Genomic DNA, 57671 nt, shown 5'->3' on the forward strand with positions numbered 1-57671 from the left:
CACTGATCAAGGTTGGCAATATCAAATGAAACAGTATCAATATTTATTAAAAGAAAAAGGAATTAAACAAAGTATGTCAAGAAAAGGAAATTGTTTAGATAATGCAATTATTGAAAATTTCTTTGGAATACTAAAATCAGAATTATTCTATTTGAAAAAATACAAGTCAATTGAACAGTTAAAAAAAGAAATTAGTGAGTATATAATCTATTATAATAACGAAAGAATAAAATCTAATTTAAACAAAATGAGTCCGATAAAATATCGAACTCATCATTATCAAAATTAATTATAAATTTGTCTAAACTTTTGGGTGCACTCTAAATTGCGGTTTTTTTATTTCTATTTTTTTTTAAAACCGATTATCTCCATCAAGAATATTTCCTATTCCGCCTAATATACTTCCTTCCCCTTTGTCTCCTCCATTTTGTGGCGCCATAGCCAATACACGTCCTGCTAATCGACTAAACGGCAATGATTGAACATATACTGTGCCTGGCCCTTGAAGTTTCGCAAAAAACAATCCTTCACCACCAAATACCGTATTTTTAATCCCCCCTACAAACTCGATATCATAGTCAATATCTTTTGTAAAACCAACAATACACCCTGTATCTACTTTTAAAGTCTCTCCACGCTGTAATACTTTTTTGGCCATAGTACCTCCAGCATGAATAAATGCCATACCATCACCCTCTAACTTCTCCATAATAAAACCTTCACCACCAAACAAACCTCTACCTAATCGCTTAGAAAATTCAATACCTATAGAAACTCCTTTTGCAGCACACAAAAAAGCATCTTTCTGACAAATAAACTTCCCTCCAAACTCCGATAAATCAATAGGCACTATTTTTCCAGGATATGGAGAAGCAAAAGAAACTTGCTTTTTACCTTGTCCTTCATTTGTAAAAACAGTCATAAATAAGCTTTCTCCTGTAAGTATCCTTTTACCAGCAGAGAATATTTTACCTAGTAAACCTGTTTCTTGGTTAGAACCATCACCAAAAATAGTATTCATTTTAACGTCGTCATTCATCATCATAAAACTTCCTGACTCTGCTACTACTCCTTCCTGTGGATCTAATTCAATTTCAACATACTGCATTTCTTCTCCGAAAATGCGATAATCTATTTCGTGTGCGTTCATAGTTTTGTTTTTTTATAATTCAATAATTAGACGTTAAAATTTAAACTTTGTTACGCCTTTACCTTCAAACTCCATTCAAACTGAAACTTAGATACAGAAACTCCTTCTTTATTAACACCTTCTGAAGTTACTAAAACTGTTTGCCCTTCACCTGTTTCAACCGATCTTTGAATAGCTTCTTTAATTGCTACCCCATCATTACACCCAAACACAATTCTACCAGTTGCCTTTTTAGTAAAAGTTGCATTCATGCTAGTTACTAGCATCGACACTTTTCTTTTAGAAGTATCTATCGATTGCATTACTAATATTCCTGTAGATAATTCCGCTGCCATTCCTTGAACGGCCCAAAACATACTCTTAAAAGGGTTTTGATTAATCCATCTATGCTTTACTGTTACCATCGATTTCTCTTCTGTAATCGACTTTACTTTAATTCCACAGATATATGCAGAAGGCAATTTAAATAAGGTGAAAAAATTAATTTTTCGAGGTGTAAACTTCATTTTATCAGTATTTATGGGCAATTTACAGCTTTTTTACAAAACTTCACAAAAATAAAATATGTTAAATAAATGTTAATTACAGTACTATGTATTGCATAATACCTTTTAAAAGATATATATTTGCATAGTACAGTATTATATAAAATATTTAACCATGCAACAAAACAAAGAAAACACCAACGCTTTTTTAATACATATATCTGCATTCGCAGGATATTTATTTCCATTAGGTAGTATTATAACTCCTTTAGTTTTATGGCAAACTTTAAAAGATAAAAGCAATTTTTTAGATGAGCATGGAAAAGAAGCTGTAAACTTTAACATTAGCTTTGGCTTGTATATATTTATATTAAGTGCTTCATTCTTCTCATTCTTTTTCGGAAGTTTTTTAGATATTTTTAACGGAATAGATATTGACTTTGGAGGACATCATTCATACAATGGCCTCTTTGGTTTTATTGGTATCGCTTCTTTAGTAAGTATTGTTTCACTTATTAAAATAGCCTTAATCATTATCGCAGCAATGAAAGCCAATAAAGGAGAAGAATATAAATATCCTTTTACAATTAATTTTATAAAATAACCTCATAAACCGCATTATATGAAGATAGAAAATACAAAAGCACAAATGCGTAAAGGTGTTTTAGAATACTGCATCTTATCAATTTTACAAAATGGTGATGCTTATACTTCTGAAATACTTTCAACATTAAAAAGTGCAGAAATGATTGTGGTTGAAGGAACTATTTATCCGCTACTAACCCGCTTAAAAAATGCAGGATTACTAAGCTATAGATGGGAAGAATCAACCTCAGGACCGCCACGTAAATATTATGTTTTAACTGAAAACGGAGGAATGTTTTTAAAAGAACTAAACAAAACATGGGATAATTTAGTAAACGCAGTAAACCTAGTAACAAGTACAAAATCAACTAACAATGAATAAGACAATAAATATAAACTTAGGTGGATTCTTCTTTCATATAGATGAAATTGCTTATCAGAAACTAAAACGTTATTTAGAAGCCATTGGGCGTTCTTTAAGCGATGACCCACAAGGAAAAAACGAAATAATTTCAGACATAGAAGCTCGTATTAGCGAATTATTATCTGAAAAAATTACAGATGCTCGTCAGGTTGTAAATGAAAATGATATTGAAGAGGTTATTACAATTATGGGACAGCCAGAAGATTATGCTGAAGCTGAAGAAAACTATAATGACAACTCGTCATACAGTACTAAAACAAGAAGCCAATCATCTAAAAAATTATTTAGAGATGGAAGTGATAAGTTTCTAGGAGGTGTTTGTTCTGGTATTGCACATTATTTTAATATTGATGTTATTTGGATAAGGATCGCTTTTATCGTTTTGGTTGCCTCAGGATTTTCTCCACTAGCATATGTTATTTTATGGGTATTGCTACCCGAAGCAAGAACAACTTCAGAGAAATTACAGATGGAAGGTGAAGCTGTAAATATTGATAACATTGAAAAAAAAATTCGTAACGAGTTTGAAAATATTTCAACCAAGTTAAAAGATGGTGCTAATGAGATAACAGATAAAATTTCGAGTGCAGATTATGAAAAACTACGAGCACAAACCAAATCTGGATTTCAAGACTTTATAGAAACTATGGGTAAAATTTTATTGACACTATTTAAAGTGTTTGGTAAATTTATGGGAGTGTTATTAATTTTCATTGCAGGTGTTACCATAATTTCATTAATATTTGGCGCTTTTTCTGTAGGCAGTTTAGAGTTTTTAAATGTTGACAATGAATTTGTTCATTACCCTCCATTTTTCTATAATTCTACATTACCTAGATGGTTACTATCTATTTCATTATTTGTATTAATAGGAATACCATTTATAGTATTATTTATTTTAGGTTTAAGAATATTATCACCTAACATTAAAAAATTAAGTACCCCAACTATTCTAACCTTATTAGGTATATGGCTAGTATCATTATTAGCCGTTGCCTTTTCTGGTATCGAATATGCAACAACGCATGCATACAATGGTGCAAACATTAGTAAACACAGTATTACCTATACAAAGAGTGAGCCTTTAAAGATTAGAGTTGTTAATGATGATAACATCTATTACAACCACAACTTACGCAACAGAAATAATGCAATAAGTGTTACTGTTAACGATACTGAGATGAAGTACTCTAACGATATTAATATTGATGTTCGTAAAAGCGAAACTGGTAATGCATACATCGAAATTAAGAAAACATCAAAAGGTCGTAAACGCAACAAAGCAAATGATAATGCTGAAACTATTCAATACAACTTTAAATCAGCAAACAACACGATTGTTTTTGATGCTTTCTTTTTAAGTGAATATAAAAATATTTGGAAAGATGAAGAGATTAAGGCTACTGTATATATTCCTGAAGGAACAGTAATATATTTTGAAGACTCGTCTCGAAGATTCTTAAATGATGTTAAAAATAGCCAAGACATTTATGATCGCGACATGGTTAACCATCATTTTAAAATGACATCAAATGGATTTAATTGTACCGATTGCGGTGAGGATACCGATGATAGAGATAATACTGATACTGATGATGAAAGTGACAATTGGGATTCGGACAATGACAAAGAAGTTAGTTTTTTATTCGACAGCACTATTAACGATGTAAAAGCAGAACTTATTATCACTAAAGAAACAACAAAAAAAGAACTAAACAAATTAGCTCGTTGGTTTAAAAATCGTAAAGATATAGATGTTGATTTTTCAGAATCTAGCTTTTATGATAACGGAAAAATAAAAACATACTCTTTACAAGTAAATTGTAATGATGGTTTTAAAGGAAAAACAAAAGCTACAAAAAGCATTATTATTGGAAACGGTAAACACGGTTTTACTAGAAGTTACAACGAAAATGATTCTATAACTTTTAAAATCTGGTAATCTAAAAACAAAAAACTATGGGAACTATTTTTGACTTCTTCTTTAAAGGGAATTTTTTCATTAAACTGTTAACATTATTATACGCTTTATTATTCTCTTGGATAACAAACGGACAGGTACAAGAAATCAAAGCTTATAAAGCAGTGGATATTAATTTACACAATGAAATTGTAAAAATGGATAGTATTTATTTCAATGCTTACAATACTTGTGACATTAAAGCTCAAGCAAATATTTATCATGAAAATTTAGAGTTTTTTCACGATAAAGGAGGTTTATCAACTTCTAAAAGTGATCTTTTAAAAGCTTTGAAAAATAATATTTGCGGTAAAGTAACAAGAACCTTAATAAAAGGAAGTATTGAAGTATACCCTATAAAAGATTACGGAGCAATTCAAATTGGTTACCATAAATTTTACAACAATCAAGAACCAAATGCAAAATCAATACCCAGTAAATTTATTGTTGTTTGGAAACAAGAAAAGAAACAATGGAAAATAACAAAAGTTATTAGCCTACATTAAAACATAGTTAACACTAAAAACATTAGTTCATTTGTTATAGCTAACTCTAAAATGACACTAATACTTGGTTTTATTAGTTTACTAAGCCAAAGCTTAATTGCTTTGGCTTTTTTGCACTTAAAAGTTAAGTTTGTTTTTAACATGAATTTTCTAGAACTTAGCTACCATCTGAAAAGAGTTATTAAAACAAATCAGATAAATAATCAACTACCATTAACCTACAAAACAAATGAAAAAATATTGTATTTATCTTGTACTTGTTTTACTATACTCTTGTAAAAACAAAGAACCTCACAATAAAAACACTTTTAATAAACCTCTTAGCTCTAAATCGACTTCCTTAGTTATCCTTGGTACTATTCAAGACGCAGGGTCACCACAAATAGGCTGTCAAAAAAAATGTTGTGTAGATTTATTTAACAAACCTAATAAAAACAGACAGGTAGTTGCCTTAGGGTTAGTTGACAACTCAAATAAGAAAAAATATTTATTTGAAGCAACACCAGATATTGGGAGCCAAATAAAATCATTAAAAAAACCGAACTTACAAAACACCAACGAAATGGTTGATGGTATTTTTTTAACTCACGCACATATAGGTCATTATACTGGGCTAATGTATTTAGGTAAAGAAGCTACAAATGCAAAAAGCGTAAATGTATTTGCAATGCCTAAAATGAAAGAGTATTTAGAAACAAACGGACCCTGGGATCAACTTGTTGCTCGTAAAAACATCGTGCTTACAGCAATTAAAAATGAACAAACTATTTCGCTTACATCAAAACTAAAAGTCACCCCTATTTTAGTACCTCATAGAGATGAATATTCCGAAACTGTTGGCTATAAAATTGAAGGCCCAAATAAAAGCGCTTTATTTATTCCTGATATTGACAAATGGAGCAAATGGAATAAAGATATTATAGCAGAAATTAAAAAAGTAGATTACGCTTTTTTAGATGCTACTTTTTATAGTGGAAAAGAATTAAACAATCGCGATATTTCTCAAATACCCCATCCTTTTATTATTGAAAGTCTTGATCAATTTAAAAAACTTGATATGCAGCAACGAAATAAAGTAATATTCATTCATTTTAATCACACAAACCCTGTTATCAATTTAAATAGTAAAGAAGCTAAAAATGTATTGAGTCAAGGGTATAAAATCGGACAAATTAATGACAGTTACGAATTATAACAACCAGCCTTATTTATGTTGTTTTTAATGGTTTAAGTCATATAAACTTTGCCTTTAGATTTGGTTTGTTTCGGAAATAAATTTGACATAAACCATTAAAATAAATTATATCATCAACTAATTATTCTTCATTATAACTAGAGCTAAATGAGAAAACTTATATTAATAGCCATTTTAACAACTTCTATAATCTCTTGTAAAGAAAATAAGACTTCAAACTCAAATAATAAAATTACCAATATTGAAAATTTAATACCTGGACCAATTGTTCACGAATCATTAAGCAATCAACAATTAGAAAAGATAAAATTCATCCAAAAAACTTTTAATGAAGTGTACCCTTTTTCTCTTGAAAAAACAATTACAAATTTCAAGCGAGATCAAAATCCTGACAATGAAATAAATGTTTGGCTAGGAATGTCAAAAGCATTTCAGATGTTTGCCTTAAAAAATTCAGGAGAAGAAAAACTTAAATTTAGAAAAGAAGCTTTTAAGTTGATTTTAATGAGACCAATGATGACTGAAGAAGAAGCTATAAATAGTTCGGAATTAAAAGTTTTAAGTGAAAAAGAAATTCAAGAGATTTTAAAGAATTACACTTTAGAGGCCAAACCAATAACTCTGAGAAAACAATAGTTTAAAAATTTATGGAGTATTCAATTCATCTTGGAGATCAAAAATTAGGAATTACAAAACTCGAAAAAGCTGATGCTCCAATGGGAGTTGTATTTGGCGTAATAGAATTTACGAACCAAAATATTGGATATGACTTCATCAAAGAATATTGTATTTCAATGAATTATAAATTAACCGATGATTATCCAGAAGATAAGTTAATATCTACAATGACAATTGACTCTTTATCTGTTAAAAATAAGAAAGGAATTGAAATTAAAGGAACAGAAAATCAGATTAGCGGTATGGATAGTAACCTATTTGAGATCACTTTATTTGGAGTTCCATACCCTCTCTATGAAGAGGAATTCCCACATCACGTTAAAGCACACAATGAAATATTTAAAGAAAAACTCTAACTAATAATAAAAACCCTCACTTTACAAAGTGAGGGTTTTTATTGTTTACGCTACTTTTAAAATTCTTTGTAGCGGAATAATAGTCGACTTTTTTAATATTACTGATTCATCAGTCAATGCCCAAATAGTAGTCTCTACCATTTTTAAACCTGTATCGTCTACAAAGGTTATTTTTACCTTTCCTCTTTCCAAATTACCAAGAGCTAAAGCTCTTTTTAAATCTAAAAAACGATTAAACTGATCATTTTTCTTTCTTAAAACATCTGACTTAGAAAAAGTTAAAAATTTAATTTGCTCTTTTTCAATACTTTGAATTTCATTAACTACGTTCATATAATTATGGGGATTACTGATTATATATAATACACATTTAAAAAGACAATATATAAATATAATTTAACTTTAACATGAAAATAATCACAATTAAACAATAAAATCTATTTAAAAATATAAACTTAACAAAACAAACACTCTTATTTTGCACTTTTTAAACTTCATATTCAGTTGATTTCTTTTAAAAATCATTTCCTTATTTTTACCAAATGAAATGGATTCTTTCTTTACTATTATTTTCGTCTTATATTTTACAAGCTCAAAAGCTTCCTAAAGGTTTTTCTTATGTAAAAGATATAGCTCCTACGATTAAACAAGAACTAAGGTATTGCTCTAATAATAACTTTATAGGTACATCTATAAATGGTTATGAAGAAAATGTACTTATTATTACCACACAAGCAGCAACAGCATTAAAAAAAGTACAAACTGAATTATTAAAAAAAGAATTAAGCCTTAAAATTTTTGATGCATACCGCCCACAAAAAGCTGTAAATCATTTTGTAGAATGGGCACGTGTTATAAATGACACTTTAATGAAACAACAATACTACCCTAGCGTAAATAAAAGACATCTTTTTAAAAAAGGGTATATTTCATCTAGATCAGGGCACTCTCGTGGTAGCACGGTAGATTTAACAATTATTGATTTAAAAACAAATAAGGAATTAGATATGGGAAGCCCTTTTGACTTTTTTGGAATTTCATCTCATATCTCTTATGCTGAATTAACCAAAGAACAAAAACAAAATAGGCAATTATTACAAAGTATAATGCGTAAAAATGGCTTTAGACCTTATACCAACGAATGGTGGCATTTTACGTTACGATACGAACCATTTCCAAAAACATATTTTAAATTTCCTGTAAAATAAGTTTTAACGCTTTTTTTGTAATAAACCAAAAACATCGGCATTATATTTGCTTAGATTTATTTACAATGAAAAAAAACATACACATTTTTTTAATCATCGGTATACTAAGTATCAGCTTACAAAGCTATGCGCAACTCGATGGTTCTTTTGGAAATAAAAAGGATAATAGTAATTCTTCTTTCGGAATAGTACCCGCTTCTACAAAAAAAGCTAAGAAGCCAGAAGCCTTAGGTTTTAAAAACGACAATGGTTTTAAAACTGCACATACAAAGCAACAAAAAGAATACAATAAGAAACAAGCTGAAAAAAATATAGAAAACAAAGGTATATTAACCAAGGCTAAAATAGCCGAAGAACAATACTTAAAAGGTTTTCAGAAAATAAATGGGATGTACCAATACCCTGTTATAGATCAAGACTTAGGTAGTTTTAGTACAAGATCTGAAAGTGTAAATATTATTTGTAGAGATTTTCAATACCCAGATGGTGATATGGTAACTATCTATGTTAATGACATACCCGTTGTTAGTAACATAACCTTAAAAAAAAGTTATCAATCGTTTAATATTCCTTTAGACAAAGGAATAAATACAATAGAAATTTTGGCTTTAAACCAAGGTTCTTCAGGACCAAATACAGCTGGTTTTAAAATTTACAACGATGCAGGTATGTTAATTTCTTCTAATCAATGGAATTTAGCTACCGATGCAAAAGCATCAATTATAATAGCTAAACAAAAAAAATAAAATTAAGAGGTTTTAATACCAAAAAAACCTTGCAACAACTTTTAACAAGAACCTTTTTAAAATTACTAAAAACTACTTACTTTTGCAGTTAGGTTTTTAACAAGAGTAACAAATAAACTTTAAACAAACAACTAGTATATAATGAATAAAATTACCAAAGAAACCTATATCAACTGGTATAGAGACATGCTTTTCTGGAGAAAATTTGAAGATAAGCTTGCAGCTGTTTACATTCAACAGAAAGTAAGGGGGTTTTTACACTTATATAACGGTCAAGAGGCTGTTTTAGCAGGTGCATTGCACGCAATGGACTTAACTAAAGATAAAATGATTACAGCATACCGTAACCATGTACAACCAATAGGTATGGGTGAAGATCCTAAACGCGTAATGGCTGAATTATATGGTAAAGTTACAGGTACTTCTCAAGGAATGGGAGGTTCAATGCACATTTTCTCAAAAGAACATCGTTTTTATGGAGGTCACGGAATCGTTGGTGGTCAAATTCCATTAGGAGCAGGATTAGCTTTTGGTGATAAATATAAAGGTAATGATGCTGTAACATTATGTTGTTTTGGTGATGGTGCTGCTCGTCAGGGTTCATTACATGAAACATTTAACATGGCTATGAATTGGAAATTACCAGTAATTTTCATTGTTGAAAACAATGGGTATGCAATGGGAACTTCTGTAGAAAGAACTGCTAATCATACTGATATTTGGAAACTAGGTTTAGGGTACGAAATGCCTTGTGGACCTGTTGATGGAATGAATCCTATAAAAGTTGCTGAAGCTGTAGATGAAGCTATTCAAAGAGCTCGTCGTGGTGAAGGTCCAACTTTCTTAGAAATGAAAACATATCGTTACAGAGGTCACTCAATGTCTGATGCACAACACTACCGTACGAAAGACGAAGTAGCAGAATACAAAAAGATAGACCCTATTACACAAATATTAGACATCATAAAAGAAAATAGCTATGCTTCAGAAGAAGAAATAGAAGCTATTAATAAAGAAGTAAAAAGTTCTGTAAGCGAATGTGAAAAATTTGCTGAAGACTCTCCGTATCCAGAAACTAATCAATTATATGATATGGTATACGAACAAGAAGATTATCCATTTATAAAATCTAAGTAAACCATGGCTACAATTATAAACATGCCTCGCTTAAGCGACACGATGGAAGAAGGAGTAGTAGCTTCTTGGTTAAAAAATGTAGGTGATAAAGTTGAAGAAGGTGATATTTTAGCTGAAATCGAAACTGACAAGGCTACTATGGAATTTGAATCTTTTCACGAAGGTGTTTTATTACACGTTGGTGTACAAGAAGGTGAAGGAGCTCCTGTTGATACTTTATTAGCTATTATTGGTGAAGAAGGTGAAGATATTTCTGCTTTATTAAATGGAAATTCGGCTCCTACAGAAACTAAAGAAGTTCCTAAAACTGAAACAAGTTCTAATCAAGAAAACTCTACAAAAAATGAAGCTGTAGCAATGCCCGAAGGAGCTATTGTTATAAACATGCCTCGTTTAAGTGATACTATGGAAGAAGGAACTGTAGCTTCTTGGTTAAAAAATGTAGGTGATAAAGTTGAAGAAGGTGATATTTTAGCTGAAATTGAAACTGATAAAGCAACGATGGAGTTTGAATCTTTTAACGAAGGTGTCTTACTACATATTGGTGTTCAAGAAGGTGAAGCTGCTCCTGTAGATAGTTTACTTGCTATTATTGGTAAGGAAGGAACAGATGTAGCTACAGTACTTGCTGCTCAAACTTCGGGAAACGTAACTGCCTCAGTAAAAACTGAAGAAAAAATAGAAAGTCCTAAAGAAGAAGTTAAAGCAGTTGTAGAAACTGTAACAACTACTACTTCTAAAGGAAGAATATTTGCTTCTCCTTTAGCTAAAAAAATAGCAAAGGATAAAGGAATTAATTTAGCCGATGTTAATGGTTCTGGTGAAAACGGACGTATTGTTAAAAAAGATATAGAAAACTACACACCTTCTGTAAAAACAGAAGCGACTGTATCTTCACCAACAACTACTTCTAGTACAGCTGCTGTTACTAATTTTGCAATCGCAGGAGAAGAAAACACTTCTGAAGTTAAAAATTCTCAAATGCGTAAGGCAATTGCTAAAGCATTAGGAAATTCTAAGTTTTCAGCACCTCATTTCTACTTAAATATTGAAGTAGATATGGACAACGCGATGGCTTCTCGTAAAACAATTAATGCTATTCCTGACACTAAGGTATCTTTTAACGATATGGTAGTTAAAGCATGTGCAATGGCATTAAAAAAACACCCACAAGTAAATACTTCTTGGACAGATAATACAACTTTATTTCATAGCCACATACATGTTGGTGTAGCTGTAGCTGTTGATGAAGGTTTGGTTGTACCAGTAGTAAAACATACTGACGCTTTAAGTTTAACTCAAATAGGAAGCTCGGTACGTGATTTAGCTGGTAAAGCAAGAAATAAGAAAATATCTCCAGCAGAAATGCAAGGAAGTACTTTTACCGTTTCTAACTTAGGTATGTTTGGTATCGAAAGTTTTACTTCAATCATAAACCAACCTAATTCAGCTATTTTATCAGTTGGAGCTATTGTACAAAAACCAGTAGTTAAGAACGGAGAAATTGTTGTAGGTAACACAATGAAATTAACTTTAGCTTGCGATCACAGAACAGTTGACGGTGCAGTAGGTGCTCAGTTTTTACAAACATTAAAAACGTTTATTGAAAACCCTGTTACAATGTTAGCATAGTTAAAATTACTATATTTTATATATAAAAACTCAGAGAAATTTCTCTGAGTTTTTTTGTATACAAATTTATTTACGATCTCCCTATATACCAATAAAGCATATTGAAAAACCAAACTCCAAGGCTTTATAAGGTCTTGGAATTTGGTACAGTTAAAGATGATTATAAAGAAAGGATATCTATGAATCCCACAGTTTATTAATCTTAATTATTCATCATTTACCTGAGAATGTCGAGTTGATTTACTCTTAACAGTAGATAAAAACACATTATATACTTCGCTTGTTACTTTGAAATAACAAACTTTTTTGTAGTGTTGTTTACTTTTATAAGGTAAACTCCTTTGGGTAATTGATGAACATTAATTACTAGTTTATTGGCTGTTTGTTGTTTAATTGAATAAAGCTTTTTATCAATTATATTACCTGATATTGTGAAAATATCTAGGGATGTTTCCTTATAATTGATATTATTACTAGTTATATTTAATGTGTTTTGTACCGGGTTAGGGAATAAAGAGATAGATGATTCTGTTTCTACTGGTTTAATACTCCTTATCCTAGAGTTAATATTACCTTCTATTCCTTTTAAAGAGGTTGCTCGACTTCCAGGCGCTAAATAATCTTTTAGAAAAGAAAAAGCACGATTAAAAGACACGTAAATATCAGTACCGGAAGGAGCATTATTAATGCAATCAGAGTTCCCTCCATGTAGAATACCTATTACATTTCCATTTGGATTAAATAATGGAGATCCAGAAGAACCTGCTTCTGTATGACCTTGTTCCCAATTAACTTTCCAATAATATGGTTTTTGTCTTGCATTTAAAGAATCCCTAGAAGGAAAAACTAAAAAATCAGGATGCCTTATATCTGTACCCAAAGATATTTTTTTGATATCTCCTGATGGATGATGAATTCCTACAAAACTAGAGGGAGGAGTATTCGAAGCATCCCATCCGCTATAATAAGCATTATAAGAATTAGGAATAGAAGAAGACAATTTTAATAGAGCAAAATCTACACCAGGTCTCTCAGCATGAGTATAACCAGGAACCATATTACCTTCCGAGTTATATGTACTACCTTCAAGTGGAACTGATGAGAAATCAACAGCCATAAGTTCTGCTCCCGATATTGAATTAGCTTTAGAAGGTTCTATTTGTGGATTATCACAAGTAGATGATTGATAGCTAAAGACAAACATCAATGTTTGAGGATCAGCAATAAGATTATGACCAGCGGTCAATAAATATGGGGTTTGATCCTGATTCGCGTTGTTTACTAACACACCAGAAGCAAGAGCTTCCCCTGCAACAAAGAGTACTACAGATCTAATCTGCTTATCCCAACGATTCCCTACAGGACAAGCTACGTTTATTTGACATCTTGAAGATTCTTCAAAAGCTCTAGCTGTATTTTTTGATTTATATATAGAGTCTGCTAGCTCAAATACTCCTTTATAATCATGCGCTACCGTAGCAAATTGCAAAGCAGGTTTTTCTGATAATTGTGCTGGGTGGTAATATTCTATAATTATCTGATCTCCTTTTATAGGGGAAATCCCAAGCTTACGATATGGTTTATTGTTTTTATGCGTAAATGCTCCTCTGATGTCAGAACGGCTTTTGTTATAAAAAAATAGCTTAGCTCCTTTTGGTAAATAAAAATCTGAAAATGTAAAATTAAGAGACTTAGCTCCTTTTGATTCTATCTCCAGCACCCAGTATTTATCTCCATTAGACAATGTATGCCATGTTCCAGAATTGTTAGGATTTATATCTACCTTATGAGCATACGCAAATTGATAAGGTTTTTCTTCACCTTCTTGTTTTCTTTTTTCAAGATTAATTGGCGGCATGTTAATTTTTGGTATACTATATAATCTTGCTACTGATTTTGATGCAAAATACGGCGTCCCTCCTTCACTGATTTGGGCTTTAATATTCATACCCATAAGAAGGGTGAATAAGATTAATGTGTGTTTAAATTGTATTTTCATGTTTAAAAATATTGGGGGTTATATTAATTTAATCTTAATACAAAACTGCTAATGTTTCACGTTAAAAACATTGAACTAGTTCAATAAATATATTTAAAGCTATTTTTTATTAATTATATTTCGTCTTATTTCACTTAACTAGATATAACAAACCAATTGTAATTCCTATTCTAACAACATTAATGATGTCAATAATGTTATTTCTAATCTATTTTATTTTCAATAAGATTATTTTCGTTTTTCAACCAAATACATTTTGTCTATTTTAATTTATCTCCCCTTTCAACTTCATTTCCCTCATCTTAAAACTCTTATTGAAATCCCTTTTAGAATGTTAGCATAGTTTTTAAAACTATAATATATTTTAAAAAAGCTCGATACTAAGTATCAAGCTTTTTTGCTTCCTAACATATAAATAGCTTCTAAAAATCGAAACGATAATTCATTTTAAAAGCTATCCCCCAATTTTGTCGTGTTATATTTTTATTAAAATTATCAGAAACTACTAAATATACATAAGATAATGGTTTATACTCCCATTGTACTCTACTACTCACATTAAAGTTATTTCGTTGTGTATTATACTGTACGTAAGTAGTCCAATTTAAACGTTTATTAAAAAATACTTCCCCTGTAAATCGTGTTAAATGAAATGTTTCTTTTCCTAATAATTTTAAATCAATATCATTAACATCATAATTCAATTGTAAATTCGCAAAAGGCAATAACTGATAATTTAAGTAAACTCCTGCAGCTACTCTACTACCATTATAATAACTTCCTTTTTGTACATTAAAACGATATCTTAATCTCTGATTATTTGCAGAATTATATCCTAATTTTAAAATTCCGAAATTATACCTATCAGGCACAAGAACATTACCATTTCCCAACGGAGCAAAACCATATTTTAAATTTACATAATCTTGAGTGTATACATAATAAATTGCTGATAAGTCTTTAAAAAAAACTGCTCCATTTAAAAAGTGTGATGATTGATTTACCGCTCCATTTTCATCTAAATAGGTGTTATTTTTATAATTTAAATACCGAACGGAATTTAGCGATTTGGACTTCTCATAAAATTTTTCATATTCCACTCCACTAGTAGTTTGCGTATAACCTTCCCTTATTACCATATCATTTACGGCATCATAGTTATACAGTCTTGGAGTAAAACCGACATCTGTTATGTAATTTTGCCCTACACTCTTTATAGCTACATTCCAACTCAATCCTCTTTTATTAAACCAAAGCCCCAAATTGTAAAAATTATTATCGTTTGAAATCTCATCATTCAAACTTTTACCAAAATTAGCAACACCAGTCCATTTATTGTTGTTTGATTTATAATTTATATTAATTCCTGCTACTCGATTGTAGTCTTCCTTAAATTTAAAACCATCCGTTTCTTGCCTATTAATAAAAAAACCAGTCGTTGTAAAGTTTCTAGATAACTGCTGTTCTGCCACAAACGCTCCAAAATTTTGTGATGGCAAACCTTCATTTTTATCTGTTTGAACATTTAAAATACCTATTCTTGTTTTTGATGAAATATTTCCTGATAATTTCAATCCAAATTTAATAGGGCTTTTCGCTCCTATTCGTCTTGAATAAAAGGGATTTACACCATTAACTCCTAGGTTTGAAAACAAATCAGCATTCTCTAAAAAAAAATTTCGCCTCTCAGGAAAATTTACAGCAAAACGAGTTAAGTTAGTGACTTGTTGATCTACATCTATTTGAGAAAAATCAGGATTAATAGTCGCGTCTAATTTTAAAGATGGTGTTATATTATATTGCACATCTAGGCTAGGTTTATAATCAGTATTATCTGTATCATTTTCAACATCATTTTGATAATTAACAGTTAAAGATGGTGTTACTGTATAACGAGACATAGAAGTATTTGATAAATCTAATACATTAAATGGTTTTGTGAAACGAAGATCAAAACTTGGATAATTCCTACTTACATCCGACAGAATAGTCCATGAATTATTTTTAATATCTCTTACATAAAATTGCACTCCAAACACCGAATTATTCTCAGTAATGTTTAATGCTTTAAAAGGAATTGCTATTTCAAAAATTTTCTGTGTTCCTTTTACTGATGTGCGTGCATTCCAAACCGTACTCCAACTAAAATTAAGGCCATATCCCGCATTTACACGTTCTACCAATGCATCAACTTGAGTTCCGTAAGCATTTACTGCAAATAAATTTCCTTTTTGCTTTTGGTTTTGAGTGTCTAATATCATAATAAAAGCATCACTAATACCAATAGACACATCTCTTTTTAAAGAACTTACCTGTCTTCTTTTAGTAGTGTCATTATAAATAGCACCAACATACAAGTACTCTTTGTTATGAAATATTTTAACTGATGTTTGATTTTCTGCTTGCCCTATATCGGTTGGCATTAAATTATGAAAATTAGTATTATTAGGTAAATGCTCCCATACCGACTCCTCTAATTTACCATCAACTTCAATTTTTGTATCAATGTAATTTATAGTAGCTGTTTGAGAATAAATATTTAGCATAAAAAGCAATAATACTATAATTGTAAAACTGTGTTTCATTCTATTATTAATTATTGATGTAGGTTTACTTAATCTCATTTTTTCTAGTCAACTCTTGTTGCTGTTTTACTAATAATCTTCCAGCCTTTATTAGTTTTTTTCAACAGAAATAAATCAATATAAACCCATTTTCTTTCAGGCCCAGCTATTTCAACCTTTGCCATTGCAATATCTTTTACAACCTCAATGGCTAGCACTTTAGCATCGCGTCCATTAAATTTTCCTTTTTCTGAATTTTTAAAAAAACCAGTATATTCACTTGGTGTATATATTTTAAAAAGTCCCTCTTTATTCGTGAGGTATAAAGTCGCGTCATCTGCAAAGGCACTCTTTAACATTTTTAACTTTGCATAAGAACTACCTTCCATATAATTTTGTAATGTTTTTTCTACAAATGAATGCTCAGATTGTGCTTGTGTAAATTGAAATGTAATTAATGCTAAAAATAATAATGTGGTTATTCTCATGGTTCTAATTTTAGATTTTAAACAAATCTATCTAGACCATCATAAAAAGTAGTGATTGCTTATAATTCAGGTGTCCTGAATTATAATTTTAGACAATTACACCTATATATATTGCTTTTGATATTGTAAAGGCGTTTGTCCTACCGTTTTTTTAAACGTAGCATAAAAGTTTGATTTTGAAGAAAATCCTGCTTCAAAACCTATTGTTTCAAGCGTAAGATTTTGTTTTTCCCGTAATAAACTCTTTGCTTCTTCAACTCTATAATCATTTAAAAAAGTTGCCAAGCTTTTTCCAATATTATCATTTAATAATTGCGATAGTTTATGCGGTGTTATTTGTAACTCTTTAGAAATACTAAGTAGCTTTACATTTGCTTCTTTGTATAATTGTTTTTCCTTCATAAGCTTATCTAACTTATCTACTAAAAGTATTGCTTCTTTATTTTCTATCTTTTTTGCAGCGTATTTTACTGGAATATCCTGAAAAATAGTATCTCTATTATTTTTTGATAGAAAAAAGATTAAAACGACGTAAAAAACTACCGAAAAAGTAATTGTTCCTACCAAATACAAATGAAAATAACCAATTATATAGGCTAAAAAAATTAAGGTATTGGCTATATAAACAGTAATTAACCACAACTCAGCAGTGGTAGTATTTTCTCGGCTAACTAGTTTTTTAAATATATCTTTTATAACAAGTCCAGAAGCAACTATATACCCTCCCCAAACAACATAAATAAACTGAACAAAAAATGTATTCCAAAAATCACCGTAATATTCATAAGGCTTAAAAACACTTACAATAACAATAAATAAAAACAAAATACTAAAATGAACTTTCCATTTTTTAGGAATACTTTTCTTATTATCTATTGAAGCTTTTAAATAATAAAATAACGCAATTCCAATTAAAAAACATGCTGATAAACCGAACTGAATAAACCACAAGTTCCTTTCCTCTCTTGGTGTAAAAATTACATATACCGATTTTCCTATTCGAATACTCAATAACAATACTAACAATCCAAATAAAATATTTTGGATTCGTTTTTGCTTACTGAAAAATAAAAAATATAGACTTACCAAAAGGCCGTTAAAAACACCTAGTGAACATAAAAAAAACAGTATTGGATTGTCAAACTTCATTATAGATTCATCAAATTTTCATCTAAAATATAAAATGATCTTATTATAATAAGTTATAAATAATTTAAATTTCACAATATTCTTTTACTTTGAACAATATGTCGTTCATTATGATAAATCACAAACCTAAAAGTATCTCCTAATCTAAACTTTAAAAAAGGCAATGTTATTGATGTTTTTATCTTAGTTAAGTCTTTATTTTTAGCTAATTCTAACAATTGTAAAAGTTCAGTTTGTTGCGATATAAAACGCAATAACACATCATCTTTACTTAATTTTGAATAAATAGGGTTCTTACTTTTAAAAGTATTCATTGTTTTCATATTTTCTTTAGGTAACATATCTAAAGAAAACTTGTTTCCTAAATATCCCGATTTAAAAAAAGGGGACTTAATAAGTTTAGATTTATCAATTCTACTCTTTATTTCTTTATTATAAAATAAGGCATACAAATTTAAATGTTCTAAACATTCTAATACAGACCAAGAAATATCATCTTGTTTTTTTTGCAACGCTGCCTCTGAAAAATTTTTTAATGAATTTGCATAATCAATATGATTAATAACATATTCTTTTAATACTAATAATAATTCTTCTGTTTTAAAAACCATACTTATAATTTTATTCAAAGTTGAGTTTTTTAAACAAAATAAAAGTTGATTCTAATCAAGGTTTTTTAATATTCTAGATAAAGTTTCAGGCGCCATTCTTAAATAAGAAGCAATATATTTATGAGGTATTTCTTGAAAAACCTGAGGACTACGTTTAAAAACTCTTTCAAAACGTTTTTGTGGTGAAAAAGTTATTAAATCAATCTCACGTTCTATTTGTTGGTAAACAAAACTTTCTAGCATCATATTCCAAGCATTCTGACACTTCTCATTAGCCTTTATAAGACTCATGTACTTCTGTTTACTTATAACCTTTAGTTTACATTTTTTAAGGCTTTGTATATAAAATAAGCTAGGCTTGTTTGTTAAAAAACAATCTAAAGCTGTTATTATAGAATTTTTATAACCAAATCTAATTGTATGATCTTGATCCTCATCTTCAATAAAAACTCTTAAACTCCCTTCTAAAACGAGGTATAGATTTGTATTTACGGTATTTTTTCGGGCTAGAAAATCACCTCTTTTTATAGTTATCTCCTCTTCCCATTGGTTCTCTAATTCTTCTAAAAGAAATTTTAAAGCATCCATAAAAAAAGGAGATAAGTATTATTTATATAAATTATTAAACTCTTCTTGTTCTATCAATTAACCAAAAATCAGCCATTACTAAAGCTGCTAAAGCTTCAACAACAGGTACAGCTCTTGGTACTACACAAGGATCATGACGACCTTTTCCATGTATTTCGGTAAGTTCACCTTCAGAGTTTATGGTTTGTTGATTTTGCATAATAGTAGCAACAGGTTTAAAAGCTACTCGAAAATAGATATCCATTCCATTACTAATACCTCCTTGAATACCTCCAGATAAATTAGATTGCGTAGTACCATCTTCATTAAAAATGTCGTTATGTTCAGATCCTTGCATTTTTGCTCCACAAAACCCACTTCCAAATTCAAATCCTTTTACTGCGTTTATTGATAACATTGCCTTACCTAATTCAGCATGTAATTTATGGAAAATAGGCTCTCCTAAACCTACTGGAACATTTTGTAAAACACAAGTTACTGTACCTCCAATCGTGTCACCTGCTTTTCTTATTTCATGAATTTTATCAATCATTTTTTCGGCTGAAACGGCATCAGGACATCTTACAATATTGCTTTCTATTTTAGAAAAATCTAAATCTTGATATGGTTTATCTATAAATATATCACCTACTGACGATGTAAATGCATCAATATTAATATGTGCTATTAACTGTTTTGCCAATGCACCTGCAACAACCCAATTGGCGGTTTCACGTGCAGAAGTTCTACCCCCTCCTCTATGATCTCTTACACCATATTTTTTATCATATGTATAATCGGCATGTGAGGGACGATATACATTGGTATTATGGTTATAATCTTTACTTTTTTGATTTGTATTTTTTATTACAAAACCAATAGAAGCACCTGTTGTTTTGCCTTCAAAAATTCCTGATAAGAACTCTACAGTGTCTGGCTCTTTACGTTGGGTTACAATCTTAGATTGTCCTGGCTTACGACGGTCCAATTCTTGTTGAACAGCCTCAAAATCTACCTCCATTCCTGCCGGAAAACCATCAATAACACCTCCAATAGCGGTTCCATGTGATTCCCCAAAAGTAGTTACTTTTAAAATATTTCCAAATGAATTAAACATGCTTCTTAATTTTGGAACGAAAGTAAATTAAAAATTATAATTTTCTTTATGAAAATACTAAAAACTAATCAAGTATGCATAAATATAACACTAATGGTATATTTTGTACATCTCTAAAAAACCTATAACAGTTTTTTTTTAAAAAAATAAAAAATTTATTATCACTGTAACTAACTGACAATTAAAAAAGCACCTACTATTAATTTAATTAGCGCTATTTTATTTTAAAATATAACAACTTTTTGTTTTTTTAATTTAGAAAAAGGTTGTAGTTTTGCAACCGCTATTAGAAATATTTTTAATAGCACGCCTGGAGAAATGGCAGAGTGGTCGAATGCGGCGGTCTTGAAAACCGTTGTCTGTTACAGGACCGGGGGTTCGAATCCCTCTTTCTCCGCAAAAACCGAAGCAAAAGCTTCGGTTTTTTTTGTTTTTATATACATTTCTCAAAGACTAATAAAAAGAGCTTAACCTACTTTTTTATCTATCTAAAAAAAACAAAAAAAAAGCTTTTTATATTTAAAAATAATTATATATTTGCAACCGCTATTTAGAAATATCTAAATAGCACGCCTGGAGAAATGGCAGAGTGGTCGAATGCGGCGGTCTTGAAAACCGTTGTCTGTTACAGGACCGGGGGTTCGAATCCCTCTTTCTCCGCAAAAACCGAAGCAAAAGCTTCGGTTTTTTTTATACAATAAAATAAGAACAACCTTCATCGATTTTCATCTTACAAAATAAATATAAGCGAGCCACGTTAACTACCAAAGACGTTCCTTTATTTAATAAAAAATCAAAATAAACCCCACATAATCTTACGGTTAACTACATGTATTTCTGCGGTTATCCCCTTTTTATAATTATAATTTAAAAATACCTTTACTACAAGTAAGACAACACCTATTATGGAAGAAATCGTATTCAAAGCATTAATATTTAAAACTAAAAATATAGAAATAGAAAGCTTTATTAATGAAGTAATAGCTTCTAATAAAGATTTAGATTTAACGAAGGATGCTTTAAAAGACTCAATACTTAAATTAGTTCTTTACAAATTCATTAAAGTAAAACCTACTTTACCTAAAGGGAACTACATATATAAAGAAAGTAATTTTTTTAAAGCTCGTGAAATAGGTAGCGTTCATTTATGGCTAGAAAAACAAAGAAATAGAGATCATTAAATTTACACAAGACGCAAGTACCTCTTCTATGTACGCTACCCCTTAAACTAAATCAATAACACAATGCAATGTAATCAACTTTCACCTAATAACTTTGCCTACTTTTACCTTATTCAATAAAACAAATTATACAACTGTATATTAAAAATAACTTCAGTTTAATCATCTATTTTAATACTACTTATTCTTATTTTTTTACATAAAGAGTACAAAATACCTCAACTATATTTTAATTATTTTACAGCCTTAGTTAAAAGACTACCTACATATTCTTTTTATAACTTCTTCAGGTCTTTTTTTAGCTAAAAAAAAGCGAGCTAATTTAAAATTAGCTCGCTTTTTTATTTTTTAAAAACTGTTTTATTTAAATATTTTGTTCATTAAAAATTTATGCAATTTAAATGATAAATACCCAATAGTTACACCGTTAATAAAACCACCTAATATATCTATTGGAAAATGAACCCCTAAGTACAATCTGCTATAGGCAAAAATTAAAGGAAACATTATTAAAAGTTTAATATACTTTGTGTGCTTTCGTAAAAGCATAATTAAAAAAACTGTAACAACAGTAGACGTTGTTGCATGACCAGAAGCAAAACTAAAACTTTGAGGTCTTATTAATGTTCTTAACACATCTCTTATAGCTGGATCATTGTTTGGTCGCAATCTCTCAAAAACACCTCTTATAACGTTTGTTATCTGATCTGAAAATGTTACTAAAAGAGCTAAGAACAAAACGGTAAATAATCCTTTTTTTAAACCTAGATATTTAAAAACTAAATAAAGTAAAAAAACAAACAAAGGTGTCCAATGAAATTGATTTGTTATCGCTAACCAAAATCCATCCCAACTTTCACTCCCCAAACTATTTAAATATATAAGAAGTTCTTTATCTTTTTGTATAATATTTTCTATCATAATTATTTACCAACTTTTAATACTTCTACCTCTAAAACTAAATCTGTTTTTCCTATGGTTGGCCCTAAACCACTTTCTCCATACCCTAAATAATAAGGAATAAAAAATATTGATTTATCTCCTTCTCTCATTGTTTGTACACCTTCTCTCCACCCTGTAATAATAGGCGATTTAGCATCGTTAATGATAAAAGTAAAAGGTTGCGATCTATCTAAACTAGAGTCCATTTTTTTTCCTTCTGCCAAATATAGTGTGTAATGAACAGTTGTTGGTATTGCTGGGTTTACTTTTTCTCCTTTACCCTTTTGTAACTGTAAAATCTTTAAACCAGAATCTGTTTCAATAGCGTCATTAATTCCTTTTTTTTCTTGAAACGCACGTTTTAATTCAGCTATTTTTTCTTTATACTCAGCTGCTCTTTTTTCTACATTCAATAGCTCCTTTTCAAAAATATTAGCTGCTATAAATTTTTTAGCTTCTTTACCAACCCTAATTATCTCTACATGATTAATTACATCATTTTGCTTAATTACATCAACTATATCTTGCCCTAATAATACTTTACCAAAAATTGAATGCATACCATCTAACCAAGGGGTTGCTTTGTGTGTAATAAAAAATTGACTAGAGTTTGTTGCTTTTCCAGAGTTTGCCATAGACAATACTCCTGCACCATCATGCTTATAAATTAATTCTCCTTTTTCATTCATCGGAAACTCATCTCCAAATCGATATCCATTATCTCCTCTACCAGTACCTGTAACATCTCCACCTTGAATCATAAAGTCGTTAATTACTCTATGAAATTTTGTTGTATCATAAAAAGGTTTTCCTTTTAATGAATCTACCACTTTAGGATTGTCTCCTTCAGCTAGTGCTACAAAATTAGCAACTGTCATTGGCATTTCTTTTTCGTGTAATTTTATTAAAATATCTCCACGATTTGTTTGCAAATCTGCATATAATCCATTTTCTAAATCAGTATATTTAACCGATTTACATGCTGATAACAACACTACAACTGCTATTAAAATTTTACAAATTTTCATTGAATTATATTTTTAAGTTTCTCTTATAAACAATCAATTAGGTTAATAACAAGTACTAACCTAATCGATTTTAATTTTTATGTATGTTTTTTTACTTAATCTCAAGTAACTCTACATCGAAAATTAAAGCTGAAAACGGCTTAATTTTCGCACCTCTTTGTTGTGCTCCATATGCTAAATCTTGAGGTATAAAAAACTTATACTTAGCTCCAGTTTTCATTAACTGTAATCCTTCAGTCCATCCTTTTATAACCTGAGTTACACCAAATTCAATTGGCTGTCCTTTATCTACTGAACTATCAAAAACAGTTCCATCAGTTAATGTACCATGGTAATGAACTTTAACTTTTGATGATGTTTTAGGCATTTCTCCACTTCCTTCTTTTAAAACAATGTATTGTAAACCACTAGCAGTAGTCTTTACACCTTCTTTTGTTTTATTTTCAGCTAAGAACTTTTCACCTTCTTTTCTATAATCTCCAAACTCGCTTTCTGCTTTTTTTGCTTGTGCAGCTTGCTGTTCTTTCATTTTTTCTTGTTGCTTCTTCTGAAAAAATGCGCTTAATATATTATTAATATCTTTTGACTCTACTAAAAGGTTTGTAGAATCCATTCCATTTTTAAATCCTTGAACAAATAAACCTTGATCAATATCATTAAAATTAGATTTTATTTTATTAGCCATGTCTACACCTAAAGTATAACTTACAGAATCTATCTCTGTTGTTAATGAACTTTTTTCTTTAAACTGACTGTTTCCACATGACACAACAGATAACGTTACAACTGCTACTGCTAAAATTTTAGTTAATTTCATTTTTACTTATTTGTTATTTAATTTCGATTAATGTTACTGTACTCTTTATTGGTTGTCTTACTCCAATCTTATTACCATCACCTGTAATACCAAAGGCACTATATGAAGGAATGACAAATGTAATAGTTTCTCCTTTTTTCATCAACTTTATTCCATCTTGTAATGCAGGAATAAAATCTTCTTTATCTACCTTATAGTTTCTTTCTTGCCTCTTATAAAGTATATTCCCATTGATATCTGAAATATCGAAAGACATCAAAACTACATCTTCTTTTTTGGGTTTTAAAGTATTTAGTGAATCTTTAACGACATAGGTATACCAAAACCCATTTTTAGAAACTGTATACTGATTAACTGTATCTTTAGAAATAAAATTTTCTAATCGTTTTTTCTCTAAAGCATTCAGTTTTTTATTCTTTTTTACTACTTCATTGTAAAAATTAGTAGTTCCTTGTTTATTAGGCCTTCTTGCTTCAGGTTCTTTACAAGAAACTACACCTAAAATAACCACCAAGAAAAAAATAATTTTAAGCTTCATACGATGTTTCTAATGCTGTTTTATATTTTGGTAACAATGCTTTAAATGTTGTTATTGTATCTTCCATCGATTCATCACTCTTTCCTCCTGCTGCATTATCATGACCTCCACCATTAAAGTAATTTCTAGCAAACTGATTTACTGAAAACTTACCTTTACTGCGAAGTGACATTTTTATAATTCCTTGCTCTTTATCTTCTATAAAGATAGCAGCAAACACAATACCTTTTAAAGAAAGGGCATAATTAACAATACCTTCAGTATCTCCCTTTTCGTAATTGAATTGCTTTTTTTCTGCTTCTGATAATGTTATAAATGCCGTTTTATACTCTGTTAACATTTTCATATTACTTAATGCTTGCCCTAATAACAATAAACGATTATAAGTATTTGCATCGTGTACATTACTATGAATCTTGTCATTTTCTGCCCCTTTATCTATTAAATCAGCAATAATACGATGTGTTGTACTTGTTGTTGATCTAAAACGAAAAGATCCTGTATCAGTCATAATACCTGTATACAATGCCGTAGCAATATTTTTATCTATTAAGTCTACATCTCCCATCATTTCGATGAAATTGTATACCATTTGACAGGTAGATGACATGGTTGTATCTGAATACATATACTCAAAATCATCTGGCTGCTGATGATGATCTATCAACGCAAAATTATTCTCATATTTTTCTAATGTATTTTGCATATCACTTCCTACCCTATGTAAAGCATTAAAATCTAAAAGAAATACAATTTCTGAATTCTTTAACGAACGAACGCTCTGTTTATTTTGACGGTCGAAACGATATACTGTTTCAGACCCTGGAATCCAATGTAAAAAATCAGGGTATTCATTAGGCATTACTACCTGAACAGTATGTCCTTTTTTATCTAAATAATGTTTTAAACCTAATGTTGAACCAACTGCATCTCCATCAGGATTTCTATGACCTATTATCACAATATTTTTAGATTGTGACAAATATTCTTTGAGTTCTGTAAAGTGTTTTAAAATCATAAGTGGCGAATATACTAATTAATGTTTTATTAATCTTTTTCTGCTTTTATTTTTGTTATTTCACAAAAATAATATTCTAATGACTTCTATGAAATCTTCTATAGCTTTTTTTACATTTTTAATCATTTCTACAACTATATACAGTCAAGAAAAATTTACAATAGCTTTTGGTTCTTGTAATGACCAAAACAAATCGAATCCTTTTTGGGAAGATATTATTTCTCTACAGCCTGATGTGTGGATTTGGGGCGGAGATAATATTTATGCAGATACAAATAACATGGATAAAATGGAAAAACTTTATATGCAGCAAAAAAAGCAATTTTCATACAGTAAACTAGCAAAAAACACTCCTATTTTAGCTACTTGGGACGATCATGATTATGGTAAAAATGATGGAGGTATTGATTATAAAAAGAAAAAGGAAAGCCAGCAGTTGTTTTTAGATTTTATAAATGTACCTAAACACTCTCCTAGGAGAAAAAAAGCTGGTATTTATCATGTTGAAAATTTTAAAATAAAAGTATAAAAATAATTATGCTAGATACTCGGTATTTCAGAACAGCTTTAATAAAAGGAAATGGTAAAAAACGTTATCAATCTAATAAAAATAAAGAGGGTAGTATTTTAGGAACTAACCAATGGGCATGGTTAAAAAATGAATTAACAAACTCTACGGCTAATTTTAATGTTATTGTTAGTAGTATTCAAGTACTTTCGAGTGAACATGGTTTCGAGAAATGGAGTAACTTTCCTAGTGAACTTACCAAGTTTTTGAAGCTTATTGAAACTTCAAAAGCTAAAAATGTAATTCTTCTTTCTGGTGACAGGCATATTTCAGAATTCTCTAAAACTAATATTACTAATGTTCCTTACCCTATTATCGATTTTACTTCAAGTGGTTTAACTCATGCTTATACATCATTTTCTTCTGAAAAAAATAAGCAGAGAGTAGGTAATGTTATAAGTACTTTAAGTTATGGAGTGTTGCTTTTTGATTTCGAATTAAATAAAGTAATTTTTCAAATGCGAGGCAAAAACAATACTATACTGCAAAAAATCAGTCAAGTATATCCTTAACTTGCTAATAACATAAAAAAGTGTATTTTTGCGCCGATTTGTGCGAAGTTTGCACTTACATTTTATTTACTTATACAGAAACTTATAATAATGGCAACAAATAGAACTTTTACAATGATTAAACCAGATGGTGTTGAAAACGGACACACTGGTGCAATTTTAGACAAAATTAATGCTGCAGGTTTTAGAATCGTAGCAATGAAAAAAACTCAAATGACTACGCGTGATGCTGAAGCTTTTTATGCTGTGCACAACGAGCGTCCTTTCTTTGGTGAGTTAGTTGAATTTATGACTCGTGGGCCAATTATTGCTGCTATCTTAGAAAAAGACAATGCTGTTGAAGATTTTAGAACTTTAATCGGTGCTACAAATCCTGCTGATGCTGCTGAAGGAACTATTCGTAAAATGTTTGCTACTTCTATTGGTGAAAACGCTGTTCACGGATCTGATTCTGATGAAAATGCTGCTATTGAAGGTGCTTTTCATTTTTCTGGTAGAGAAATGTTCTAAGAACACACTTCTTAAAAAATATAATAGAACTCGTTGCAATATTGTAACGAGTTTTTTTTATACACTAAACTTACTTTTATTCTAAAAAAATTACTTTTACTTCTTACTAAAATAAAAAATGCAATTTCTTACCACTTATATTATTATAAATGAAAAATCTAATTAATTATATACAATCTAGAATTACGATAAATCAAAACGATATTGACTTAATCGAAAAATATTTTGAAAAAGAAGATCTTACAGCTCAAACTAGTATTTCTGAAGCAGGAAAAGTAGAGCGATATATTTATTACTTAGATTCAGGAATTGTAAAAGGTTATCAAAATATTGATGGTAAAATTGTAGTACAACATCTTGTAGCATCACACGATTTTTTTACGTCTTTAGATAGTTTTATGAACGAAATACCTTCATTAGATTATTATGAAACAATTACAGCATCTAAACTTTTAAAAATATCAAAATCAAATTTTAACATTTTACAAGAAGAAACAAAATTCTGGTCTGTACTTGTTAAAGAAGTAACTAACCAGCATTTAAGTTGCAAGTTAGAACGTGTTAAAGATTTTCAAATTTTATCAGCAAAAGAACGCTATCTAAAATTTGTAAATCAATATCCTAATTTAGCCTTAAATGTATCTATTGATAATATTGCTTCTTTTTTAGGAATGGAACCTCAATCTCTAAGTCGTATTAGAAAACAAATTACTTTCTAACAAATGTTATTTCTCTCCTCTTAAATACACTTTAATTTTACTCCTACTAAATTTAAAAATTATGAGTAACGAAATTTCATTAATAACAGGAGGAAACGGGCATTTAGGAAATAACTTAATTAGACTATTACTATCTAAAAACAAAAAAGTAAGAACAACTGTTAGAAACATACATAATGTAGCTCCTTTTAAAGGGTTAGATTGTGAAATTGTACAGGCAGATATTACCGACAAAGAATCATTAAAAAAAGCATTTAAAGGAGTTACCAACTTATACGCAGTAGCAGCAAATTTTAGTATGTGGGCTAAAGATCCTTTAGCCGAAATTTATGATAATAATATGCAAGGAACTCAAAATGTGTTTGATCTTGCAAAAGAATGTGGCGTCAAAAATATTGTATACGTAAGTTCTGTAGCATGTTTAGATTTCTCAAAATTACCAGCCAATGTAAATAATGGATATAATAAAGATCGAAGAAACTGGTATTACAATTCAAAAAACGATTCTGATAAACTAGCATTAGCATTAGGGAAAAAATATGGTATTAGAACTGTTTTAGTTTTACCTTCTGCTATGATTGGAGACAAAGCTTATAAATTAAGCTATTCTAACAACCTTGTTTTACAAATTTTAAAAGGACAAATTCCTGTAGATACCAATGTAACTTTAAATTGGGTTGATGTAAAAGATGTAGCTTTAGGAACTTATAACGCTATGGTTAAGGGTAAGAATAATGAAAGGTATATTTTATCAAACGAAAAACATACTTCTTTACAGGAAAGTGTAAAAATAGCAGCTGAATTATACCCAAGTCTAAAATTAAAAACACCTAAAAAAGTGCCAAAATTCTTATTGTACGCTGTTGCTAGCTTAATGGAGTTTGGTAGTAAAGTTACAGGGAAAGAACCTCAATTACAGCGACATTATTTAGATATGTTTTATGGTTTAAAGCAAGATTACAACATTAATAAATCAAGAAATGAGTTAGATTTTAACCCTACTCCTTCAAAAAAAGCTTTAGAAGATGCTTTAAAATATTTAAAAAACAATTGGAGAGAAAATAAAATTATATAATTAGTTACTTTAAAAGCATAGGGCGGTTTTTCTTTAAAAATATATTTTATTCAGTTATAAAAACTAAAATAACCTCAACTATTACCTACCCTGTGTTTCTTATAACTAACTTTACACGTAGTATTACAAATTAAAATTTTAGTATAAATTCCCAGCATGACAAAACATTTTTTTGAACATCTAAATAAATTTGTAACTATCAAAGAAAAAGACTTTAAAAAAATTATACTCTTCTTTGATATTAGAAATTTAAACAAAAAAGAAGCTATAATTGAAGCTACTAATAAATGTAATTTTAATCATTTTGTATTAAGCGGATGTCTTCAAATGTATTTTGTTAATAATAAAGGCGTAGAAAGAACCATTCAATTTGCCATTGAAAATTGGTGGATGACTGATTGTTTAGCTTTTTATAATGAAGGCACAACCGATTTTCATATTCAAGCAGTTGAAAAATCTCAAATCCTCTCGATTTCTATTGATAAGCAAAAAAAATTATTAGAGGAGTTTCCAAAACTTGAAAAATATTTCAGATCAATTTACCAAATATCTTTTGGAGCCTCTCAAATGAGAATGAAATATTTATATGATTTTTCTAAAGAAGAAATATATTTTAATTTTATTGATAAATACCCTGATTTTGCTCAAAGAATACCGCAATATTTACTTGCCTCTTATTTAGGTCTTACACCTGAATATGTAAGTAAAATTAGGAACAAAAAACGTTCTTAATCAGCTTTTTATATAAAAAAATAATTAATTGAATTAACAAATAAATGGAAATTAAAGGAGCAATAGTAAAAATCAAAAAATTTAAGGTAACTGAAGAGACCGAAGATTATGAGATCAGTGGCTTTTTTGATGAAATTAGTGAGCAACTAACTCCCATAGATTCTTTGGTTACATCACAAAAGAAAGAGTTAATCGATATACTTTTTGAATTTCTTAAATCTCAAGATGCAGAGATAGATGAAAATTTTTCCTTTATTCACTTTATAGAAAGTATTAACAAGCCCGATTATGAAATATACTATCCTAAACTAATAAAATTTAATACCGAAAATGCTACAATAACTTCTATTCTTTTATTAAACAGGTTTATTAATTCTTTAGAGGGAGTTGCGCTAAAAAAATGCGTAGCTTTATTAAAAAACATATCCGATAATAATAAATATTCTAAGTACTTAAGAGAATTTACACTAGAATTTTATGAACATCAAACTAATAATTAACCGTTCTTAAACCAGGTTAAGTTTTTTCTATAAGTCTCAATTTATCTTTGTAATAAACTAAAACAAAGTAAAAATGGATAAAAGAGTTCAAATTGAAACAACCGAACCTACTGCTTATAAAGGGATGTTTGCTTTAGAAAATTACTTAAAAGAAAGTAAATTAAGTAGTACCCATAAAGAGCTTATAAAAATTAGAGCTTCACAGTTAAATAAATGCCCATTTTGTATTGATATGCACACTAAGCAAGCTTTAAAAAATGGTGAAACACAACAGCGTATATTTTTACTAAATGCTTGGCAAGAAGGGGATTTATTTACTGAAGAAGAAAAAATTATTCTTCAAATGACTGAAGAAGTAACTATGATTCATCATAAGGGATTAACTTCTAAAACCTACGAAAAAGCTATTAAAACATTTGGCGACACTTATTTTTCACAAATAATAATGGCAATAGTTACTATAAATTCTTGGAATAGAATTGCAATAAGTACACAGAAGCCTATTGATAATTAAATAGCAAACTGAAAAATTAAAAACCTATTTTTTATGTTTCATAAGTACTCTTAATGTTATTTATGAAACATAAAAATGACATTTTATCTATACCAAATCATTAAAACATATCATAAATAAAGAATGCTGTAAAAATTACAACCAATTTATAAATTCAACTAAAATTACATGTACCTTTAAACTAAAAAAAACGTGGCACTTTACATCAATTAACTTTAATCTATTGTACTACTTTTAAGCTATAATTTTAATGAAAATCTTACAAAAATATAAATTAATACTAGTCATATTATTACTATGGTTTTTTGGTCATATAGCTTATATTACATTTGATGGGCTGGCTAAAAATGATAAAAGGGCTGATGTTGCTGTAATACTTGGTAATAAAGTAAACATAGATGGCACGCTTTCTAAACGATTACAAAAACGTTTAGAATGTGGTTTAAACTTATATAAAAACAACCAAGTAAAAAAAATAATTGTTAGTGGTGGTTTAGGTAAAGAAGGGTTTTATGAAGGTGATAAAATGAAAGCTTTCTTACTTAAAAATAAAGTACCCGATTCTTTAATTATTGTTGATAATTTTGGCGACAACACCCTTAAAACCGTTAAAAACACCCTAAATTTAAAAGATAGTTTGGGGTTTAAAAGTGTTATAGTTGTTTCACAGTACTTTCATTTAACACGAACAAAAATGTTATTTAAAAAACAAGGTTTTACAAATGTTAGTAGTGCAAGTCCTAACTATTTTGAATCTAGAGATTTTTATTCCCTATTTAGAGAGTTTGTAGCTTACTATGTTGGGTAACAATTGTGTATAAACTTATTATAGATATAATTATATATCTTCTGAAATTAGAGCATGATATTCTTCTTGCCCTTTTACAGTTAAATAAGGATAAATAGCCTGTGTTAAAATTGTTGAATAGCTTGCAATTGTTTTTTTCGTAATCTTATTATTATTTATTACCGCATCAGAAACCCAAAAATCGCCTAAAATCTGAAAACGTTTGTACAAATTTTTATATTCGTTTGGTAAAATTGCTTCTCGCATTATTCCGTTTTCTATTAATAAATTAAAAAGCATCGTAAACTGTTGTTCACGCTGAATAGTGAGCTCATTATAATGCTGTTTTATTTTTTTATTTTCTCGCATTATTTGAACAAAGTCTAATAAAAAAAAACGATACTCATAAAAGTTAAACATTATCGTTTTAGATATGTTTACTAATAAATAAAAAGGTGTTTTAGACTGTTGTAAATCCACCATACTCTTATCTATATTTTCAACCAATCTAAAATACAAAGCCTCTATAATAGCTTCTCTTTTCTTAAAGTGATAATTCAAATTCCCTTGACTTATCTCCATTTTATTAGCAATTGTTCTAAGTGTTACTTTAGGTAAGCCAAGTGAATTAAATAACTCTAATGAAGTATCTAAAATTATCTCTTTGGTTTTTTTCATTTCACAAATTTAAAAAAAATAGTACTATTGACCTAATTTTTAATTTTATTAGTACCTTTGACCTAAATTATAGAAATCATGAATTCTCAAAAAATTAGTAGTAAAATAGCAAGTTGGTCGTTAATACTTGTTGGTATTGGACATACCATTACCTATTTAACAAGTCCGAAAACTGAATTACAAAATAATTTTATCCTAAAAATGAAAGCATTTCCTGTTGATATATTAGGAAGTAAATCCAACCTCTTTTTCTTTCATCATGGTTTTAGCTTAATGATGGGGGTACTTCTTTTTGGCTACGGACTATTAAACTTATTCTTGTTAAAAAATAATAAAGCAACTACTACTCCAACCAATATTACTATTCTTAATAGCATCATTTGTTTAACTGCCCTCCTATTATCAATTAAATACTTTTTTATCGTACCAATTGTATTTACTGGTGTTGCCTTTTTTGGTTATACACTTTCAATAATTTTAAAGACTAAAAAATGAAAATAGCAATTATAGGTGCCGGTATTGGCGGACTAACAACAGCAATAGCTCTAAAACAAAAAGGATTTGAAGTTGAAATTTTTGAAGCTTCAAAAGTTTTTAGAAAAGCAGGTTCTGGTATTAACTTAGCAATTAATGCAATGCAAGTGTATAAAAGGTTAGGTATTTACGAGGAAATTGCATCCTTAGGAAATTACACCAACGCGTTACATATAACAGATGAAAAACTGAACAAAATTACGTCTGTAAATTTACAAAATGCAGAAATAGCATATAAAGCCAAAACTTATGCAATTCATAGAGCTACATTGCACACTATTTTAGTAAACAAATTAACTGATGTAACCATACACTTAAACAAAAAGCTACAATCGGTACACCAAGAAAACAATAAAGTTTCTATTCATTTTGAAGACGGAACTTCACAAACCTCAGATATTTTAATTGGTGCCGATGGTATTCATTCTATGGTTAGAAAATCGATTTTTAGTAACACCAAGCTTCGTGTTGCAAAGCAAGTGTGTTGGAGAGGCATTGTAAAACTAACGATTCCTAATAAATATAAAACTGAGTTAAATGAGTTATGGGGTAAAGGAAAGCGTTTTGGTTTTGTACACATAAATGAAAATGAGGTTTATTGGTATGCGCTTGCTAATTATAAGAACGATTACCAAAAGGAATATGCTAATACAAACTTAGTAGAACTCTTTTCAAGTTTTAATCCATTAGTTAAAAAGATAATAGCCAACACGAATAAAAGTGATATTATTTTTAATGAAATGATCGATTTAAAACCTATTACTACCTGGCAAAAAAATAATGTTTGCTTAATTGGTGATGCTGCTCATGCTACAACACCTAATTTAGGACAAGGTGCTTGTCAAGCAATTGAAAGTGCTTATGTAATTGCTGAGTGTTTAGCTTCCGAAAAAAATACTCAAAAGGCTTTTAACAAACTCGAAAAAATAAGAAAAAATACTGCAGAACAAATTGTAAACAAAAGTTGGTCTATGGGTAAAATGGCACATTTAAAAAACAACTTTGCTATATTTTTAAGAAATAGTATTATAAAACTAATGCCTAAAAAACTCTCAGAAAAACAATCAACTTCTGTATATAAACTAAATTATTAAGTAAAAAAACGAGATACTCTCAAGTTCTTTACAAAAGTAAGCTCAAAATAATATGAAATATTATTTTGAACTTACTTTTTTATACTCTTTCAATTAACAACCAAATAATAACTCATCGGTAAAAAACAAGTTATTTTTTCAATATTTATTAGCAAAATATATAGTACTTGCTATTATTATAAGTTAATATTACAATCACAAATATCTTTATTCCAACAAAGTTTTAGTAGACCAAAGAATAATATTAAATTGGAAAAAATTAATTCTTTAAATTTTGCTGATGCCAAAAATGAGTGAATTATTAAAATATATAAATAACATTACCCCCATAAATAAAGACGCTTCTGAAGAACTTTTAAAATGTTTTAAACCAATACGATTACGTAAAAATGACTTTTTTGTTCAAAAGAATGAATACGCAAAACATATAGGATTTCTACAAACGGGAATTGTTAGAGCTTTCTTTTTAAACCAACAAGGTAAAGAATACAATAAACAATTTTTCGTAGGCCCATCAATCATAGGAGCTTACACCTCTTTACTTACTAAAAAACCTAATAAAATAGCCCAACAAGCCTTAACGGATTGTGAAATTCTAATTGCTGATTTTAAAGAAATTGAAAAACTATATGAAAAATCTCATAATTTAGAAAGATTAGGTAGAAAAATTGCTGAATTTTATTTTTTAGAAAAAGAACAGAAAGAAATTGAAATGGCATTACTTGATGCCGATAAAAGATATGCTATTATGAAAAAAAACTTTCCTTATCTAGAAAGAACTATCCCACAATATCATATAGCCTCCTATTTAGGTATAACCCCAACTCAATTAAGCAGAGTCCGAAAAAAATACAAAACCTCTTAATTTCCTCGACATATGTAAATGTTTAAGTAAAAAGGTTCTTATAGTTTTGTATCTAATTAAATAAGACAACTATATGAACCGTATAATAGGATATTTTCTAATTAGTATTTTCTCCATTTTTTTAGGAAGTCAAATTACAGAAGGCTTTTTATTAATAACGCACTGGAAAACCTTATCAGCCACAGAATTCTATGATTACTACTCCTTATTTGGCTTAATAATAGGCCAATTTTACACTATACTAACGGTTATTGCGGCACTAATTCCCATATCTATTAGTATATATTGTTATTATTCGAAATCAAAAGCATTAAAACATTCGTTTATTTCATTATTTTTTACCAGTTTATGTATTCTATTATTTTACATATATTTTAAAGGAACCAATCAGCAATTTTTTAATGCAGCTCTTAATACTACTCAACTAAAACATACACTAGAAACATGGGAGTATTTACATTGGCTCAGAGTACTTTTAGAACTTTTTGCATTAATTTTCTTAATTCTATCTATTAATATTTTAACAAAAAATAGAACAAAATAATACCTTATAATTTATAACTACAATCAACAATGAAATATTTAAGTATTCTAATTATTATAACATTAAGCCTTACAACCAATGCACAAACTATTATCGGACAATGGGAAACCTTTGATGACAAAACCAAAGAGAAAAAAGCAGTTATTGAAATTTATAAAACAAACTCCCTATATTTTGCCAAAATAATTAAAAGTTTTATTGGAGAAGAAAATGCTCTTTGCAAAGCCTGTAACGGAAACAAAAAAAATCAGTCTATAATTGGTTTGGTTATAATTGAAAAATTAAAAAAGGAAGGAAATGAATTTAATGGAGGTTTTATTCTAGATCCAGAAAATGGAAAATCGTATAAATGTTATTTAAAATTAATAACTAAAAACAAGCTAAAAGTACGAGGCTTTCTTGGGTTCTCTCTTTTTGGAAGAACACAATATTGGATTCGTAAAAATTAAGCATCTACTAACCTATAAACTCATCACCTTCATTCCTCCATAAAAAACCTCATCAATATCCTATTCGATTACTATATGTAAAACGTGCTATTAAAGCACAACTTATCACATTAAATCTACTATAAACACATTCAGAATGTTTTTTCTTTAAACACCTTAATAAACGCTATCGTTTATTAAAATAGTTTTCATACATTTACATTATTAAACGATAACGTCTAAATAATGCCAAAAATAGTAGCGAAAAAAGAGGACTGGATAATGCTCGGTTATAAATTATTTTCTGAAAAAGGAATTAGCGGAATAGTCGTTGAAAAGATGGCTATGAAACTAAAAGTTAATAAATCAAGTTTTTACTGGCACTTTAAAACAAAAAAAGATTTTTTAAGTGAAATTATATCTTTTTGGGTTACTACTGATACCGAAAAAATAATTACAACGGTAGAAAGTAAACCATTAGCTAAAGAGAAATTTGATGGATTAATAGCATTAGCATTTAAGAAAGAACCTTACTTAGATTTCATTTTTTTTCTAAAAAGGTATGCACTTAAAGATAAGAAAATCCAAACTCTAATAGATCAAATAGATAACCAAAGAATTGATTACACCAAGAGTATACTAATTCAAATAGGGTTTTCAGAAAGCGATGCTCTTATAAAAGCAACTTTATTCTACAAATATTTAATAGGCTATCATGAAATGATTCGCTATAAAAAGCAAAGTAAAAATTACATAGAAGAAGTAAAAACTGAACTAAATCAATTTATTAAATATTAACACATGATTACAAAAAATAAATATTGGATAATTGCAGGACTTTTAAACCTTATAACCTTTTTTATGCACCTAATTGGTGGTCAAATAGAACTTGTAAACCCAATGATTGAAACCTCATTAAGTCTAGATAAAAGTTCTCAATTAGTTGGTGCTTGGCATATGGTAACCATTATTCTTTTAGTAACATCTTACGTTTTATTATCAGCAGGTTTTGGAAAAAAATATGCAACAAATTCTGAAATGATAAAATCAATTGGGTATTTAAATCTATCATTCTGCTTGCCTTTTATTTTTACGGGATTTTATTATGGTTTATTAGTACCGCAATGGATCCTTTTTCTTCCCATCGGAATTTTAACAATTACTGGAATAAATAAAACAAAAAAGAATGCTTAAAATAGGTGGAATATTAAATATCATTATTGCTTTTTCTCATATTATTGGGTTGTTTTGGGCCGAACAAATGTTTGAAAAAACAGGTGTTGCAAAGGGCATGCAAGAACTTGCTCAAATTCATCATACATTACCATATTTACTTACTGTATTTGTAACAATAATGTTTTTTATTTTTGGATTATACGGTGTACTAGCAGATAGCAAAATAAGAAAATTACCTTTCTTTAAATTTGGCATTTTTACGATTGCGTTTATTTATCTTTTCCGTGCAATTGGAGAGCAATCCTACAATATATTAAAAGGAACAACAACAAAACCTGAAACAATTCAATCTATAATAGCATTAATCATTGGTCTACTATTCTTATTTGGAGGATATAAAAAATGGAAGTTGAATAAGATATTGTAAGTGAAAGTTCTTATATAAATAATCACTAGAGCCTTCTTTATTATTTAAGCATTAAATTTATAAAAAAAATTAAATTGTATAGAAATGGCTAGACCAAAAACAAAAGAAGAATTAAATAATTTAAGTGAAAAAAATTTCCAAGAATTATTTGACCTAATAAATTCTCTAGCAAAAGAAGAACAAATAAGTAATTTCTTATTTGAAGACAGAGATAAAAACATCCGTGATATTTTAGTACACTTATTTGAGTGGCATCAATTATTATTAAGTTGGGTAAATTCCAATACATCTGGAACAGAATCTAGCTTTTTACCAAAACCTTATAACTGGAGAACGTATCCCAAGTTAAATATTGAGTTTTGGGAGAAACATCAAAAAACACCTTATGATGAATCAATAGAACTATTAAAAGAAAGCCATTTAAACGCTATGAAAGTAATTAATTCATTTTCTAATGATGAGTTATTTATTAAAAGACACTTTTCTTGGACAGGTACAACAAACTTAGGAAGTTATTGCGTTTCTGCTACCTCTAGTCATTATGATTGGGCAATCAAGAAATTAAAAAAACATAAGAAAACCCTCAATAAATAAACAACTACAATTCGTAAAGAAGATAAAAACAAAAAAACTCGAAAGCTATGCTTTCGAGTTTCGAATATTAAAAATATTTTATTCTTAACTAAAAATCTCGTTTAATAATTTTGCTAAACGTAAACCTCCCTTTTGTAATTGTGATCTTACAATAGGAAAGTAATCATATGAATAACGGTAACGCAATTTATCTCCCTTTTTAGCAGAACCATAAACTTTTTTAGTAAGTTTATGAGTATCCTTCATCCAATCTAAAACATCACCTTTTTGAATTACTTTAACTTGCTCTTTAGACAAGTCTTTAGCATTATTAGCTAATTCTAAATAACTCATATTCCATTTACTAATCAAATCCTCATCCCATACTCTATGCAAATTAGAGCCCTTACCATGCCATTGTACTTGTATGCTATTTCCTCCTTTATCTTCCTTTTGTCCAATATGCATTGGTTGATGTAAATCACCTATTAAATGTACCAACATTTTTAAATGAAAACGCTTATCTTCAATAGAACTTTTTTCGTCTTTTAAAATTTTTACACACGTTCTAACTCCCGTAATTAAATCTCCTTTCGGATTTTTATCTTCATTTTCATACGTCGAATTTAATGGCATATTTACATAGTGCCATGTATAAAATTTTCCATATTTCTTTCTATCAGATTTTATTTCATCAGCATGCGTAGATACAAAAGCCAAACTTTCACCTTGTAATAATTTATCTATCTGTCTTTTAGCCTTCTTAGTTAAATTATTTTCAGCTATCTTCCCTGTAGCCCTATGACCTGTTGGCCCCCAAACATCTTCATTATTTGCTATAGATGAAACACTTATTAAAAAAGCACAGAACAGTAATAATACCTTGTTTTTCATAAATAAAATCGTATAATTTTCTGCTAAAATATAAAATATATACTCAAAAATTTGTTTTTAACATAAATTAACCTATACCTTTGTGATATCATTTTAATATCATTTTAAATAAAAACATATATGAAAGCAGAAAAAACAATAAAACCAGCAAATGGTTATTTAATGTTATTAGTAGTATTAATATTAGTATTTGGAGGAATAGTGATGACAGTAAATAATGACACCCCTGTTTACCTTCTTATTAGTCTTATTGGTTTTATTGGACTATTTGGTTTCATTTTAGTAAACCCCAATACCTCTAAAGTAATTTTACTTTTCGGTAAATATGTAGGAACCATTAAAGACAATGGTTTGTTTTGGGCAAACCCGTTATATAAAAAGAAAACAATATCATTAAGAGCAAGTAATTTTGATAGTGAACGTTTAAAAGTGAATGATAAATTAGGTAACCCAATAATGATATCTACCATTTTAGTTTGGCGTGTAACAAACACTTATAAAGCTGCTTTTGATGTAGATAATTATGAAAACTTTGTTCGAGTTCAAACAGATGCTGCCGTTAGAAAATTAGCTAGTATGTACCCTTATGACAACTTTGCTGATGAAGGACATGATGAAGATATTACCTTACGTTCTAGTGTTAACGAAGTTTCTGAAGCTTTAGAAAAAGAAATAGATGAACGCTTATCTATAGCAGGAATAGAGGTCTTAGAAGCTCGTATTGGGTATTTAGCATATGCTCAAGAAATTGCAAGTGCTATGTTAAAACGCCAGCAGGCAACGGCTATTGTTGCAGCACGTCATAAAATTGTACAAGGAGCTGTAGAAATGGTTGAAATGGCTTTAGAAGAATTAAATAAAAAACAAATTGTAGATTTAGATGAAGAACGTAAAGCAGCTATGGTTAGTAACTTATTAGTTATCTTATGTGGTGATAAAGAAGCTTCACCTGTTCTAAACACAGGAACATTAAGTCATTAAAAAAACTTTTTATATTTCAATAGGTTATGGAATAAGAACCAAAATTGGTATTAGATTAGCTTTATTTAATCAATAAAAATAAAATAATGAAAGAATATAAAGTAATTAATTGGAAAATGGGATTCACTAACAATAATCAAAGATTAGAAGACTTCCTAAATGAATACGCCAGAAGTGGATGGAGAGTTATTCATATTGCAGAAAACTCTGCAAGAATAACTTTTGAAAGAGATAAAAATAGATAAATTAAAATGTTGGTTAACTACTAGTATAAAGTAGAGAATATTTAAAAAAGTAACAGTTATATATAAAATGATATCATTTTTAGAAAGCTATAAAAATAAATTACCATGATTAGAGTAATCATATTTATAATTATATGTTCTTTTAATATCATTGCTTCTTTTGGTAAAGTAAAACCCGAAAAAATTAAAAAAGATACCAATGCAACAATAATAATTAATAACAATAAAGATTTTCGCATTTTAAAAAAAGAGTATAATAAAAGTGAAAAATCAGAAAAATTAATAAAAACCGTTATTACCTTTGTAAAAAAATAAGAATGGCTAAGAAGAAAGCATTTGCACTTCGCATAAATGAAGACATGATAAAAGCTATTGAAAAATGGGCTGCAGACGAATTCCGTTCTACAAACGGGCAAATCGAATGGATGCTTATGCAAGCTCTTAAAGAAGCCAAACGTGAACCTAAAAAGAAAGAAGAATAATCATTAACTTCTTAATTATATGTTAAAAAACACTCAATAAATATTGAGTGTTTTTCTATTTTGTAACTTGTTCTCTACAATCAAACTAATTATAATGAAAAGACTATTTTCAATCCTATTTTTACTAGTCACTACAATCCTATTCTCTCAAGAATTTTCTATGGATATGGTAAAAAACATGAAACCAAGAAATATTGGCCCTGGCGGAATGAGCGGAAGAGTTACAACAATAGATGTTGTACAATCTAATCCAGATATAATGTACGTTGGTACAGCTTCTGGTGGAATATGGAAATCTACCTCTGGTGGAATTAAATGGAAACCTATTTTTGAGAAAGAATTAACTGCCTCGATTGGTGCAATTGCTATTCAACAATCAAACCCAAGTGTTATTTGGGCAGGAACAGGAGAAGGAAATCCTAGAAATAGTTTAAATGGTGGTTTTGGTATCTATAAATCATTAGATGGTGGTAAAACTTGGAAAGCTATGGGATTAGAAAAAACACGTCATATTCATCGTGTAATAATAGACCCTACAACCCCTAATATAGTATACGTTGCTGCTATAGGCTCACCATGGGGAGAGCATAAAGAACGTGGTGTTTATAAAACTACAGATGGTGGTAAAACTTGGAAACAAATTTTATACAACAACATAAAAACAGGTGCTGCAGATTTAATTATGGATCCTTCAAATCCCAATAAGTTAATTGCAACCATGTGGGAACATAAACGTGATCCTTGGTTTTTTAAATCTGGAGGAAAAGGAAGTGGTATGTACATTACTTATGATGGTGGTGAGAACTGGAAAAAAATTACACAAGAAGAAGGTTTTCCTAAAGGAGAATTAGGAAGAATTGGTGTTGCTATATCACGTTCAAATCCTGATGTTATTTATGCTTTAGTTGAAGCAACTAAAAATGCTCTGTATAAAAGTGAAGATGGTGGTTTTAAATGGAAAAAAATAAATGATAAGCCAGGTATCGGAAATCGTCCTTTCTATTATTCAGAAATCTATGTAGATCCACAAAATGAAAATAGATTATATACCGTTTTCACTTACATAAATGTGTCGCAAGATGGCGGAAAATCATTTAAACAATTAATGCCTGCTTATGGTGTAGACAATGGTGTACATCCTGATCATCATGCTTGGTGGATACATCCAACAAACGGAAAATTTATGATTGATGGTAATGATGGTGGTTTAAACATTACCAAAGACGGCGGAAAAACATGGCGTTTTATAGGTAACCTTCCCGTTGCTCAGTTTTATCATATAAATGTTGACAACGAATATCCATATAACGTATATGGAGGAATGCAAGATAATGGCTCGTGGCGTGGCCCTGCATATGTATGGAAAACACAAGGAATTAGAAATTCATATTGGCAAGAAATTAGCTTTGGTGATGGTTTTGACGTTGTTCCCGATAAAGATGATTCTCGTTATGGTTGGACGATGAGTCAACAAGGATTTGTTTCACGTTATGATTATAAAACAGGAAACAACTACACAGTACGTCCTACACATTCAGACCCAAAAATAGCACTACGTTTTAATTGGAATGCTGCTATTAATATTGATCCCTTTGATAACTCAACCCTCTACTTCGGTAGTCAATTTGTACATAAATCTACAGACAAAGGATTAACATGGAGTGTAATTTCACCAGACTTATCAACCAATAATCCAGAAAAATTAAAACAAGCTGAAAGTGGTGGTTTAACTATGGATGCTACTGGTGCCGAAAACCATTGTACTGTTTTAGTTGTAGAACCTTCTTCTCTTGAAAAAGACATGCTATGGGCTGCTACTGATGACGGACAAGTACATATTACTAAAAATGGTGGTGCAACTTGGGTAAACGTTTCTAAAAATATAAAAGACTTACCTGAAAACAGTTGGATTACTCAAATTAAAGCATCTAATAAAAATAAAGGAGAAGCTTTATTAGTTGCAAATGATTATCGTCGTTTTAATTATACTCCTTATGCCTACAGAACAAAAAACTATGGAAAAACATGGGAACGTATTGTAAACAAAAATGATGTACAAAGTTATGTCTTATGTATTGTTGAAGACCCAAAAAATAAAAACTTACTTTTTTTAGGTACTGATGATGGTTTATACATTTCTATTAACGCTGGTAATAAATGGACGAAGTGGACAGAAGGCTTCCCTACTGTTCCTGTAAAAGATTTGGTAATTCACCCAAGAGAAAACGATTTAATAATAGGTACTTTTGGAAGAGCTGCTTGGGTTTTAGATGATATTCGTCCACTAAGAGCAATTGCAAATAACAATGTAACTAGTGAAAAATTAAAATTATTTACTCCCCCAACCGCTTATCAAGCGGCAACACAACAACCAACAGGCAGTAGGTTTGGTGCTGATGCAATATATCAGGGAGAAAACAGAAAACGAGGGGCTATTATTTCTTATTACATTAACAAGCCTAATAAAATTGATAAAAAAGAAACAAAAAAGAAGAAGAATGTTGATACTAGTACCCCTATAGAAAACAAAATTAAATACGACTCAATAAAGCTAGAAATTTTTGATGGAGTAAGACAAATTAGAACATTAAAATTTAAAGCTCCAAAAGAAAATGGGATACACAAAACAACTTGGTATTTAAGAGAAAAAGGTGTTGCTAGAGCTTCAAGAAAAATAAGAAAGCAAACCAGAGAACCTGGTGGTGTATCTGTTAAACCTGGAGTTTATAAATTAAGAATGACATTTGGTGCTATTGTTTCTGAACAAAACATAAATGTTGAATTTGATCCACGTTTGCAAATTTCTAAAGAGGCTATCAATCAAAAATATGAAGCTAATAAACAACTTGAAACCTATCAAGAAAAAATGGCTAATGTTGTAAAACAGCTAGTTGAAAGCAAAAACACAGCGAGCTCTTTAAAATCTAAATTAGCGAAAGAAGACAAGGAAAAATATAAAAAAGAAATAGAATCATCTAAAGAAATTATTAAAAAAATAGATAAACTAATTGCCTTATATTTAGGAGAAATTGACAAACGTCAAGGAATTACACGCAATGCAACAGTAACTATAAATCAACGTTTAGGGAGTGCTAGATGGTATGCAGGTAGTAGATTTGGAGAACAAACAACTACTGAAAAACAACTAATCAATCAGTTTAAAAATTCTTTAGAAGAAGGCTTAAAGAAAACGAACACCTTTTTTAATAAAGATTGGTTAACTTATAAAAAATCGGTTGAAAATATAAATATTTCACCTTTTAAAGAAACTGCAATATTCTCTTTAAAGTAAATTATTTATTTTTGAATACTAGTATAACACCAAAATCTCTTACTGAAAAGTAGGAGATTTTAATATTAAAACAACTGCAAACATGAAAAAAAGTATTTTTATATTATTTGTATTATTCTCTTTAAAAAACATTGCACAGAGTAATCCACAAAACGAATTAGGGGCTTGGTATATGTATAACGGGTCGCATCAACTTTCTAATAAAATAAGTTTAAAAACAATGGCTCATTTTCGCTTTTTTGAAATTGGTGATGATATGCAGCAATTTATTGGTAGATTAGGAGGTAACTATAAAATAAATAATAATTTAAGTGCTACTTTGGGGTACTCCTTTTTAAATACAGATGCTAGTTTTAATAGTAACGGTGGTGAAATAAATGAGCATCGTGTTTATGAAGATTTTAATATAAAACATAAAATGAATTCTTTAGGGTTCGCGCATCGTTTTAGAGCTGAGCAACGTTTTTTTAACTCAACTACAGCACATTTATTACGCTATCAAATAGCTTTAAGTTATCCTTTAAATAACAAATGGTCTACCTATTTATATAATGAAGTGTTTTTTGATCTTGATGGAGAAGCATTTAATCAAAACTGGCTTGGAGCAGGCTTTAAATACAATGTAAATAAAAAAATAAAACTTAAAGCAGGCTATCAAAAAATAAGTACTAACGGTGGAGGTAATTTTAATAGAATACTTTTAGGTATTGCTATTAATACAGACCATCGTAAAAAGAAATAAAAAGCTATTTTAGCAAAAAACTAATTTAAAGATGACTGCACCCACTTTTACTAATGATGCAATAGTATTTGGAATTCTAATGTTTTCACTAGGACTTGTATTTTACACAGAATCTAAAACTTCAGGGTTTTGGCCTAAGTTTTATAAGATTGTTCCAGGAGTTCTAATGTGTTATTTAATTCCTTCTGTTTTTAATTCTTTAGGACTAATTTCTGCTGACAAAACGCAAACTTATTTTATAGCTAGTAGATATTTTTTACCAGCTTCATTAGTATTAATGACTTTAAGTATTGATTTAAAAGCAATTTTCAATTTAGGACCAAAAGCATTAATTATGTTTTTTACCGGAACTGTAGGTATAATTATTGGAGGACCGATTGCTATATTATTAATTTCTATTGTATCTCCAGAAACAGTTGGTGGTGCTGGTTTTGATGCCGTTTGGAGAGGTTTATCAACACTTGCCGGAAGTTGGATTGGTGGAGGAGCAAATCAAGCTGCTATGCTTGAAATTTATCAATACAACCCTGCTAATTATGGTAAAATGGTATTAGTAGATATTGTTGTTGGTAATATTTGGATGGCTATTCTATTAATTGGTATTGGAAAAAACAACAAGATAAACAAGTGGTTAAATGCAGATACAACTGCTATAGAAAAACTAAAAAGTAGAGTTTCAAAATTTACCGAAAACATAACTCGTGTTCCATCACTAACAGATATAATAATTATATTATCTATAGCTTTTAGTGCTGTTGGAATTGCTCATTTTGGAGCTGATAATATATCAAGTTATTTAACCTCAAACTTTGCTGCTGTTGCTGATAAAACATCTTCTTTATCATCTTTTTCTTCAAAATTCTTTTGGATGGTTACTATAGCTACTCTTATTGGAATTTTGTTATCATTTACTAAAGTTAAAAATTATGAAGGTGCAGGAGCAAGTAAAATTGGTAGTGTTTTTATTTATATTTTAGTTGCTACGATTGGTATGAAAATGGATTTAACAACTATTTTTGATAACCCAGGTTTATTAATAATTGGTGTTATTTGGATGGGTATTCATGCTGGTTTACTAATATTAGTTGCCAAATTAATAAAAGCACCCTATTTTTTCTTAGCCGTTGGTAGTCAAGCAAACGTAGGAGCTGCCGCTTCTGCACCTGTTGTTGCAGCTGCTTTTCACCCATCTTTAGCTACAGTAGGGGTGTTATTAGCCGTTTTCGGTTATGTTGTTGGTACATATGGAGCAATTTTGTGTACAATTTTAATGGAATTATCCGCAACCTTATAAGAGAATTCTGCATATTTGCAACTCCAAATTTATAATCACATGAAAAAATTTATTACCATTTTTGTTTTTGCCGTTATCGCTTTCGCATGTTCTTCTAAAAAAGAAGGAAACATGATTGTTAAAGGTCAAATTAAAGGACTTAAAAAAGGTACTTTATATCTTCAAAAAATGAAAGATACAGTATTAGTTTCTGTTGATTCTATGGCGTTATTGGGTGATGACAAATTTACATTGTCAGATAATATTGAATCTCCTGTAATGTACTACATAACTTTTGATGAAAACACAAGAGACAAACGTTTAATGTTTTTTGGTGAAAAAGGTGAAATAACTATTAATGATAAATTAGAAGAATTTGGCTTTAGTCCAAAAATAAAAGGTTCTAAGAATCAAGAAGTGATGAATAAATTTCGTGACATTGATCGTAAATTTAAAGAGCAAAATTTAGATTTTATTAAACAAGATTTAGAAGCACGCCAAGCTAAAGACGAAGAACTTATAAACAGAATAGCTTTAGACTATAAAAAAATGGTTCGTCGTCGTTTCTTATTTTCTACAAATTTTGCCATTGCTCATGCTGATAGTGAAGCTGCGCCTTACATTGCTTTAACAGAATTATTTAATGCAAATATTAAATTATTAGATACTATTAATAGTAGCTTATCTAAAAACGTTAAAAGTTCAGACTATGGTAAAAAGTTCCAAAATTTTATAACAAAAATTAAAACTAAAGAGGGTAAATAAAACCCACTTAAATATTTTTAAAAAAAACTTAGAATTAATTCTAAGTTTTTTTTTGTTTAAATTTGAAAAAAAAGAATCATGAAAATTAAACTTTCTTTCTTACTATTTACACTTACCATTTTTTCTTATGGACAGCAAAAGGCTGTCTCTAGAGACTGGACTTCATTTGTTCAAACAATTGATATCAATTCAAATTCAAAAAAGAAATTTAAATTAATCGCAAACCTAAAAGTTAAGCCTAACGATAGTAAAGCATGGGCAGGTATATGGGTTAGGATTGATACCAAAGATGGTGAACCTGGTTTTTTTGATAATATGAGCGACAGAAAAGTAAAAATTAATCAGTGGAAAGAATATACAATTGAAGGTGAGATTGGAAAAAATTCAAAATCTTTAAGTTTTGGAGGTTTATGCTTATATAATGGTGAATTTTTATTTGATAATTTTAAATTACTTATTGAAGGTGATAATGGTAAATTTCAAAAATTAAATATCTCTAATAATGATTTTGAAAGCGATATAATAAATAACGTAATTGAAAATTGGAATGAAGCCATTATTAGTAATAAAACTGTTAGAGTTAAAGAATACTCATTAACAACTAGTAATGATAGTTTTTCAGGAAAAAAATCTCTTCTAATTTCTGGTAGAGGTATAAAAGTTCCTGAACAAGAAGATGGTAAAATAGGGAAGGAAAATGCTGAGAATCCGGAAATTGAAAGTATGATTTCTATGTTAGAAGATTTAAAAGCTAGAGTTGAAAGAATTGTAAAAGACTTACCACAAGAACACGTAGATCATTTACATGATGTTAAAGCAAATCGAATTGGAGCCTTAATAATGCATTTAGCTGCTGCTGAAGCCTATTATCAAAAATATACTTTTAATAAAACTCTTGTTAACAAAACAAATGAAAATATTTGGGATGCGGGAATGAATTTAGAGACTAAAGGTAGAGATGTTTTACAAGGAAAACCAATTAGCTATTATTTAAAAATTTATAATAATGTTAGACAAAAAACTATTGAAGAGCTAAGAAAGAAGGATGATAAATGGTTTAAAAGTGTTAATCCTGGAAAAGGAATTTCAAATCAATATGCTTGGTTTCATGTAATGGAACATCAATCGAGTCATTTAGGTCAAATTTTGTTTTTAAAAAAGAGACTACCTGAACTAAAAAAGAAAGTGAAAATAAAAGGAGTTGTTAAACACTAAATAAAAAACTCGATACTAATGTTAGTATCGAGTTTTTTGTTTTGCAATCTTTTATTTAATTTTAAATGAAAGTATTGGTAATTCACTGTGATTTGCAATATCTTCAGCAATACTACCTTCAAAGAAATGAGAAATCCCTTTTCTTCCATGAGTCGCTACTGCAACAATATCTGCTTTACTTTTATTAGCAAAATATAGTACTCCTTGCTCTACAGTATAATCAAAGACTATTTTCACTTCATTTACTTTACTAATATCCTCATTTGTTTTGTTAAAAAAGGAAACCATCTTTTCTTCTACTTCTTTAGAGCTACTAAATTTAGCAGAAGGTGTATTAACATATACCAATTGTATATCACAACCTAATTTTCCGAAAAAAGTTTTAGCTTTCAAATAAGGAGCAACATCATCATCAGAAAAATCGCATGCAAAAACAACTTTCTCTATTTCTTTAGTAATCGGCTTATCTTTAATAACCAATACAGGTACATTTGCATGACGTATTACTCTTTCTGTATTAGAACCAATAAACATTTCTTTGAGTCCGCTAGTACCTTTAGATCCCATAATAATAAAATCTACACCTTCTTCTTTAGCTAACTCATCTAGTTCACTAAATATCTTAAAATGCTTAATTATAGGAGTTACTTTTACATCTGATAAATATTCCTTCTGTAAAAAAGCGTTAATTTTTTTCTCTGCTAATTTTAAGTAAAAGAAAGCCTCTTCACTTGAAGAAGTGTCTGATTGGGTAATTACTGCGTTTGAAAGTTCAAGCATATGAACTACAATGATTTCTGCATTGTTTTTTTTTGCTATAAAAGCAGCTGTTTGTAATGCATTTTCTGAATAAATTGAAAAATCTACAGGGACTATAATTTTTTTCATAAGATTATAATTTTGGTTTAACTTCTAATCTAAGTTACTTAAAATAGGGCTTATAAAGTATGACTTTTATCATCCTTAATTTTTTAATGACACCCTTCTATAGAATCTACAAAGTTTTTAACTGGTAATGGAGAAACATAGGGTATTCCTAATCCTAAACCTCTAAGTATAAATAATATTCCGATAAGAACAACTACATACGGAATTGCTTGTTGAATTCTTTTACGTGTTATTCCATTTGTAAAATTACCAAGGTAAACAACGGTTGTCATTAACGGAACTGTACCTAAACCAAAAATAAACATATACAAACTACCTGAAAGTGAATTTGTAGTTGCTAATGCTCCAAAAATGGCCATATATACCAATCCGCAAGGAAGAAAACCGTTTAAAAAACCAATGGTAAAAAAAGTATCATTTCTTTTTTTCTTAAGTTCTTTTCCTAATGAAGATTTTACTTTCATAACCAATCTATTTATTGATTTTGAGAAGTTGTATTTCTGAAAAGTTTTAGGTAATAAGATTACTAGAATCATTGATATTCCAACTATAATTGATAGTTGTTGTTGAAAACCAAAAAAGTAAAATCCTTTTCCTAAGAAACCGAATAACAATCCTATTAAACTATATGTAAATAGTCGTCCTAGATGATAACTCGCAACTTGAAATAACTGCTTTAGTTTATTTGTTCTATCAACAGGCAGCATAAAAGCTATAGGCCCACACATACCAATGCAATGAAAACTACCTAACAAACCTAATATGATTGCAGAAACAAACATTAGTAGTTTATCTCTTTCTCAAATAAATATGCCTTATTTTTGTAGTCCCAAGAAACTATAATGTTCCAACGACCACCTAACAAACGTTTCTCAGGCACGAGCAAATATGTATTGGAAATTGAAATCGGAATTTCAAAATCCAATTGCTTATTAGATGGTCTATATAGGAACACTTTTCCTTTTATATCTTTAGGGTTAAATTCTGTTGGAAAATAGATTTTTAACCCTTCTGATATTCTTTTTATCTTAATATTTTCGTTTAATTCTTTTGCATTTTTTGTTGCATTTATGTTTCCTTGAAATTCTAATTCTTTTTTATAATATTCTTCAGATACTAAATCATGATTATAATTTTCACCTGTACTCATTGATATAACGAAATACATAATAAAACTCATAAATCCTATAATTGCAATTACTATACCCGTGCCCCAGTTTAGTTTCATTTTTATTATTTTTTATGTCAGGTCGAGCGCAGTCGAGACCTATTTTTACTAACCTCTCGCAAACTACGTTTCTATCTTCAAAGTAAAATATTTTTACTTTTCAATAATGTTCGAGGTAACAAAATTATCGATAACTTCTTGGTCCTAAAAAATTAGTTTTAGTGGTTTCTATTAATTTATCTCCACTATAAACACCTATTCTAAGATTTATTTTATCTTTTTTCATTTCAGATTGATGCAACTCTATAAATAATGTTCCTTCAGCTAATCCTTGCTTTGGAACTTCAAAGTCTTGATGTGTTACTGTTTCTATTTTTCCTTTATGAGATAATAGTTTGTAACTAACATCATCAATCTGTTTTGTTGTTTTATTAATTACTTTATAAGTATAAATATTACTTATAATTCCGTTTTCTTTATGTTCATATAATTGTCCTGGTAATCTTAAAATAGTTGCTTCAACATCATTCCTTAAAAATAACATTCCTATTAAAACAGCTATTAAAATTCCTAAGACAGCCGTATAGCCTTTCATTCTAGCTGTAAACTGAAAAGGTGTTTTCTTTTCTATGTTTTCTTCACTTGCAAAACGAATTAATCCTTTAGGAAAACCTACTTTTTCCATAATATGATCACATTCATCAATACAAGCTGTACAGTTTACACATTCTAACTGTGTACCATTTCTAATATCTATACCTGTAGGACAAACATTTACACACTGAAAACAGTCTATACAATCTCCTTTACCTGTTGTTGCTCTATCCTCTTTTTTACTAAACTTAGCCCTTCCCTTTTCACCTTCACCACGTACGTGATCATAAGCTACATTAATTGTTTTATTATCTAATAAAACTCCTTGTAACCTACCATAAGGACAAGCAATAATACATACTTGTTCTCTAAACCAAGCAAATATGAAATAGAAAACTCCTGTAAATATTAATAATGATATTAAGGTGCTTGTATTATCAAACGGGTTACCTGTTATATAGCTTATAACGGTATCTCCACCAATTAAATAAGCTAAAAACACATTTGCTATTAAAAATGAAATGATAAAGAAGATAAACCACTTTAATAACCTCTTTTTAATCTTTTCTGAATTCCAAGGTTGCTTTTCTAAACGAATTTGCTTTCCTCTATCTCCATCAATCCAATACTCAATTTTTCTAAAAACCATTTCTAAAAATATGGTTTGCGGACAAATCCATCCACAGAAAATCCGACCAAAAACTACGGTAAATAGAATAATAAATACCACGCCTACAATCATTGAAACCACTAACAAATGAAAGTCTTGTGGCCAAAAAGGAAACCCAAAAATATTAAACTTCCGTTTTATAACATTAAATAATAAAAACTGGTTCCCATTTATTTTTATAAACGGAGCAGCTAATAAAATTAACAGCAAAAAATAACTAACGTAAGATCTGTATTTATAAAATCTTCCACTTGGTTTTTTTGGATACACCCAAGCACGTTTACCTTCACTATTTATAGTACCAATACTGTCTCTAAATTGTTCGTTCTCGGGTGTTTCCATTACTAACTATTAAAAAACCTCAATTATTAATTATCTTTTATACTTTTATTCACCTTCATATAATTCTCCTTGCGCAGGCTTCGCTTTTGCTGGTGTGGTACCTTGCATAGACATAATATAACTTGCTACTTTTTGTATATCTTTTGGTTTTAAAGTTTTACCCCAAGCAACCATTCCTTTTCCGTCTCTACCCCCATTTGTAATAGTGGCAAATACATTTTTAATACCACCTCCTAAAAGCCAATATTTATCGGTTAAATTGGGTCCAATTCCTCCACCACCATCGCCAATATGACATGCAGCACAGTTTAATTTATATACAGCTTTTCCTCTTTTTAAATCAGCTTCTGATGTTAAAATTGTTACTGTTTCTGCATCAATAATTGCTTCTTTAGATGTTGATCTGAAAGCGGCTAATTCTTTTTTAGCTTTTGCTACAGATTGCGCATATTCCATATCTTGCGTATACCCATCTAACACTTCAAATCGTACTAAATAAACAACTGCAAAAATTATAGTTCCATAAAACATATATACCCACCATGGCGGTAACGTATTGTCTAATTCTTTAATACCATCATAATTATGATCTAAGATAATTTCTTCTTCTTGCTCTACAGCTTTGGCTTCTGTCCATTTTGTTATTAACTTTTTAGCCCAAGCCCAATGATCTACCTCATCAGGGTTTATTCCTGCTTTAACCATTGCAGTGTCTTCAATTTTCTTAACTCCTAATATGGTAAGAACTTCTTTTGCCAAAATAACCGAACCAAAGGCTATAATACCTAGCCAAACTATTGGATTCTCTAAAACATTAAAAGGTTTTACATAAGAACTAATAGCTTCTGCTAATACAAAAGGTGTTGAAAATGTAAACAAGAATGAAATAACCGATTGAACTCTTGTATAGTTTTTCGGTATTGATTCGTTAGCTTTATTTACAACGGTATTCGATAAAACTTCTTTTAAAAGAATAACTAATCCAAAACCTATTGTAATGTACCAGACTACTGGGTTTTCTAAAAAATTAAAAGGTTCTTTATATGCCTTAAATGCCTCTGCTAAAATAAACGGCATTGAAAAAACAAAAAGAAAAGATACTATTGATTGAATATATTTTTTCATAATAATTTGTTTTAGTCATTTAAAGGTAAATCACTTACCTTGCTTATGTATTCTTTTTTGGCTGTAAACACCCACCAAAATAACACCATAAAAAAGGTAAAGAATATTGTTAGTGAGATCATAGGGTATATTTCTATACCTGTAATACTCTCCATATGGTTTTTTACGAATTTTAACATGAGTTCTAGTTTTTAGTACTTAATTGTTTTTGAACATCTTTTACCTTAATATCTGTACCTAATCTTTGTAAATAAGATATTAAAGCTACAATTTCTCTATCTTTCATTTCTATGAAAGTTTGTCCATTCTCTTCTGCATATTTCTTATCTGAAGCATAATTTTTAGCAAAGTCAGGATCTTGATGTAAATTCTCTTGAATTTTAGCTCCTTGAGCATCCATATTAGCTTGTGCATTTGCTATTTCCTCATCAGTATAAGGTACTCCTAAAGAAACCATTACCTTCATTTTATCTTCTGTAGCACTCTTATCTAATTTACTTCTTACTAACCATTGATACGCAGGCATAATAGAACCTGGTGATGTACTTTGCGGATCATACATGTGATTTAAGTGCCAACTATCAGAATATTTGCTTCCAATTCTATGTAAATCTGGCCCTGTACGTTTAGACCCCCACAAGAACGGATGATCATATACAAATTCTCCTGCTTTAGAATACTCTCCATATCGCTCAACTTCCGATCTAAATGGTCGTACCATTTGAGAGTGACATCCTACACATCCTTCTCTAATATAGATATCACGTCCTTCTAATTCTAAAGGTGAATATGGTTTTACACTAGATATTGTTGGTATATTAGATTTAACTAATAATGTTGGTACAATCTGAACAACACCTCCTATTAAGATTGCTATAGTTGCATAAATTGTTAATTTTATTGGTTTTCTTTCTAACCAAGTATGCCATCCTTCTCCTTTTGTTCTGTTTTTAGAAACTTTTGTTAAAGGTGCTGCTTCTGCTAAATCATCAGTAACATCGGTACCAGATCTTACAGTTCTTATCATATTGTATAGCATTACAAATGCTCCTACAATAAACATACTACCTCCAATAGCACGCATCCAATACATTGGTATAATTTCATTAACAGTTTCTAAGAAATTACCGTATGCTAATGTTCCGTCTGGATTAAATTGTTTCCACATAGAAGCTTGTACAAAACCTGCAACATACATTGGTAATGCATACATTATGATTCCTAAAGTACCAATCCAAAAATGGAAATTAGCTAATGCTGTAGAGTATAATTTTGTTTTAAACATTCTTGGAACCATCCAGTAAATCATACCGAAAGTAAAAAACCCATTCCAAGCTAAAGCACCAACGTGAACGTGTGCAATAATCCAATCACTAAAGTGTGCAATTGCATTTACATTCTTTAAAGATAACATTGGTCCTTCAAAAGTTGCCATACCATAACCTGTAATTGCAACTACAAAGAATTTTAAAACAGGGTCGGTACGAACCTTATCCCAAGCTCCACGAAGTGTTAATAATCCGTTTATCATTCCTCCCCAAGAAGGTGCTAATAACATAATAGAAAATGCTACTCCTAAATTTTGAGCCCAAGTTGGTAATGCAGTATATAATAAGTGGTGAGGTCCTGCCCAGATATAAATAAAAATTAGCGACCAAAAGTGAACGATTGATAATCGATATGAATATACGGGTCTGTTTGCTGCTTTTGGAACAAAGTAATACATTAACCCTAAAAACGGTGTTGTTAAGAAAAATGCTACTGCATTATGCCCATACCACCATTGAACCAAAGCATCTTGCACTCCTGCATATACAGAATAAGACTTTAAAAACCCTACTGGTAAAGCTAAACTATTAAATATATGTAATACTGCAACGGTTACAAAGGTTCCTAAATAAAACCAAATAGCTACATATAAATGGCGTTGTCTTCTTTGAAGAATTGTCCAAATCATGTTTACACCAAAGGCTACCCAAACTAATGCAATTGCAATATCTATGGGCCATTCTAACTCAGCATATTCTTTTGAACTTGTATACCCTAAAGGTAATGTAATTGCAGCTGCAACAATAATTAACTGCCATCCCCAAAAATTAAAATTACTTAAGAAATCACTCGCCATACGTGCTTTAAGCAATCGTTGTAACGAATAATAAACCCCTGCGTAAATTGCATTTCCTACAAAAGCAAAAATTACTGCATTTGTATGTAACGGACGTAAACGACCAAAACTTAACCATGAAATTCCGTCTGTTATATTTGGGAATAAAAACATTAATGCCAACAGTAAACCTACTGAGAAACCTACAATTCCCCATAGTAGTGTGGCGTAAATGAATTTTTTCACGATCTTATTATCGTAATAAAATTGTTGCATTTCCATAATCTAATTGAATTTAATATCTATTGTTAGTTATTGATTTTTGTTTCTTCTTTTACTAATTCGTCATCAAATAGCATACGAACAGATGGCGTATACGAATCATCGTATTGTCCATTTTTTACCGAAACGATAAATGCAATAAAAAAAATAATTGCCACTAATATACTTAGTGTAAGTAGTAAGTAAATAACGCTCATATCTTGCCTGATAATTGTTTTACAAATTTAGTTTTGATGACCTTCTTAAAAAATGACAAATGTCATGTTTTATAGTTTTGTTAAGAAAAACTTAAAGTTAATCATTTTATTTATACCTAAATCGTCATAGAAAATAGCTTTGTTTCTGGCTTGTTTCTATGCAATCGCTTGTCAAATGCCATACAAATATTACGCACATATGGTCTAGCTTCTTCAGGAACTGACAAACTACTCCCGTCAATAGTAACCAATCCGTCATCTATCATTTCACCTAGTTTTTCTAAATGAATTTCTATATTTTCAACTTGTAAATGTGCTTCATCCCACGAAGTGAAAAAGTGACACATAATGTTTAATATATGTTTTCTTATAATTAAATCTTCTTCAGATAAAATATGTCCTCTAAATACCGGAATCTCTCCTTCGTTTACTATTTTTTGATATTCTTTTACTGTTTTTACATTTTGTGCAAAGCCATACCATGAATCTGATATTGATGACATTCCTAAACCAACCATTAACTGGGTTTTATTTGCTGTATATCCCATAAAATTTCGGTGCAATGTTTTTTCTTGAGTTGCTTTATATAAACTGTCTGATTTTAATGCAAAATGATCCATTCCTATTTCTACATAGCCCATTTCAGCAAATAACTCCTTACCTATTTCATACAATTCACGTTTTTCTTCGTTTTTAGGTAAATCTTTTTCATTAAATCCTCGCTGACCAACACCTTTTACCCATGGCACATGTGCATAACTGTAAAATGAAATTCTATCAGGTTGTAATTCTTTTGTTTTATTAATGGTATGAATTACATTTTCTTTTGTTTGAAATGGCAATCCGAAAATTAAATCGTGACTAATAGATGTATACCCTATTTCTCTTGCCCAACGTGTTGCTCTTTCAACATTTTCAAAAGATTGCACTCTATGAATTGCTACTTGTACTTTTTCATTATAATCTTGTACACCATAACTTACACGAGTAAAGCCAACATCAAACAAAGTTTGTAATTGTTCTTTTGTAGTATTATTAGGATGACCTTCAAAACTAAATTCATGATTTGGATGTTTTTTTGCGTTTATAAACAATCCATCAATTAGTTTTTTTAACTGTTCTTTTGAGAAAAAAGTTGGTGTTCCTCCACCTAAATGAATCTCTTTTATAATTGGAGTTTCATCAACCAAATTGGTATATAAATTCCATTCTTTTAAAACTGTATCTATATAATCTTCTTCTACTTCGTGTCGTTTTGTAATATGCTTATGACATGCACAAAACGTACATAAACTCTCACAAAAAGGCAAATGAATATATACACTAATTCCTTCTGAAGAATTACTTTCTATAAACGATTTTTTAAATGTTTCAATCCATTTTTCTTTAGAAAATGTTTCGTTTTCCCAATAAGGAACCGTTGGATAACTAGTATATCTTGGTCCTGGAATATTATATTTTTGTATGAGTGAATTCATTTGTTTATTATTTATATAAAGTTTATCGCAACCAAAACCTTATTAAGTTAATAACCTCTCGATTGTTCTCGAGCTGAAAATAATTAAGTTAATTCTAAAGCAATTTCTATCATTTCTTTAAAAGTATACTCTCTTTCATTTGCTGTCGTTTTTTCTCCTGTTACTAAACTATCTGAAATTGTTAAGATAGCTAATGCATTTACTTTATGTTTTGCTGCTATTGTGTACAATCCATTAGTTTCCATTTCTACACATAACACACCATATTCAGCCCATTTTTTATAACTTTCAAAATCATCAGCATAAAACTCATCTGAACTTAAAACATTTCCTGCTTTTAACGGTATCCCTTTTCTACTTGCTGTTTCTAACGCTTTTTGAAACAGCTTAAAACTTGCTGTTGCCGCATAATCTGCTCCATTAAAGCGAATAGTGTTTAATCCTGAATTTGTAGAGGCTGACATTGCTATAACAATATCACGAATTTTAACTTCTTTTTGGTAAGACCCAGCTGAACCTACACGTATTAAGTTTTTTACTCCGTATTCATTAATCAATTCGTGTACATAAATTAACGTAGATGGAATTCCCATTCCCGTTCCTTGCACAGAAATTTG

General features: G+C 29.5%; 66 protein-coding genes and 2 tRNA genes (1 of these 68 running past the window's edge). 41 read left to right on the top strand and 27 right to left on the bottom strand.

Annotated features, from left to right (window positions below):
* On the top strand, positions 1-289 hold a 289-nt coding region (locus tag H518_RS0107170; protein ID WP_028888423.1), incomplete at its 5' end, for an IS3 family transposase.
* A gap of 63 nt (positions 290-352) precedes the next feature.
* Here the strand turns inward: H518_RS0107170 and H518_RS0107175 are convergent.
* Together H518_RS0107175 and H518_RS0107180 are read right to left on the bottom strand one after the other, a co-directional pair.
* Positions 353-1150: a TIGR00266 family protein gene (locus H518_RS0107175; protein ID WP_028888424.1), complete on the bottom strand. Its 798-nt coding sequence runs from the start codon at positions 1148-1150 to the stop codon at positions 353-355.
* A 50-nt stretch (positions 1151-1200) separates the two neighbouring features.
* Positions 1201-1656, bottom strand: a complete 456-nt coding sequence (locus H518_RS0107180) for a DUF4442 domain-containing protein (protein WP_028888425.1) — start codon at positions 1654-1656, stop codon at positions 1201-1203.
* A gap of 154 nt (positions 1657-1810) precedes the next feature.
* Here H518_RS0107180 and H518_RS0107185 point away from each other — a divergent pair, with 154 nt between their 5' ends.
* From H518_RS0107185 to H518_RS0107220, 7 genes are all read left to right on the top strand, one after another.
* Positions 1811-2239 carry a DUF4870 domain-containing protein gene (locus H518_RS0107185; RefSeq protein WP_028888426.1) on the top strand — a complete coding sequence of 143 codons (429 nt, stop codon included), beginning with the start codon at positions 1811-1813 and terminating at the stop codon, positions 2237-2239.
* 18 nt (positions 2240-2257) lie between these two features.
* Positions 2258-2602: a PadR family transcriptional regulator gene (locus H518_RS0107190; protein ID WP_028888427.1), complete on the top strand. Its 345-nt coding sequence runs from the start codon at positions 2258-2260 to the stop codon at positions 2600-2602.
* Entirely contained in the window at positions 2595-4586 is a 1992-nt protein-coding gene (locus H518_RS19475) for a PspC domain-containing protein (protein WP_081411163.1), read from the top strand. The genes H518_RS0107190 and H518_RS19475 overlap by 8 nt, the downstream gene beginning before the upstream one ends.
* Positions 4587-4603: 17 nt before the next feature.
* Positions 4604-5110 carry a nuclear transport factor 2 family protein gene (locus tag H518_RS0107200; RefSeq protein WP_051263707.1) on the top strand — a complete coding sequence of 169 codons (507 nt, stop codon included), beginning with the start codon at positions 4604-4606 and terminating at the stop codon, positions 5108-5110.
* 229 nt (positions 5111-5339) lie between these two features.
* Positions 5340-6305, top strand: a complete 966-nt coding sequence (locus tag H518_RS0107210) for an MBL fold metallo-hydrolase (RefSeq protein WP_028888429.1) — start codon at positions 5340-5342, stop codon at positions 6303-6305.
* Between the two features lie 147 nt (positions 6306-6452).
* Positions 6453-6941 carry a hypothetical protein gene (locus H518_RS0107215; RefSeq protein WP_028888430.1) on the top strand — a complete coding sequence of 163 codons (489 nt, stop codon included), beginning with the start codon at positions 6453-6455 and terminating at the stop codon, positions 6939-6941.
* A gap of 11 nt (positions 6942-6952) precedes the next feature.
* Complete coding sequence (locus H518_RS0107220) at positions 6953-7339, top strand: hypothetical protein (RefSeq protein ID WP_028888431.1); 387 nt, start codon at positions 6953-6955, stop codon at positions 7337-7339.
* Between the two features lie 45 nt (positions 7340-7384).
* Here the strand turns inward: H518_RS0107220 and H518_RS0107225 are convergent, their stop codons facing one another.
* Positions 7385-7672 (bottom strand): hypothetical protein, encoded by a 288-nt coding sequence (locus tag H518_RS0107225; RefSeq protein ID WP_028888432.1) that lies wholly within the window; start codon positions 7670-7672, stop codon positions 7385-7387.
* A 209-nt stretch (positions 7673-7881) separates the two neighbouring features.
* On the opposite strand from H518_RS0107225, the gene H518_RS0107230 reads away from it, so the two are divergent.
* The 4 genes from H518_RS0107230 to H518_RS0107245 all read left to right on the top strand — a co-directional run bounded on the left by H518_RS0107230 (position 7882) and on the right by H518_RS0107245 (position 12062).
* Positions 7882-8547 carry a M15 family metallopeptidase gene (locus H518_RS0107230; RefSeq protein WP_028888433.1) on the top strand — a complete coding sequence of 222 codons (666 nt, stop codon included), beginning with the start codon at positions 7882-7884 and terminating at the stop codon, positions 8545-8547.
* 65 nt (positions 8548-8612) lie between these two features.
* Positions 8613-9293, top strand: coding sequence for a hypothetical protein (locus H518_RS0107235; protein WP_043706697.1), 681 nt, complete (start codon positions 8613-8615; stop codon positions 9291-9293).
* A gap of 141 nt (positions 9294-9434) precedes the next feature.
* Entirely contained in the window at positions 9435-10430 is a 996-nt protein-coding gene (gene pdhA, locus H518_RS0107240; RefSeq protein ID WP_028888435.1) for a pyruvate dehydrogenase (acetyl-transferring) E1 component subunit alpha, read from the top strand.
* Between the two features lie 3 nt (positions 10431-10433).
* Entirely contained in the window at positions 10434-12062 is a 1629-nt protein-coding gene (locus H518_RS0107245; protein ID WP_028888436.1) for a pyruvate dehydrogenase complex dihydrolipoamide acetyltransferase, read from the top strand.
* Between the two features lie 283 nt (positions 12063-12345).
* Here the strand turns inward: H518_RS0107245 and H518_RS0107250 are convergent, their stop codons facing one another.
* From H518_RS0107250 to aroC, 7 genes are all read right to left on the bottom strand, one after another.
* Positions 12346-14061 carry a T9SS type A sorting domain-containing protein gene (locus H518_RS0107250; protein WP_081411164.1) on the bottom strand — a complete coding sequence of 572 codons (1716 nt, stop codon included), beginning with the start codon at positions 14059-14061 and terminating at the stop codon, positions 12346-12348.
* A 422-nt stretch (positions 14062-14483) separates the two neighbouring features.
* Complete coding sequence (locus tag H518_RS0107255; protein ID WP_028888438.1) at positions 14484-16685, bottom strand: DUF5916 domain-containing protein; 2202 nt, start codon at positions 16683-16685, stop codon at positions 14484-14486.
* A gap of 5 nt (positions 16686-16690) precedes the next feature.
* Positions 16691-17113: a nuclear transport factor 2 family protein gene (locus H518_RS0107260; RefSeq protein WP_028888439.1), complete on the bottom strand. Its 423-nt coding sequence runs from the start codon at positions 17111-17113 to the stop codon at positions 16691-16693.
* Positions 17114-17215: 102 nt separating this feature from the next.
* The gene (locus H518_RS0107265) at positions 17216-18139 is read right to left on the bottom strand and encodes an AraC family transcriptional regulator (RefSeq protein WP_162143107.1); all 924 of its coding nucleotides are present in this window, start codon (positions 18137-18139) and stop codon (positions 17216-17218) included.
* Between the two features lie 194 nt (positions 18140-18333).
* Entirely contained in the window at positions 18334-18891 is a 558-nt protein-coding gene (locus tag H518_RS0107270; protein WP_240472502.1) for a DinB family protein, read from the bottom strand.
* A 33-nt stretch (positions 18892-18924) separates the two neighbouring features.
* Positions 18925-19461 carry a Crp/Fnr family transcriptional regulator gene (locus H518_RS0107275; RefSeq protein WP_028888442.1) on the bottom strand — a complete coding sequence of 179 codons (537 nt, stop codon included), beginning with the start codon at positions 19459-19461 and terminating at the stop codon, positions 18925-18927.
* Between the two features lie 34 nt (positions 19462-19495).
* Complete coding sequence (gene aroC, locus H518_RS0107280; RefSeq protein WP_028888443.1) at positions 19496-20557, bottom strand: chorismate synthase; 1062 nt, start codon at positions 20555-20557, stop codon at positions 19496-19498.
* Positions 20558-20869: 312 nt separating this feature from the next.
* On the opposite strand from aroC, the gene H518_RS0107285 reads away from it, so the two are divergent.
* The 3 genes from H518_RS0107285 (at position 20870) to H518_RS0107295 (ending at position 21738) form a co-directional block, all read left to right on the top strand.
* Positions 20870-20954: transfer RNA gene (locus tag H518_RS0107285), tRNA-Ser, on the top strand.
* Between the two features lie 178 nt (positions 20955-21132).
* Positions 21133-21217, top strand: a tRNA-Ser gene (locus H518_RS0107290).
* Positions 21218-21462: 245 nt separating this feature from the next.
* Positions 21463-21738 (top strand): hypothetical protein, encoded by a 276-nt coding sequence (locus H518_RS0107295; RefSeq protein ID WP_028888444.1) that lies wholly within the window; start codon positions 21463-21465, stop codon positions 21736-21738.
* A 360-nt stretch (positions 21739-22098) separates the two neighbouring features.
* On the opposite strand, the gene H518_RS0107300 is transcribed toward H518_RS0107295, so the two are convergent.
* The 5 genes from H518_RS0107300 to H518_RS0107320 form a co-directional block, all read right to left on the bottom strand.
* A complete protein-coding gene (locus H518_RS0107300) occupies positions 22099-22659 on the bottom strand; it encodes a phosphatase PAP2 family protein (protein WP_028888445.1) in 561 nt (186 codons plus the stop codon).
* A gap of 2 nt (positions 22660-22661) precedes the next feature.
* Positions 22662-23708, bottom strand: a complete 1047-nt coding sequence (locus tag H518_RS0107305) for a peptidylprolyl isomerase (protein WP_028888446.1) — start codon at positions 23706-23708, stop codon at positions 22662-22664.
* Positions 23709-23799: 91 nt separating this feature from the next.
* On the bottom strand, positions 23800-24525 hold the full coding sequence (locus H518_RS0107310; protein ID WP_028888447.1) for an FKBP-type peptidyl-prolyl cis-trans isomerase: 726 nt from the start codon (positions 24523-24525) through the stop codon (positions 23800-23802).
* A gap of 13 nt (positions 24526-24538) precedes the next feature.
* Positions 24539-25063 carry a gliding motility-associated peptidyl-prolyl isomerase GldI gene (gene gldI / locus H518_RS0107315; RefSeq protein WP_028888448.1) on the bottom strand — a complete coding sequence of 175 codons (525 nt, stop codon included), beginning with the start codon at positions 25061-25063 and terminating at the stop codon, positions 24539-24541.
* Positions 25053-26081 carry a DHH family phosphoesterase gene (locus tag H518_RS0107320; RefSeq protein WP_028888449.1) on the bottom strand — a complete coding sequence of 343 codons (1029 nt, stop codon included), beginning with the start codon at positions 26079-26081 and terminating at the stop codon, positions 25053-25055. Before H518_RS0107320 ends, gldI begins: the two co-directional genes overlap by 11 nt.
* Before the next feature lie 79 nt (positions 26082-26160).
* On the opposite strand from H518_RS0107320, the gene H518_RS21415 reads away from it, so the two are divergent.
* The 9 genes from H518_RS21415 to H518_RS0107360 all read left to right on the top strand — a co-directional run bounded on the left by H518_RS21415 (position 26161) and on the right by H518_RS0107360 (position 32019).
* Complete coding sequence (locus H518_RS21415) at positions 26161-26610, top strand: alkaline phosphatase D family protein (protein ID WP_240472503.1); 450 nt, start codon at positions 26161-26163, stop codon at positions 26608-26610.
* Positions 26611-26618: 8 nt separating this feature from the next.
* Positions 26619-27161, top strand: coding sequence for an alkaline phosphatase D family protein (locus H518_RS21420; protein WP_240472504.1), 543 nt, complete (start codon positions 26619-26621; stop codon positions 27159-27161).
* Positions 27162-27251: 90 nt separating this feature from the next.
* Positions 27252-27671, top strand: a complete 420-nt coding sequence (locus tag H518_RS0107330) for a nucleoside-diphosphate kinase (RefSeq protein ID WP_028888450.1) — start codon at positions 27252-27254, stop codon at positions 27669-27671.
* Between the two features lie 149 nt (positions 27672-27820).
* Positions 27821-28390 carry a Crp/Fnr family transcriptional regulator gene (locus H518_RS0107335; protein WP_028888451.1) on the top strand — a complete coding sequence of 190 codons (570 nt, stop codon included), beginning with the start codon at positions 27821-27823 and terminating at the stop codon, positions 28388-28390.
* Between the two features lie 61 nt (positions 28391-28451).
* Positions 28452-29465: an NAD-dependent epimerase/dehydratase family protein gene (locus tag H518_RS0107340; RefSeq protein ID WP_155995182.1), complete on the top strand. Its 1014-nt coding sequence runs from the start codon at positions 28452-28454 to the stop codon at positions 29463-29465.
* A gap of 156 nt (positions 29466-29621) precedes the next feature.
* Positions 29622-30197: a Crp/Fnr family transcriptional regulator gene (locus H518_RS0107345; protein ID WP_028888453.1), complete on the top strand. Its 576-nt coding sequence runs from the start codon at positions 29622-29624 to the stop codon at positions 30195-30197.
* Positions 30198-30241: 44 nt separating this feature from the next.
* Complete coding sequence (locus H518_RS0107350; RefSeq protein WP_028888454.1) at positions 30242-30697, top strand: hypothetical protein; 456 nt, start codon at positions 30242-30244, stop codon at positions 30695-30697.
* Positions 30698-30770: 73 nt separating this feature from the next.
* Complete coding sequence (locus H518_RS0107355; RefSeq protein ID WP_028888455.1) at positions 30771-31211, top strand: carboxymuconolactone decarboxylase family protein; 441 nt, start codon at positions 30771-30773, stop codon at positions 31209-31211.
* 250 nt (positions 31212-31461) lie between these two features.
* The gene (locus tag H518_RS0107360; RefSeq protein WP_028888456.1) at positions 31462-32019 is read left to right on the top strand and encodes a YdcF family protein; all 558 of its coding nucleotides are present in this window, start codon (positions 31462-31464) and stop codon (positions 32017-32019) included.
* Positions 32020-32049: 30 nt separating this feature from the next.
* On the opposite strand, the gene H518_RS0107365 is transcribed toward H518_RS0107360, so the two are convergent.
* The gene (locus tag H518_RS0107365; RefSeq protein WP_028888457.1) at positions 32050-32676 is read right to left on the bottom strand and encodes a TetR/AcrR family transcriptional regulator; all 627 of its coding nucleotides are present in this window, start codon (positions 32674-32676) and stop codon (positions 32050-32052) included.
* A gap of 78 nt (positions 32677-32754) precedes the next feature.
* Between H518_RS0107365 and H518_RS0107370 the strand changes: the two genes are divergently transcribed.
* The 8 genes from H518_RS0107370 (at position 32755) to H518_RS0107410 (ending at position 38338) form a co-directional block, all read left to right on the top strand.
* Positions 32755-33171 carry an LIC_13387 family protein gene (locus tag H518_RS0107370; protein ID WP_028888458.1) on the top strand — a complete coding sequence of 139 codons (417 nt, stop codon included), beginning with the start codon at positions 32755-32757 and terminating at the stop codon, positions 33169-33171.
* On the top strand, positions 33168-34304 hold the full coding sequence (locus H518_RS0107375; protein WP_028888459.1) for an FAD-dependent monooxygenase: 1137 nt from the start codon (positions 33168-33170) through the stop codon (positions 34302-34304). The genes H518_RS0107370 and H518_RS0107375 overlap by 4 nt, the downstream gene beginning before the upstream one ends.
* 289 nt (positions 34305-34593) lie before the next feature.
* The gene (locus H518_RS0107380) at positions 34594-35169 is read left to right on the top strand and encodes a Crp/Fnr family transcriptional regulator (RefSeq protein WP_028888460.1); all 576 of its coding nucleotides are present in this window, start codon (positions 34594-34596) and stop codon (positions 35167-35169) included.
* Between the two features lie 573 nt (positions 35170-35742).
* The gene (locus tag H518_RS0107390; RefSeq protein ID WP_028888462.1) at positions 35743-36162 is read left to right on the top strand and encodes a DUF2147 domain-containing protein; all 420 of its coding nucleotides are present in this window, start codon (positions 35743-35745) and stop codon (positions 36160-36162) included.
* Positions 36163-36387: 225 nt separating this feature from the next.
* Positions 36388-36939 (top strand): TetR/AcrR family transcriptional regulator, encoded by a 552-nt coding sequence (locus H518_RS0107395; protein ID WP_028888463.1) that lies wholly within the window; start codon positions 36388-36390, stop codon positions 36937-36939.
* 3 nt (positions 36940-36942) lie between these two features.
* The gene (locus H518_RS0107400) at positions 36943-37335 is read left to right on the top strand and encodes a hypothetical protein (protein WP_028888464.1); all 393 of its coding nucleotides are present in this window, start codon (positions 36943-36945) and stop codon (positions 37333-37335) included.
* Positions 37328-37744, top strand: coding sequence for a hypothetical protein (locus H518_RS0107405; RefSeq protein ID WP_028888465.1), 417 nt, complete (start codon positions 37328-37330; stop codon positions 37742-37744). The genes H518_RS0107400 and H518_RS0107405 overlap by 8 nt, the downstream gene beginning before the upstream one ends.
* An 84-nt stretch (positions 37745-37828) precedes the next feature.
* A complete protein-coding gene (locus H518_RS0107410; RefSeq protein ID WP_028888466.1) occupies positions 37829-38338 on the top strand; it encodes a ClbS/DfsB family four-helix bundle protein in 510 nt (169 codons plus the stop codon).
* Between the two features lie 84 nt (positions 38339-38422).
* Here the strand turns inward: H518_RS0107410 and H518_RS0107415 are convergent, their stop codons facing one another.
* Positions 38423-39211 (bottom strand): S1/P1 nuclease, encoded by a 789-nt coding sequence (locus tag H518_RS0107415; RefSeq protein ID WP_028888467.1) that lies wholly within the window; start codon positions 39209-39211, stop codon positions 38423-38425.
* A gap of 120 nt (positions 39212-39331) precedes the next feature.
* Between H518_RS0107415 and H518_RS0107420 the strand changes: the two genes are divergently transcribed.
* The 9 genes from H518_RS0107420 (at position 39332) to H518_RS0107460 (ending at position 48206) form a co-directional block, all read left to right on the top strand.
* The gene (locus H518_RS0107420) at positions 39332-40192 is read left to right on the top strand and encodes an SPFH domain-containing protein (RefSeq protein WP_028888468.1); all 861 of its coding nucleotides are present in this window, start codon (positions 39332-39334) and stop codon (positions 40190-40192) included.
* Positions 40193-40278: 86 nt separating this feature from the next.
* Positions 40279-40437, top strand: coding sequence for a DUF4177 domain-containing protein (locus H518_RS20800; RefSeq protein WP_081411165.1), 159 nt, complete (start codon positions 40279-40281; stop codon positions 40435-40437).
* A 105-nt stretch (positions 40438-40542) separates the two neighbouring features.
* Positions 40543-40752, top strand: a complete 210-nt coding sequence (locus H518_RS0107430) for a hypothetical protein (RefSeq protein WP_028888469.1) — start codon at positions 40543-40545, stop codon at positions 40750-40752.
* A 2-nt stretch (positions 40753-40754) separates the two neighbouring features.
* A complete protein-coding gene (locus H518_RS20805; protein ID WP_081411166.1) occupies positions 40755-40919 on the top strand; it encodes an Arc family DNA binding domain-containing protein in 165 nt (54 codons plus the stop codon).
* 94 nt (positions 40920-41013) lie between these two features.
* Positions 41014-44211: a VPS10 domain-containing protein gene (locus tag H518_RS0107440; protein WP_028888470.1), complete on the top strand. Its 3198-nt coding sequence runs from the start codon at positions 41014-41016 to the stop codon at positions 44209-44211.
* 82 nt (positions 44212-44293) lie between these two features.
* On the top strand, positions 44294-44953 hold the full coding sequence (locus tag H518_RS0107445; protein ID WP_028888471.1) for a DUF2490 domain-containing protein: 660 nt from the start codon (positions 44294-44296) through the stop codon (positions 44951-44953).
* A gap of 31 nt (positions 44954-44984) precedes the next feature.
* A complete protein-coding gene (locus tag H518_RS0107450) occupies positions 44985-46247 on the top strand; it encodes a DUF819 family protein (RefSeq protein ID WP_028888472.1) in 1263 nt (420 codons plus the stop codon).
* A gap of 39 nt (positions 46248-46286) precedes the next feature.
* The gene (locus H518_RS0107455; protein WP_028888473.1) at positions 46287-46991 is read left to right on the top strand and encodes a DUF4369 domain-containing protein; all 705 of its coding nucleotides are present in this window, start codon (positions 46287-46289) and stop codon (positions 46989-46991) included.
* A gap of 78 nt (positions 46992-47069) precedes the next feature.
* The gene (locus H518_RS0107460) at positions 47070-48206 is read left to right on the top strand and encodes a mycothiol transferase (RefSeq protein WP_051263708.1); all 1137 of its coding nucleotides are present in this window, start codon (positions 47070-47072) and stop codon (positions 48204-48206) included.
* Between the two features lie 51 nt (positions 48207-48257).
* Here the strand turns inward: H518_RS0107460 and H518_RS0107465 are convergent, their stop codons facing one another.
* The 10 genes from H518_RS0107465 to deoD all read right to left on the bottom strand — a co-directional run.
* Positions 48258-49094: a universal stress protein gene (locus H518_RS0107465; protein ID WP_028888475.1), complete on the bottom strand. Its 837-nt coding sequence runs from the start codon at positions 49092-49094 to the stop codon at positions 48258-48260.
* Positions 49095-49177: 83 nt separating this feature from the next.
* A complete protein-coding gene (locus H518_RS0107470; RefSeq protein ID WP_028888476.1) occupies positions 49178-49876 on the bottom strand; it encodes a sulfite exporter TauE/SafE family protein in 699 nt (232 codons plus the stop codon).
* Positions 49876-50322: a FixH family protein gene (locus tag H518_RS0107475; RefSeq protein ID WP_028888477.1), complete on the bottom strand. Its 447-nt coding sequence runs from the start codon at positions 50320-50322 to the stop codon at positions 49876-49878. The genes H518_RS0107470 and H518_RS0107475 overlap by 1 nt, the downstream gene beginning before the upstream one ends.
* A gap of 124 nt (positions 50323-50446) precedes the next feature.
* Entirely contained in the window at positions 50447-51868 is a 1422-nt protein-coding gene (ccoG, locus tag H518_RS0107480; protein ID WP_028888478.1) for a cytochrome c oxidase accessory protein CcoG, read from the bottom strand.
* Positions 51869-51913: 45 nt separating this feature from the next.
* On the bottom strand, positions 51914-52993 hold the full coding sequence (locus H518_RS0107485) for a cbb3-type cytochrome c oxidase N-terminal domain-containing protein (RefSeq protein ID WP_231891909.1): 1080 nt from the start codon (positions 52991-52993) through the stop codon (positions 51914-51916).
* A gap of 11 nt (positions 52994-53004) precedes the next feature.
* On the bottom strand, positions 53005-53172 hold the full coding sequence (locus tag H518_RS20810) for a cytochrome C oxidase subunit IV (protein ID WP_081411167.1): 168 nt from the start codon (positions 53170-53172) through the stop codon (positions 53005-53007).
* A 5-nt stretch (positions 53173-53177) separates the two neighbouring features.
* On the bottom strand, positions 53178-55379 hold the full coding sequence (gene ccoN, locus H518_RS0107490) for a cytochrome-c oxidase, cbb3-type subunit I (protein ID WP_028888480.1): 2202 nt from the start codon (positions 55377-55379) through the stop codon (positions 53178-53180).
* A gap of 26 nt (positions 55380-55405) precedes the next feature.
* The gene (gene ccoS, locus H518_RS20815; RefSeq protein WP_064965835.1) at positions 55406-55576 is read right to left on the bottom strand and encodes a cbb3-type cytochrome oxidase assembly protein CcoS; all 171 of its coding nucleotides are present in this window, start codon (positions 55574-55576) and stop codon (positions 55406-55408) included.
* Between the two features lie 116 nt (positions 55577-55692).
* Positions 55693-57054, bottom strand: coding sequence for an oxygen-independent coproporphyrinogen III oxidase (gene hemN, locus H518_RS0107500; protein ID WP_028888481.1), 1362 nt, complete (start codon positions 57052-57054; stop codon positions 55693-55695).
* An 83-nt stretch (positions 57055-57137) separates the two neighbouring features.
* Positions 57138-57671 carry the 3' portion of a purine-nucleoside phosphorylase gene (deoD, locus tag H518_RS0107505; protein ID WP_028888482.1) on the bottom strand. 165 nt of this gene lie beyond the right edge of the window, so only the last 534 of its 699 coding nucleotides appear in the window; its start codon lies beyond the right edge, outside the window; its stop codon occupies positions 57138-57140.

The sequence above is a fragment of the Tenacibaculum ovolyticum DSM 18103 genome (assembly GCF_000430545.1).
In the GTDB taxonomy this organism is placed as follows: Bacteria; Bacteroidota; Bacteroidia; order Flavobacteriales; family Flavobacteriaceae; genus Polaribacter; species Polaribacter ovolyticus.

Coding starts and splice junctions, on each gene's coding strand:
- H518_RS0107235 (WP_043706697.1), top strand. CDS start 8,613: ATGAAAAAAAACATACACATTTTTTTAATCATCGGTATACTAAGTATC.
- H518_RS20800 (WP_081411165.1), top strand. CDS start 40,279: ATGAAAGAATATAAAGTAATTAATTGGAAAATGGGATTCACTAACAAT.
- H518_RS0107375 (WP_028888459.1), top strand. CDS start 33,168: ATGAAAATAGCAATTATAGGTGCCGGTATTGGCGGACTAACAACAGCA.
- H518_RS0107410 (WP_028888466.1), top strand. CDS start 37,829: ATGGCTAGACCAAAAACAAAAGAAGAATTAAATAATTTAAGTGAAAAA.
- H518_RS0107355 (WP_028888455.1), top strand. CDS start 30,771: ATGGATAAAAGAGTTCAAATTGAAACAACCGAACCTACTGCTTATAAA.
- H518_RS0107365 (WP_028888457.1), bottom strand. CDS start 32,676: ATGAAAAAAACCAAAGAGATAATTTTAGATACTTCATTAGAGTTATTT.
- H518_RS0107335 (WP_028888451.1), top strand. CDS start 27,821: ATGAAAAATCTAATTAATTATATACAATCTAGAATTACGATAAATCAA.
- H518_RS0107215 (WP_028888430.1), top strand. CDS start 6,453: ATGAGAAAACTTATATTAATAGCCATTTTAACAACTTCTATAATCTCT.
- H518_RS0107175 (WP_028888424.1), bottom strand. CDS start 1,150: ATGAACGCACACGAAATAGATTATCGCATTTTCGGAGAAGAAATGCAG.
- H518_RS0107330 (WP_028888450.1), top strand. CDS start 27,252: ATGGCAACAAATAGAACTTTTACAATGATTAAACCAGATGGTGTTGAA.
- ccoG (WP_028888478.1), bottom strand. CDS start 51,868: ATGGAAACACCCGAGAACGAACAATTTAGAGACAGTATTGGTACTATA.
- H518_RS0107230 (WP_028888433.1), top strand. CDS start 7,882: ATGAAATGGATTCTTTCTTTACTATTATTTTCGTCTTATATTTTACAA.
- H518_RS0107405 (WP_028888465.1), top strand. CDS start 37,328: ATGCTTAAAATAGGTGGAATATTAAATATCATTATTGCTTTTTCTCAT.
- H518_RS0107185 (WP_028888426.1), top strand. CDS start 1,811: ATGCAACAAAACAAAGAAAACACCAACGCTTTTTTAATACATATATCT.
- H518_RS0107445 (WP_028888471.1), top strand. CDS start 44,294: ATGAAAAAAAGTATTTTTATATTATTTGTATTATTCTCTTTAAAAAAC.
- H518_RS0107380 (WP_028888460.1), top strand. CDS start 34,594: ATGAGTGAATTATTAAAATATATAAATAACATTACCCCCATAAATAAA.
- H518_RS19475 (WP_081411163.1), top strand. CDS start 2,595: ATGAATAAGACAATAAATATAAACTTAGGTGGATTCTTCTTTCATATA.
- H518_RS0107460 (WP_051263708.1), top strand. CDS start 47,070: ATGAAAATTAAACTTTCTTTCTTACTATTTACACTTACCATTTTTTCT.
- H518_RS0107190 (WP_028888427.1), top strand. CDS start 2,258: ATGAAGATAGAAAATACAAAAGCACAAATGCGTAAAGGTGTTTTAGAA.
- H518_RS0107260 (WP_028888439.1), bottom strand. CDS start 17,113: ATGAGAATAACCACATTATTATTTTTAGCATTAATTACATTTCAATTT.
- H518_RS0107275 (WP_028888442.1), bottom strand. CDS start 19,461: ATGGATGCTTTAAAATTTCTTTTAGAAGAATTAGAGAACCAATGGGAA.
- H518_RS0107390 (WP_028888462.1), top strand. CDS start 35,743: ATGAAATATTTAAGTATTCTAATTATTATAACATTAAGCCTTACAACC.
- H518_RS20810 (WP_081411167.1), bottom strand. CDS start 53,172: ATGTTAAAATTCGTAAAAAACCATATGGAGAGTATTACAGGTATAGAA.
- H518_RS0107440 (WP_028888470.1), top strand. CDS start 41,014: ATGAAAAGACTATTTTCAATCCTATTTTTACTAGTCACTACAATCCTA.
- H518_RS0107465 (WP_028888475.1), bottom strand. CDS start 49,094: ATGAAAAAAATTATAGTCCCTGTAGATTTTTCAATTTATTCAGAAAAT.
- H518_RS0107345 (WP_028888453.1), top strand. CDS start 29,622: ATGACAAAACATTTTTTTGAACATCTAAATAAATTTGTAACTATCAAA.
- H518_RS0107320 (WP_028888449.1), bottom strand. CDS start 26,081: ATGATTTTAAAACACTTTACAGAACTCAAAGAATATTTGTCACAATCT.
- H518_RS0107395 (WP_028888463.1), top strand. CDS start 36,388: ATGCCAAAAATAGTAGCGAAAAAAGAGGACTGGATAATGCTCGGTTAT.
- H518_RS0107255 (WP_028888438.1), bottom strand. CDS start 16,685: ATGAGATTAAGTAAACCTACATCAATAATTAATAATAGAATGAAACAC.
- H518_RS0107180 (WP_028888425.1), bottom strand. CDS start 1,656: ATGAAGTTTACACCTCGAAAAATTAATTTTTTCACCTTATTTAAATTG.
- gldI (WP_028888448.1), bottom strand. CDS start 25,063: ATGAAGCTTAAAATTATTTTTTTCTTGGTGGTTATTTTAGGTGTAGTT.
- hemN (WP_028888481.1), bottom strand. CDS start 57,054: ATGAATTCACTCATACAAAAATATAATATTCCAGGACCAAGATATACT.
- ccoN (WP_028888480.1), bottom strand. CDS start 55,379: ATGGAAATGCAACAATTTTATTACGATAATAAGATCGTGAAAAAATTC.
- H518_RS0107300 (WP_028888445.1), bottom strand. CDS start 22,659: ATGATAGAAAATATTATACAAAAAGATAAAGAACTTCTTATATATTTA.
- H518_RS0107310 (WP_028888447.1), bottom strand. CDS start 24,525: ATGAAATTAACTAAAATTTTAGCAGTAGCAGTTGTAACGTTATCTGTT.
- H518_RS0107225 (WP_028888432.1), bottom strand. CDS start 7,672: ATGAACGTAGTTAATGAAATTCAAAGTATTGAAAAAGAGCAAATTAAA.
- H518_RS0107455 (WP_028888473.1), top strand. CDS start 46,287: ATGAAAAAATTTATTACCATTTTTGTTTTTGCCGTTATCGCTTTCGCA.
- H518_RS0107295 (WP_028888444.1), top strand. CDS start 21,463: ATGGAAGAAATCGTATTCAAAGCATTAATATTTAAAACTAAAAATATA.
- H518_RS0107350 (WP_028888454.1), top strand. CDS start 30,242: ATGGAAATTAAAGGAGCAATAGTAAAAATCAAAAAATTTAAGGTAACT.
- H518_RS0107485 (WP_231891909.1), bottom strand. CDS start 52,993: ATGAAAAAATATATTCAATCAATAGTATCTTTTCTTTTTGTTTTTTCA.
- H518_RS0107420 (WP_028888468.1), top strand. CDS start 39,332: ATGAAAGCAGAAAAAACAATAAAACCAGCAAATGGTTATTTAATGTTA.
- H518_RS0107360 (WP_028888456.1), top strand. CDS start 31,462: ATGAAAATCTTACAAAAATATAAATTAATACTAGTCATATTATTACTA.
- H518_RS0107470 (WP_028888476.1), bottom strand. CDS start 49,876: ATGTTTGTTTCTGCAATCATATTAGGTTTGTTAGGTAGTTTTCATTGC.
- H518_RS0107450 (WP_028888472.1), top strand. CDS start 44,985: ATGACTGCACCCACTTTTACTAATGATGCAATAGTATTTGGAATTCTA.
- H518_RS0107475 (WP_028888477.1), bottom strand. CDS start 50,322: ATGAAACTAAACTGGGGCACGGGTATAGTAATTGCAATTATAGGATTT.
- H518_RS0107245 (WP_028888436.1), top strand. CDS start 10,434: ATGGCTACAATTATAAACATGCCTCGCTTAAGCGACACGATGGAAGAA.
- H518_RS0107250 (WP_081411164.1), bottom strand. CDS start 14,061: ATGAAAATACAATTTAAACACACATTAATCTTATTCACCCTTCTTATG.
- H518_RS0107370 (WP_028888458.1), top strand. CDS start 32,755: ATGAATTCTCAAAAAATTAGTAGTAAAATAGCAAGTTGGTCGTTAATA.
- H518_RS0107305 (WP_028888446.1), bottom strand. CDS start 23,708: ATGAAAATTTGTAAAATTTTAATAGCAGTTGTAGTGTTGTTATCAGCA.
- H518_RS0107220 (WP_028888431.1), top strand. CDS start 6,953: ATGGAGTATTCAATTCATCTTGGAGATCAAAAATTAGGAATTACAAAA.
- H518_RS0107200 (WP_051263707.1), top strand. CDS start 4,604: ATGGGAACTATTTTTGACTTCTTCTTTAAAGGGAATTTTTTCATTAAA.
- H518_RS0107415 (WP_028888467.1), bottom strand. CDS start 39,211: ATGAAAAACAAGGTATTATTACTGTTCTGTGCTTTTTTAATAAGTGTT.
- H518_RS0107400 (WP_028888464.1), top strand. CDS start 36,943: ATGATTACAAAAAATAAATATTGGATAATTGCAGGACTTTTAAACCTT.
- H518_RS20805 (WP_081411166.1), top strand. CDS start 40,755: ATGGCTAAGAAGAAAGCATTTGCACTTCGCATAAATGAAGACATGATA.
- ccoS (WP_064965835.1), bottom strand. CDS start 55,576: ATGAGCGTTATTTACTTACTACTTACACTAAGTATATTAGTGGCAATT.
- pdhA (WP_028888435.1), top strand. CDS start 9,435: ATGAATAAAATTACCAAAGAAACCTATATCAACTGGTATAGAGACATG.
- H518_RS0107340 (WP_155995182.1), top strand. CDS start 28,452: ATGAGTAACGAAATTTCATTAATAACAGGAGGAAACGGGCATTTAGGA.
- H518_RS0107430 (WP_028888469.1), top strand. CDS start 40,543: ATGATTAGAGTAATCATATTTATAATTATATGTTCTTTTAATATCATT.
- H518_RS21420 (WP_240472504.1), top strand. CDS start 26,619: ATGCTAGATACTCGGTATTTCAGAACAGCTTTAATAAAAGGAAATGGT.
- H518_RS21415 (WP_240472503.1), top strand. CDS start 26,161: ATGACTTCTATGAAATCTTCTATAGCTTTTTTTACATTTTTAATCATT.
- aroC (WP_028888443.1), bottom strand. CDS start 20,557: ATGTTTAATTCATTTGGAAATATTTTAAAAGTAACTACTTTTGGGGAA.
- H518_RS0107210 (WP_028888429.1), top strand. CDS start 5,340: ATGAAAAAATATTGTATTTATCTTGTACTTGTTTTACTATACTCTTGT.